Origin of the sequence: Oceanobacillus halophilus (assembly GCF_003628505.1) — a bacterium.
Classification (GTDB): Bacteria; Bacillota; Bacilli; order Bacillales; family Amphibacillaceae; genus Oceanobacillus; species Oceanobacillus halophilus.
The window spans coordinates 1-57,671 of the sequence record NZ_RBZP01000016.1 but is presented as its reverse complement, the minus strand read 5'-3'; the positions used below and the strand labels follow the sequence as shown (position 1 = coordinate 57,671).

Sequence of the window (57,671 nt, the reverse complement as noted above, 5' to 3'; positions counted from 1 at the left end):
GTGGGTGGAAGAGTACCTGTTATTGCTGGGACTGGTTCAAATAATACAAAAGCATCTGTGGAATTAACAAAAGAAGCAACAGCAATCGGTGTAGATGCGATTATGCTTGTTGCCCCATACTATAATAAACCGTCTCAAGAGGGATTATATCAACATTTTCGTACTATTGCAGAAAGTACAAATTTACCTATAATGGTTTATAATATTCCAGGTCGTAGTGTAGTGAATATTGAACCTTCAACAATCATTCGTCTTTCACAGGTGGATAATATTGTTTCCGTTAAGGAAGCAAGTGGAAATCTAGATAACGTCGCTGAAATCATTAGTAAAACGGCTGATGACTTTAGTGTTTATACAGGAGAAGATGGTTTAACATTACCGACAATTGCAGTGGGAGGAACCGGTGTTGTTTCTGTTTCATCTCATATTATTGGTAATGAAATGCAAGATATGATTCAGCATTTTAAAAATGGGGATGTAGCATACGCTGCTTCTATGCATCGTCATATTTTGCCTATGATGAAAGCATTGTTTGCTGCGCCAAGTCCAACCCCATTGAAGGAAGCACTAAATCACATTGGGGTACCAGTTGGTGGTGTACGTTTACCATTAGTTCCTTTAAACGAAACAGAACGTGCTGCACTATTCCAAGTATTGGCTAATTATGAAGATAAGGAAGAAGTAGCTGGATATTAATAGCTAGGGGATAGGTCTTTGAGGCTTATTCCCTTTATTTATATGGCAACATTTTCATACATAGGGACCCGGGCACTTTGACAAAATAGGTGTATGGAGGTGTTCATGAATGACTTTCAAAAGAAAACAACCAACTGTACTGAGTGATGAACAAGCTGCAAGAAAGCATATGTCCAAACAGTTTGATCATGAATTTGCTAATGAGCCACTGAAGGCAAATGAAAAGTTTAACAATAAAAAAACAAAGAAACGTCAATAAGTGAACATTTTCGAAATCCCCCTCCTAGGATAAAATGAGGGGGTATTTTCAAATAATAAAGGAATATCTACGATAAATGTAGAAATAGGAAATAAGTTGGAACTCGGAATTTATGGACAGAAATAAGAGAGGGGTTACAGGGAATGGAAGAGAAAGGAAAGTATCGCATTTACCCTATTATGGTAGATGATAGGAATCTGAAAACAGTTAATTTTTATTTGGTTAAAACAGATTTAAAATTAGTTTTAGTTGATGCTGGGTGGAACAATGAGGAGAGTTTTGCATTACTACATAAAACATTAGGGAAGAATGGCTTTTCTATAAGTGATTTGGATGAGATTATTTTGACGCACAACCATATTGACCATGTAGGGCTTGTGAATCGAATTACGGAAAAATACTCCATACCGGTATTTGCACACAAAGAAGCAATTCCACGTTTAAAAAGAGACCCTGACTTTTTCCAAATGAGACTAGAATTTTATGTTAGTTTATATAAAGAAATGGGCTGCGGAGCAGAAGGGGATAAACGAGTAGCTTATTTAAAGAAAGCAATGGAAAAAAACAGCAGTCAAGCACTCGAAACGGATATTTTACCTATTGGAAAGGAACATTTGGGTTTCGAAGTAATTGAAGTTCCTGGCCATGCTCCGGACCAGATAGCTTTGTTTGATAAACCAAGAGGAGAGCTTATAGGTGGGGACCTCCTACTTGAGCATATTTCTAGTAATGCCTTGGTGGAACCTGATTACGAAGGTAGACGCCTTCCCTCATTAATTCAACACAAGAACTCCTTAGAAAATGTTCAAAACTTAGATGTCTATCGAATATATCCTGGGCATGGGGTAGTTATAGAAAATCCACATGAATTACTAACTAAAAGAATAACTGGTATTGACAAAAAAGCTGAGAAACTGAAGAAATTGATTAATCAAGGATATAGGACTGGAAATGAGATTGCGAAGAATTTTTATAAAAAGAGCTATGAAACTCAATTTTCACTCGTGATGTCAGAAATTATTGGTCATCTTGATTATATGGAAGCTAATCAAGAGATTACTAAAGAGAAGGAAGATGGGGTATGGCATTATTATATCGTTGAATGATCATATTCTGGGATGACAGGCGCTATTCAATTCAGTATGTTTCAGTTGTACAAGGCCGATAAAAGCATAAAAAAGAATCGTTATCCCCTTTCTGAGGTAGACGATTCTTGTGTTTTATGCGGTATAGGTTGTCTTTTTTGGTCTTTGTCTTTCTTGTCCTTAAATCAAGCTGTGCGTACGGGCTTCGGTTAATTTCAGGATTTAATCTCCCTTCTCTAACCTGCTTTTTACGTTGTTTCTTGGCTTTTGATAAAGTCATTTTAGTCCCTCCTAAATGGTTCTCATCCTATCATACACAATATTCTTGAAAAATAAAAAAATTTAGTTTACAAGCGTCCGTTAATTTATTACTCTGTTTAACTCTATACAAATTTACATATTAACTTTCTCATTGGGAATACTAATTCTCAAATTAGGAGAAAGTAAGGTGAAAATGTGGATGTAAACCAAGAATTCAGACCAGGAGAAGTAGTATATATGATCATTCGTAATCCTCATGCACAGGATGTAGCGCACGTTCAACAAGCTGCAATTGTAGAAAATCCAGAACGACCAGGTGAACTGGCTTTATTTGCACACGAAAACTATTTTCCATTATCTGAGGAATTTGCTCTGTATAAATCGGAGGAAGAAGCCGAACAAGCATATAAAGAGGCATTCGGGACATTGGATGAGGGAGATTATTATGGTTAAACCATTTGTTCCACAACTTGTCTATGTTGAACCGCGTGCTTTGGAGTATCCATTGGGAAAGGAATTAATGGATAAATTTGAAAATATGGGTATAGAAATTAGGAAAACTACTTCGCATAATCAAATTCGTAATTTGCCGGGAGATAATCATTTTCAAAAATATCGGACAGCTAAATCAACGTTAGTAGTCGGAGTACGAAAGACGCTAAAATTTGATACGTCTAAGCCATCTGCTGAATACGCGATCCCGTTTGCAACGGGTTGTATGGGACATTGTCATTATTGCTATTTACAAACAACGATGGGGAGTAAACCTTATATTCGAACCTATGTGAATGTGGATGAGATTTTTGATGCGGCAGAAGGATACATGAAAGAACGAGCACCAGAACCAACACGGTTTGAAGCATCCTGTACTTCTGATATTGTCGGAGTCGATCATCTAACACATACATTAAAAAAGGCTATTGAATACTTTGGAGAATCTGATCATGGAAGGTTACGGTTTGTTACAAAGTTTTCTCATGTGGATCATTTGCTGGATGCTAAACATAACGGCCGTACGCGGTTTCGTTTTAGTATTAATGATGATTATATCATCAAATACTTTGAACCTGGTACGTCAAGGCTAAACGAAAGAATAGAAGCTGCAGTAAAAATAGCAGAAGCAGGATATCCACTAGGTTTTATCGTTGCACCTATCTACATACATGAAGGATGGAAAGAAGGATATCGGGAAATGTTTGAAAAGTTGGAAGCGGCATTACCTTCTTTTGCTAGAAAGGATCTAACTTTTGAAATGATTCAGCACCGATTCACTAAACCCGCTAAAAGGGTAATACAAGAGAATTATCCGATGACAAAGCTTGAATTAGACGAAACAAAACGAAAAACGAAATGGGGAAAATACGGTATTTGGAAGTATGTCTATCAAGATGAGGAACAAGAAGATATTAAAGATACAATAGGATCATATATAACCAAATTCTTTCCGGAAGCAAAAATCGAATACTTTACATAAACCGAGGAGTGCCAGGCACCCCTCGGTTTTTTTCACTCTTACCAAGCAGGCCCAAAACCATAATACATATAGGTTCGACAAATCCTGACAAAATCCGGGGAGTGCCAGGCACCACGGAAAGGGTAGAACATTAGACTATGTTGGATAAAATTCGTTATAATGCAGATAGATGGAGCGGAACAAACGCTTTACATTTTCGAAAAGGGGTAGATAATTATGTATAGAAAAGTGGAAGACTTTTTACAAGATTGGTCCAATTCATCACAGGGGACGCTTCAGGTTTTAGAATCCATTACAGATGAAAAATTAGGACAAGCTATAGTTGAGGGACATAGTACACTTGGGTGGCTAGGCTGGCATTTAGCAACAGCACCAGCATTTTTCGCAGGATTAGTAGGATTAGAAGTAAAAGCTTCTGGTAACCCGAGTGATGTACCAGCTAAAGCAAGCGAGATTGCACAAGCTTATAAAAAGATTACTGAAGATGTAAAACAAGCAGTTGAAAAAAACTTAACGGATGAAAAACTGGAAGAAACAGTGGATAGTTTTGGTAAAGAAACACCTAGGGGTGTCCTGCTGCGTACCCTTATCGATCATCAGACCCATCACAGAGGTCAAATGACAGTACTTCTTCGTCAAGCAGGATTACCTGTACCAGGTGTAATGGGTCCAACTAAAGAAGAACAAGCTAAATAATATAAAAGTATTTCCCAAGCCTACGAATCGCAAAAGTAGGCTTGGGATATTTTGATTGGAAAAAAATATAAATCTCCCACCTGCATTACTTCGACTTAAAAACTTGCCAAAAAGGTAGCATTGCCCCAGTTTCCTAGTACATAAACTATGACAGGGGCTGTAGCCGTTTAGCTTCAGCGAATTCGACACCAAATGACAAAATCCGGGGAGTGCCAGGCACCTTAGAATTTCCTGCCAAATATGTTTAAGTAGCCTAAGTAGTATGATATTGCTACAACGGCGATAAATGTTCCTACAATCATTGTAAGGAAGTACCAGTCTTTTTTGCTGACTGTTAGGTCGTGATAATGTGTACGTTCTTTATCGCCGGTGAATCCTTTAGATTCCATGGCTATTGCTACCCGTTCAGCTTTACGAATACCGTTAGCTAATAATGGGATAGAGTAACGGCGGAATTGATTAATCTGACCTTTTATCCCTCGTGTTCTAGATACGCCACGTATTCGATGTGCCTGTCTCAATACATGCAGCTCATGCTTAAATATGGGAAGAAAACGATATCCAGCAAGAATCCCATACGTAATTTTTGGTGGGAGCTTACATTGTTGCATTAAACTTAGCATCAACTTGGTCGAATCCGTGGTCAGGGCAAATAACAAAGATAACGCGACAAAACAAAGTGATCGAAGTGCAAGACTAATTCCAGTTTGGATACTGCCTGTTGTAATTTCAAAATGCCATAATTGGAAATGAACTTCTCCATAAGAATAGGTTTGATTACTATATAAGGCAGCCATCCAAGCAAATCCCAATGCAACCAGAACAAATGGACTAAAAATTTTTATCCATTTGCTAATAGAGATGTTAGTTAGTGTAAAGGTGATTGCTAGAACAAAAAGTAAATAAATAAGAGGTGTAAATACATCAAAGGTAAAGCTAAGAAAAATTCCGGGTACCAGTATGGAGATGGCCTTAATAGTTGGGTTGACCGAAGAAATCATAAGAAAACACCTGACTCAACATTTTTTCTTATCCAAGAGGGAGGACGTAATCGTGTTTTCTTTAATAGTTCTTCTTGTTGCCACAGTGTTTCTGGTACCCCTTCGTAAATGACCTCTTGATTATGGAGAACCATAGCACGATCTGTTAAATCTACAATATCCATATCATGAGTGACAAAGATAATTGTTGTTCCATTCTGCTTTAATTTCCAAATCATTTTCATTAATTCTTGTGTTGTTTTTGCATCCTGACCAAATGTAGGTTCATCAAATAGAAGAATATCTGGTGTTTCATCCAGCATAGTAGCGACGCTTAAACGGCGTTTCTGACCTCCACTTAAAGAGAATGGGTTGTCATACTGATGTTTTTCTAAATGAAATTGTGTCATTAGAGTAGAGGCAATCTCCTTCATATCTGTCTTAGAAATATTATTTAATTTCATCGCAAACGTAAGCTCATCATATACCGTATCGGTTATAAATTGGTGTTCGGGGTTTTGAAAAACATAACCCATCTGTTTACGCAGTTCATTCTCCTTCCAGCAAATAAGTGATTGTCCCTTAAATAGAACTTCCCCTTCGTCTGGTAAAAGAAGTCCCGCCATAAGCTGTAATAGTGTGGATTTACCAGCACCGTTTTCTCCTATTAAAGCAATAAACTCTCCATAGCGAATTTTTAGATTGATATTATTTAGTATCGCTTGTTCTTTTCTAGTGTATCGCAAATGTTCAATGGTAAGAATCCATCCTTTTTCAGAAGGGGAAGCAGTCCCGTAATCCTGACACCTGTATATATCCATAACATCATGGGGCTGAAAAATGCCCTCATTTGACAACAACTGCTGGTACTTCTGAAAGAAATTATCCGACGTATCATCTACTTTTATTGTTCCGTCCTGCCCAATGACAAGTACTCGATTAATTAATTCGGTCCAGTCATTTGATTGATGCTCAATGACCAGAATGGAGAAATGCCTCTTTTTTTGAAGTCTTTCAATCAATTTTATAAATTCCAAGGTTGAGTAAGGATCTAAGTTTGCAGTCGGCTCATCCAATATTAATAATTTTGGTTCTAGCAACAAAACAGCAGCTAATGCAACTTTTTGCTTCTGTCCTCCGGATAATTCATGAATTTTTCTTGTTCTAAAGTTTTCCATTCCAACTAAGTGAAGTACTTCCGTGATAAGTTCTGACATTCGGGAAGTAGGGACTTTCCTGTTTTCTAGAGTAAAGGCTAGTTCATCTTCCACAGTAATCATACAAAATTGACTTTCTGGATCTTGAAAAACAATCCCAATTTGCTGATTTACTTCTCCCTTTGGATAGTCACTTATATTTTTTCCCTCATAATAAATCTGACCTGATGTTACCCCTTCTACGGTATCAGGATATAAACCGTTTAGACAGAGAGCTAGGCTGCTTTTGCCAGAACCACTGGCCCCAAGAAGTAGGGTAACTTCGTTTTCATATAGGCAAAAATTCAGCTCTTTGAACAATGGCTTGTTGATATTTTCATAGGCAAATGAGAATTGATCTACTTTTAGTAGTGGATTTTGTTTAGGCTGCACCTTTCTCACGACGTCGCTGAAGCTCCTTTCCTAACTTATATCCTCTAAGTACTCCAGTTTTGGCAAGCTGATCACTTATCCATTTACCAAGTACACCAGCCAAAAGCGCACCGCTTACTATTCGTGTGATGAGCATTGCAATCAGCAAACTTGGTGCTAAGGCGATATTCCCGGATGAGTATAAATTCCATACAAAACTAAACAATGCGGCAAAAATACCAGATAATATTAAAATTCTAAGTCTATAATCGCGCCATTTAGTTATAGCAAAAGCAAATTCAGCACCTAGACCTTGAATTGCTGCAGCGAGAATAAGTCCAGGACCAGCTGCTGAACCTAGCAATACTTCTACAACTCCAGCAATAACTTCAGCAGTAAAAGCTACACCTGGTTTCCGTAAAATATATGCAGCGATAATAGATACAATAAACCAAATCCCGAAGATAACTTCATAACCAAGTGGACCGAGACCAAATGGGACAAGGATATTACGAATACCTTGCCCAACTAGGAAAAAGGCTAAATAAATGACACCAAATACAACACCTAAGATAGACATTAATACAATCTCTTTCAACTTCCATTGATTTACCATAGGTTACACTCCCTTAACGATTACTTGGACTATTCGCAGAAATACTAAATGTCATTGTTACATGCGACACTTGCTCCTGTACACTATCAAAGGATTGGTACAGTGCCTGGAAGATATCATGAACATCACCGTCAAGTCTTGTTGCATAATGTGTTGAGCTTACTTGAACATTTCGATGCTTAGATAAATCGATTTGTTCATAAATCGCGTTCATATAATCTTCTCTCCCTAATGGGTAAAGGGAGAATTTGCAGCCAGCTTCTTGATTGATTTCCTTTACATTTGACTCGTTTATAGGGGTATCGGTCTTATCCATGTATACATCAGCATCAGAATCACCAGGACATCCAATGGAGAATGTTCCACTCATCGCTATATGTTCACCTGTTTTAGCAGCGTGAAGGAAGATTGCTTTCGTCACGTCGAAAATATGAACCATTTTTCCGCGTATACACGTACTTACATCATCCGTCTGTTTCCAGACCTTTGATGTATCCACCTCATTTAGTGCCGATAATATGATATCTACAAATTTATCACTCATCGGATATAGGGTGAACTGACATCCAGAAATTCTACTAGTTCCACAATAATTATTCATAAAATCTCCTCCTAAATAATTTAAATAAGACAAAGAAAAACTGCACTCCGACGGGGGAATGCAGTTTGAATGTATGTATGGTAACAAAATGTACGCAATTTATACAGCACGAACTGCACTTCCCCACGCTAGTATTATCTAGATCGGGTTATAAGGGTCAGACAAGTTTAGTCTTCTCAGCCACATTTCAGTAGCTCCCCTAGTGCTATTTTTCGGATATGCAATTTTCTATATTATTAGAATAACCATAATACCTGATTCTGTAAAGGGATATTTTAAAACGAATTGAATGTAGAAATATAAGTGAATCTTAATTTATCTCATATGTTTCCTTACTAGCTTCGTTAATAAACATACAGGGTTCCCCAGCACTGATCATTGTTAAATCATGCATAGCTCTTGTACAAGCAGTGTAAAAAAGAGCTCGGTCTGATTCATCGCTATATTGCTGTTTGGAGGCTTCTGGTAGGATAACAGCATCAAATTCGATCCCTTTGGCTAAGTAAACTGGTAAAACAAGCAGTCCTTTTTCAAAGGCATATGTCTCCTCGTTAATTTGGTAAATAGTGTGTTTGTCTTGCAATAAGTGATACATTCTATTGCTTTCCGCCAGAGTCTTACAGATAATTGCAATAGTTTCATGACCATTGTTTTTCTGTTTATTAATTTCCGTTGTTAAAATTGCAGTTAGGTCTGCATCTTCCTTTGTTTTTATCAATTTTGGTTTTTCCCCTTCACGCTCGAAAGCTTCGATTGTTGCTTGTCCTGGGGCGAACTGTCTGGAAAATTCCACTATCGGTTTGGTTGAACGATAACTTTTTGTAAGTGTGAGTCGTTCATGGTTAACAGGGATGGCCTCCGGTATAAGAGGGTTTTCACTTGTTGTATATGCGTATATGCCTTGGTTAATATCACCTAGCAAAGTCATTCGCGTATATGGAAAAATATGTCTGATAAAAGCGAATTGGAATGCAGAATAATCTTGTGCTTCATCAATAAACAAATGACGGATGGAACGATCTGCGTCATCTCCGAGTAATCTACCTTTAAAGTATAGATAAGGAGTAGCATCTTCCCAAGTCAAATAGCGATGTGCTAATTGGTAAACAGTGAACTGGCATATATCTTCCCAATCTGATGGTTTATTTTTGGGTGTCCAAATCTCAAATAGACTTCGATATGTTCCAAGTATGTTCACGAATTTTAGATGCTTTATTCGTTTTTTTATGGGTGCAAACGCTCGCTTAATTACTTCTTTCCTCAAGTAGGCTTCTTCCAGCATAGGATCATCTTCATCACCATACATATCCTGACTCTTGAAAAATGCATCCTGATAATCTTCTTTTTCTAATAGTTCTGCTTCTTCCATAACCCAGTCTTTATAAATTTCTTTCTTTTGGTGTCTGCGTATCTCTGTTAACAGCCACTTCGCAACAAGTTCCATTTTGTTAGGTAAGTCTATATTTACATCAATAGAGTAAAAATAATCGTAAATTTCTTCTTTAGAAATGAGAATTTGATCTCTGAATTTAATATTCTTAAAGCGGATGCCATCATTTTTTAAATCAGAAATAAAATCGTCAAGCATCGTTTTAAAACGAAGACTGGATTTATAATCCATGTTTCTTAAGCGAATAGAATAATCATCAGCATTTTTTTCTGTGAGGGTGAATTCCATTTGTTCAAATGGAGACTCAATTTCCATGTATTTTTCAATCCGCTTTCTTAGAAATTCCAGAAAAGTTGACTGATTAATATTGGCTTCTCCTAACTCAGGAAGTACGTTGGCAATATAATTAGAGAACAGCGGATTTGGTGAAAAGAGATGAAGGTTATTCGCATTCAATTCTTCTCGAAATCGATACATTAAGTAAGCGATACGTTGCAGGGCAGCTGAAGTTTTCCCACTTCCTGCAACGCCTTGAACGATTAGTAGGTTACTTTTTTCGTTACGGATGATTTTATTTTGTTCCTTTTGTATAGTAGCTACAATACTTTGCATCGTGGTACTTGCATTGTTCCCAAGAGCTTGCTGTAGTAACTCATCTCCAATAGTTACTCCGGTGTCAAACATCCCTTTAAGTTTACCTTGTCTAATAATAAACTGTCTTTTTAGAGATATTTCTCCAGTAATTGTTTCTTCGGTTGTTTTATATTGGGCTGGACCAGGACCATAATCGTAGTACATGCTGGAGATTGGTGCTCTCCAATCATAGATGAGGAAGTTTTCCTGGTCTTTATCCATTAAAGAGGAAACTCCAATATAAATTTTATCTACTTCATCTTCACTCGTTTCCTGAAAGTCTATTCTCCCAAAATAAGGAGAGCTTTTTAAACGTTCTAACGTTTTTCTTTCCTGATCCATTTTTCCATGTGAACGTTCACGTTCTGCTAAAAACTCAGCCTGTTGTTTCAGACTTGCTTGGGTTTCAATTACATCGTCTGGTTCATCTAAATTGACGGTAACATCGTCCCAAAAATCCTTTCGTAAATCTACAATACTTTCTTTCAGACCAGATGTTTTGGTTTTTATTGTTTTTTGTTTTTCATCAATAACGCTGTGGACATACTTAACTCTATGCTCCTCTTCCAACCGGTCTTTCGTTAGACTTTCTGTTTGATTTTCTGATTTTTGATTCATTCAAATCAACCCCGTTCAAATCCATAATATATATCAATGTTTACTTTTTATAATAACGAATCGTATGTAGTTTATTCGATAATGTATCTCAATATCCATGCTTTCCCTTATAATCGGTTAAAAAAACTGGAATTTTAATTGTTAAAGAAGAGTTTTCCATCTTTATATGTCTCGTTGTTTCCTTTTTGATAACTTGGAAAAATAAAAGTCCAAGGCATACTTGTCCCTTTTTCTATTGTTAAAGAAGGCAGATAGAACGTAGATGATGCCATAACTTGATTATTTTTTGAATAAGATAAATTTGTTTGATTAAAGGTAAAGTCTTCCTGCGTCGAATTATGGATAAGGACAGTTATCAATAATTCACGTTTATGATTAATAGCTTGCTTTAAGGGAGTGAAACTAATCCTTTTCGGTTTTATTTCGGTATTTCGAAAAACTTCTATAATTTCTTTTCGATCCTTATCTGCAATAGTTCTATCCCAGGCTGATTCAAATTGTAACTTTTGCTTCACTCTATAGCACCTGCTTTCTTATAAAAGATACTAACCCCATTTTACAGCAATAAATTAGAATACCCAACAAATTCGACAAGTGCCAGGCACCAGCCACTAAATTTAATCTGGATAAACCAATATACACTAGCAGTCTAGCATTCGACAATAATCGGGGAGTGCCAGGCACCCAAGTAGGCTCATCCAAAATGTGGGGGTCTCATTGGACTTTATAGATGTTATAATAGATTTATGTTTTTTTGACAGTTAGAGAAATTAGGCTGTTTTTCCTTTGGTACATCATGATTTTTTAAATAGATTAAATGAAAAGAGAGGGGTTACCGTTATGAAAATTTTTCATACAGCAGATTGGCATTTGGGGAAATTGGTTCAAGGTGTATATATGACCGAAGACCAAGGCTATATACTCAAGCAATTTGTAAAAGCTATTGAGGAGGAAAAGCCGGATGCCGTCATAATTGCGGGAGATTTGTATGATCGAGCCGTGCCTCCGACAGAAGCCGTACATTTACTAGATGAGGTGCTGGAAACAATCGTATTAAAACTGAAAACACCAGTGATAGCAGTAGCAGGTAACCATGATAGCCCAAGCAGATTGAATTTTGGCAGTAGAATGATGAAAGCAAACGGTTTTCATATTGTTGGGAATTTCTCCAAGGAACTAGAACCCGTAGTCATAAACGATGAGCATGGAGAAGTACATTTTCATCTTGTTCCATATTGTGATCCAAGTGTGGTGCGTACTGTTTTAGAAGATGAGGAGATTCGCTCCCATGATGAAGCTGCAGAGAAGACTATCCAAAAAATCACGATGGACATGGATCCAAATAGTCGTCATGTTTATGTAGGACATGCTTTTGTAACTCCATTTGGAAAAGCTGAAGAAAATACAAGTGACTCCGAAAGACCACTATCAATTGGCGGAGCAGAATATGTTAACGCCCAACATTTTAAAGCCTTTCATTACACCGCGCTTGGCCACTTGCACCAGGCCCACTATGTTTCCGATGAAACCATCCGTTATTCCGGTTCTATCTTAAAGTATTCAGTATCAGAAGAACGCCATAAAAAAGGTTTTCTGGTTGTTGAGATGGATGAAGAAGGAAATGTATCGATTGAAAAAAGACATCTTACCCCAAGACGTGATATTCGAACGGTTGAAGCAACCATGGAAGAACTACTTACACAGCCTGTTAATGAAGATTATGTTTTCGTCCGTTTACTTGATGAAGCACCTGTATTATCCCCAATGGAGAAGGTTCGCTCGGTTTATCCAAACGCAATGCATGTGGAGAGGAAGAATCTTAACATAAACCTTTTCGATAATGGTGAAGAAAAAACGAAAGTTAATCGTAGCAGCATGAGCGATTTTGACCTTTTTAAGGCGTTCTATAAAGAAGTGTCAGGAAAAGTACCAAATGAAGATACAGAAAATCTTTTTAAAGAGGCGCTTGATGAAATGCTTAAAGAAGAAAATGAATCAGTAGATAATAGAAAACGAGAAGCCATTAAAAACTAATACTTAAAGGGGAGTATAGACTTTTGAAGCCAATCAAATTAACAATGACGGCGTTTGGGCCTTATAAATATACCGAAACAATTGACTTTCAAGAACTAGAACAAAATCATCTCTTTGTGATTTCAGGCAACACTGGTGCTGGTAAAACAACTATCTTTGATGGGATAAGTTTCGCCCTATATGGAAGTGCTAGTGGTTCAGATAGAGAGAATACTGCGATGCTCCGCAGTGATTTTGCTGAAGATGATACACATACTGCAGTTGAACTAGTGTTCGAACTTCATCAAAGAACCTATCGTATTCTTCGGCAACTTGGACATGTGAAACAAGGGAATAAAACAAAAACCGGTGAGAAGTATGAATTTTATGAAATAGTAGATGGAACAGAAATTCCTTGTGTAGACAGACAAATTGTTTCAGAGATTGATAAAAAGGTAGAAGAAATTATTGGACTGACAAAAGATCAGTTTAAGCAAATTGTCATGTTGCCACAAGGTGAATTTCGTAAATTACTTACATCAGAAACAGAAAATAAGGAAGAAATTCTAAGGAGAATTTTTAAAACCGAATCCTATAAGCAAATAGGAGAATTGTTGAAGCAGAAAAAATCCATTGTCAAGCAGGAATTTGATCAACTAAAACAAACGAGAGATAACCAAATTCAAAATATTTTTGCTGTCTTACCTGAAAGAAAAGACTCTCATTTATTTCAAGTACTATCCGAGGAACACTTTAATGTTAATCAAATTATTTCGGGTTTGGAAAAAGAAGTATTCTTTTATCGCGAGAAAATTGATTTGGATCAAAAGAAATATGATGAAGCGTATAAGCAGCATGACAAGCAGCAAAACATTTATTATCAAACAAAAGCAGTTAATGATCGTTTTATCGAACTAGATCAAAAGAAAGTAAAATTAAAAGAACTGGAAGAAAAGATACCAAGCATGGAAAAGCAGGAAAAGCAATTAGCAGATGCAGAGCGGGCCAGTGGTATTGAAATTTATGAAAAACAAGCAGCGGAATGGAAAAAGGAAGAAAAACAGAAACTTCTACTCTTACAAAATGCCCAAATTAACAAGAAACAGTCAGATGAGCAATTTAAGAATGCGGAAGCTGCCTACAACGAGGAAGAGAAAAAGAAAGACATACGCGAGAAGATCAGTAAAAAACTAGATCGCCTGCATGAGTTTTTACCAATGGTTCAAGACATAGATCAAATGAAAAAACAGTTGCAAGTGCTAAGAAACAAAGCAAATCAAGCATACAGTGATCTAGAACAAGTACAAGCTGACTGGAAAGACAAAAATCAAACAGCAGACGAAAAAAGTAAAAACATTAAATTATTGGAAGAAGCTACAAGCCACCTACCATCTAAACAACAAAAATTACATGAAATGCGTGAACAGGCACGCGTATTACGAGATTATATTAATTTAACCAAAGAAATAACTATTAAACAAGAAGAAATGAAGCAAAAGAAACAAGCTTTTCAACAATTAAAAGATACCTATCGTGAGAAAGAAGCTTTATGGATGAATAATCAAGCAAGTATGCTAGCAGCACATCTACATGATGGGGAAGCATGTCCGGTATGCGGGAGTTTGGATCATCCAAAAAAGGCCGCTGAAAATGGCCAAATAACTACAAGAGACGAATTAGACAGATTAAAGGTAAGGCTCGATGAATTAGAAAGTTCTTACCGCAATGCACTTGCGATTCTTGAAACTAAAACTACTAATCAAAAGGAAAAAGCAGAGGAACTTGCTGAATTAAATGTTCCAGTTACAGATGCTTTTGCTGTTAATGAACAGTTGATAGCAGATGGTAAAAGGCTTGGTACGGAAGTAGAGCAGCTAAATAAACAACATGAGCAATTACGTAAGTTAAGAGTTGCTTATGATAGGGAAGTTACTTTAATCAAACAGCTTGAATCTAAGAAAGAGCTATTAGATAAAGCTTTTCAAGAGCAAAAAACATCCTATGAAACAACAAAAGCACGTTATGAAGAAAGAGTGAGTAAAATCCCAGAATCTGTACAGGATCTAACGATACTTGAAAAAGAAATTCACGAAACCGTGGAACTATATAAGAGATTAGAAAAGAACTGGGAGAATGCCCAGAAGTTATTAGAAAAGGCAAAAGAAGAAAACACTAAAGCAGCTACAAACCTAGAGAATAAGGAACAACAACTAAATGAAACTCAAACTAGGCGAGAAAAGGCAGAAATAGCATTTGAAAGTCAGCTTTCAGACGCCAAGTTTACTTCTGTGGATCTATATCACCAAGCAAAGATACCTCTAACAGAGCGTGAAAAGATGAAAGCAGCTATTCAAGGGTTTAAAGAAAATCTATCTAGTTTGAAACAGCAAGTCATGGAATTGGAATTAACATTGAAAAATAAAGAAAGAGTTGACTTAACTGTTCTCGAACAAAAACTTGTCGAATTAAAGAGCGGCTATGAATCTGCTTTACAGCAATTAAATTTGTCCAAAGAATATTATCAAGAATCTGCAAAAATGATTACAAAAATTATTGAAGTGAATGAACAAGTGGCCAATTATGAAAAACAACTAGGAACGATTACAGATTTATATGATGTCATTCGTGGACAAAATGACTCGCGTATATCTTTTGAACGCTATTTACAAATTGAGTATTTGGAGAGAATTATTGAAGCCGCAAATCAGCGTTTAAAACGACTTTCAAATGGGCAATTTTATTTAATTCGAAGTGATCGTCAAGAATCACATGGAAAACAGAGTGGACTTGGACTTGATGTTTATGATACGTACACTGGACAAACTAGGGACGTAAAAACATTATCAGGAGGAGAAAAATTTAATGCTTCTTTATGTTTAGCCCTAGGCATGTCTGATGTCATTCAAAGCTTTCAAGGAAACATTTCAATTGAAACGATGTTTATTGATGAAGGTTTCGGTTCTCTAGATGAAGAGGCACTAAATAAAGCCATTGATACTTTAATTGAATTGCAGCAAACAGGAAGAATGATTGGTGTCATATCCCATGTACAAGATTTAAAAAATATGTTCCCGGCAATTTTAGAAGTCGCTAAAACAAAAGAAGGATACAGCAGTACTAAAATCGTTGTGAAATAAATAATGAAAACAGGATCCTTGGATGGATTCTGTTTTTTTATGTTGGGAATAATTAGAACTAAAAATACAAAGTACTAGTATTGCAGTACAAGTAGAGTTAGGTAAAAAAGTTAATTGAGTTTGGCGCTTTTCGTATATTTTGTTGCTTTTTAAATGTCGTAGTTGATAGAAACGGTTGATATATTTAATTCAGAATAAATAACTAATGGAGCGATTCGTTAACCCCGCTACGGAAATACACTCCGCTTTCCGCGGGGAGCTGGTGAGGAAGCCTACTTCGGAGCGATACTAGTAGACGCAGGCGCAGGTATGTTTTTCCGAGAGGAGGCTGAGGCCGTGCCCGCGAACTGTAAGTATTCTGCCGGAGCGAATGATCGCACATATCAAACATAAGTGTGAGCGAGAGCTACACTATTCTGAATTAAAGATATTAGAACTCTATACAAAATATGACCAAAGTCACATTACAAAAAGCAACAAATTTTAGAAAAGAGCCTCTGAGTTTTAACCTCTAGAAAGGAATAGAAAGCAATTAAAAACATTAACTACAGACTAAGGAATGGTACGAAATGAGAGACATCATGCTAATTTTAATGTTGGTTTTCGCAGTATTAATCCCTGATTCAGCCAAAGCAGCTTCTTCTGAAGATATGATGCACGTTCGATTAGTAAACTATATTGGCAATACATCAAAGGTTAGTTTCCAGTTGAAAGGGGATTATTTCACATTTGACCCTACCATTGAATTAAAAGAGGGTGTTACTTATCAGTTAGTTGCAAAAAAAGGCTCTCTCTTTTTGAGAGAAGGAAAGGAAACGTATAGAATCCAAGAATCACTTGTACTTATCCCCAATAATTATGATTACCAACATGTGATTCAGATAAATGATCGGCCATATTTAGGTGCAGTGGAGTTACGATTGGAGGATAAGGAATTCATTCGTCCAGTTAATCAGCTCCCTTTAGAAGATTATTTGAAGGGAGTTGTTCCATTTGAGGTATTCCCGGATTGGGGTCTTGAAACGTTGAAGGCACAGGCGCTTGCAGCGAGAACATATGCTGCATCCCATTTGGACCAGGAAATTGATGATACCATCAGTTATCAAGTTTATGGTGGTTATACTTGGAATGAAAATACTACAAAAGCCGTCGAGGAAACAAAGGGAGAAGTTATTACTTACGATAATCAACTTATCGATGCATTTTACTCAGCAAGTAATGGGGGAGTTACGGAAAACAACTCTCATGTGTGGGGAGGAAAGGCGCTGCCATTTTTCCCGATAAAAGATGATCCCTACGATCCAACACACCCGTGGGAATTTACTTTAAACAAGGTACAGGTCGATGTTGATAATATGGATTGGTATAATCCAGATTGGTGGGGAAGTACAAAAGAGAAAGATAAAGAAATTACGTCATCTATAAAAAAATGGTTAAACAACCATGGGTATCCTGGTGAGATTAAGATTCTTTCAATCCCAAAATTCGAGTTAACAGATCAACAGCTTGCGTCCGACAGAAGTGTAAGAGGATCGATTTCAGTTGAATTTTTATGGAAGTTATTTGAAGGAACCGTATTATATCAACGGATAAACCTTGATGATGTAAAATTAAACCGTATTCGTCCAATGATAGGAGGAACGATATTTAAAAGTTATCTTATTGATTCTTTAGAAAATGAAGATGAAGCATATACCATGAAAGGAAAAGGGTATGGTCATGGAGTAGGTATGAGTCAATGGGGTGCCTATGTAATGGGAGAAAAAGGAAAAAACTATAAGGAAATTATTCAATTCTACTTCCCAAAAACGGACATATCCCAAATAAAATAAACATGTTAGCCGCAACCTCTTCCAACCAGAAGAGGTTTCTTTATGAGCATTCGACAAAAATCGGGGAGTGACAGGCACCAAAATAAAGAAATCATGTTTTTTTCTTTTTGTAGAATACTAAAACATATACTCCGCTGATAAAAATACAAAAGGAGACCGTTTCGATGAATGAAATACAAAAATATGAAATAAAACTTGATAAACAAACCAATGAATATACATTATTTATTTATCTTAATGATTCTATGACGGAATTTGCTAATGAATTAGGAACTGTTCCTAAGACTAAACGCAATTTTATGGCCACTGCGAGACAAATCATCCATACGCGCTACCCTAATGTAAAAGTTAGTATGGTTAAAATTATGGCAGGTGGAATGGTTGTCACATCCTTAGCTATGGGCACAAATATATCTACTTCTGAAGCAGCTGAATTATCAAATACCTCAGAAGTTATTAATTCTAGTGGGATATATTATAAAGTGGAAGCTGGAGACACTCTCTATAGTATTGCAAAAAAATATAATTCTTCTGTAGCCAATATAAAGCGTGCAAATAATCTAACCTCAGACACAGTGAAACTCAATCAACCTTTAATTATTCCTAAGGCCATTCATACGGTTCAGCCTGGTGACACGTTATGGTCTTTAATGAATAAATTTGGAATAGGTATTAACGAAATAAAGGATGTAAACAACCTAACTGAAGATACCTTAACAATTGGACAATCTTTAATAATACCAGCTCCAATTGGAGGTGCAAACAATGGAAATGTATCTTCAACTAAAGTAACCAAAACTAGTACCTACAAGGTTGTGACTGGAGATACATTATACTCCTTGGCTAATAAATTTGGGACGAGTGTAAACGAGATTAAAAGTGCCAACCACTTAACAACAGATTCTTTGAGTATTGGTCAAACGTTACAAATTCCAGGAAATGCATCTAGTGTAGATACAACTGAACGCAGCGCAGATACAACACAATCTTATAAAGTTACTTCAGGTGATACTTTGTATTCTATAGCAAATAAATTTGGAACAAGTGTGGATAGTATGAAACAATCCAATAATTTAACATCCAATCTACTAAGCATTGGACAAACGTTAAAAATCCCAACTACTTCAAAACCTGAAACTACACCTAATTCTTCAACTGCTAATCAAAAGTATACAGTTAATGCAGGAGATACACTATGGTCAGTTGCGAAACGATTTGGAATGACAGTAAATGCATTGAAGAGTGAAAATAACTTGACATCTGACACCTTGCAAGTTGGACAAACCCTCACAATTAACCAGAAAGAAAATAGTACCCAATCTACACCGAAAGCAAGCGAACAACAAAGTGAAAGAACAACATTTCAATACACAGTTAAGTCTGGCGAAAATTTATCTGTTATAGCTAATCGCTTTGATGTTTCGGTTAATGCAATTAAATCAGTAAATAATCTCAAAGCCGATTTGCTTCAAGTTGGCCAAATTCTAGAGATACCTGATGGTTTAAATGCACCAGATCTGTCAACAGTAAATTCAATATCGTATACGACACATACCATTGAATCTGGAGATAATATTTGGGATTTAAGTATTAAGTATGGAATACCGCAAAGTGAATTATTAAAAGTAAATAATTTAACTACAAATAGCAGACTTTCTATAGGACAGAAATTGAGAATTCCTGTACATCATATAGCAGTCAAAGAAGTAGTTAGTGAAAAACATGGAGAATATATGGATTGGTGGACGGAAGCACAATATGTATTTACTATTGGAAAAAAAGCAAAAGTAACGGATATGAAAACTGGAAAAAGCTTCTTTATCCAACGGACAATTGGCGCCAATCATGCCGACTCAGAAACCGTTTCAACTAATGATACAAATATTGCTAAGTCTATTTGGGGAGGTTTTTCTTGGACACCAAGGGCAGTAGTCTTGGAAATAGACGGAAGAAAAATTGCAGCAAGTATGAGCTTTATGCCACACGAGCGGGAATTTATTGCAAACAATGGTATAACTGGACATTTCGATGTTTATTTTGGCAATAGCACAAGGCATAAAGATGGGAAGGCCGATGCTTCACATGAAGCTCGAGTAAAAGCTGCTGCAGGGATTCGGTGAAGATGTTAAAAGAGGCTGAGTCATAAAAGAAAAAGAGTATATTTCCGAAGCGAATTTACCCTTAAATCTACTTCGCATTTTTATTCTCCCGAAATTTCTTTTGTCTCAGCCTCTCTTTATTTATTTTGCAAATCGATGATTACCTATTGTAATGGTTACGTCACGTGAAAAAATCCAATCGCTTGTTGATGTTTTTGGATTGTAGAAATAAATAGATCCATTACCCTGGCCACGATATGCAACAGCTTCATCTACTGCTTTCATATCTTCTGCTGTATATCCACTGTTAATTGTTCCATTTTGTACAGGGGTAAAAGCATAGTGACCACCTGATTTTTCATAAATGACTTCTTTAACTGTGTTCGGAAATTCATTATGGTCTACACGATTTAACAACACCGTAGCAACAGCCACTTTCCCTGCGTACGGCTCGCCCTTCGCTTCTGCATGTACAAGCTTCGCCATTAATTCTTTGTCAGCAAAAGAAACTGTATCTGGAATTTGAATAGATTCTCCAGTATATATTGTACTGCCAGCACGATTATTCGCGATTTGTAAGTTTGTAAGGGTAATTCCAAATTTATTGGAAATGGACCAAAAACTATCTCCTTTTTGAACAGTATAGGAAGCTGCATCCGCACCAGCTGGAAGTGTGAATATACTTATAGTTAATGCTATTGTTAATAGTAATTTAGTAATCTTTTTCATCTTTTCTCCTCCTAGTAAATAGGTCACAATAAAAGATTACTAGATGTAATATAGTTTATCATTAGCCAAAGTTTTCCTTTTGGAGAATGGTCCAACAAAATATAGAAAACATCTATATTTATAGTATGATTGGAAATATCTCCCTCAGACGGAGATGGCGTTAATATATGGATTAAATACCAAATAAAGGATGTTATGTAACGATTGTTATAAGTTTGAAATATAGCAAAAACTTATTCTCCCCATACTTCGTTTAAAGTTTCACGAAATATATTATCTAAAGGTTCAATAAGTGGTTTAGTAGGTTTTGGTCCCAGTTTATTTAATGTATTCTTAAGGCGGGTAATCTCCTTTACAGAAAATGACTGAAGTACTTCTATTTCTGGATTACTTAAAGTACTCCTTCCGCTCTTCTTCACTTGTATCAAGGAATATATAAAATCTATAATATCCTTTTTAAGTGTTAAGTTTTCTAAAATAAATGGAAGGTTAACTGATGGAAATCTCTTGTTCTCTTCTATCCATTTCGCTAATAAAATAGGGCGTATCACATTAAGAAGTTGCTTTATATCTAAGAAGTCAGCTTGTTGATATTTTTTAAAATTATTCTTTGCCATATTTACATAATGATGAATAGATGATTTAGCTGAAAAGACGTCATTTTCAATGTCTTTTATTTTTTTAATTGTAGTAAATGCTTCAGAATAGACTAACTCTGAGTGTAACCACTCCAGAAAAGAGGGATTTGATTTTCTGAAAAGCCGTAATGCTTTCGTACATTCCCAGCCAAACATATCTAGCTTATCGCTAATAGGAACTTCCATTACATCGGTTTTCTTACCAATTCCCATAGGGTCAATACTTAAATAATCATTGGTTGGATGGATATAAATAAACCTAACATCATAATCACTACTCTTATTTTCTAACCCCCATGCACGGCTGCCAGCTTCGCATGCGTAGAGTATTTTAACTTGATGCGTTTCTTCGATAGAGTGTAAGTTTCTTTTAATAATTTCTCTCATATGAATCTCCTGTATTTTTTATAGTTGCTCTTAATAATTATTATAGAGGGAGTTGCTTTATCTTAAACAAAAAACAGAGAAAATAATAAGTATGATAACAATCATCATTAGCAAGGTGTATTTCGGGTTTGGGAAGTTATGGTATAAAAAATCCGAACCATTGTACTAAAAGTTCGGATTCACTTCAATTAAACCTTTTGAACCAGCTACCTAGATTAAAAATGAATATTAATTTCCTTTCCTTTTTGAATAGATTCATTATTTTCGTCAAAGATGTCACTGGTTGTAATCTGAATCTCAGTTAATTTGTCTGGGGTTGTCTCATCTAATATAAAGGCTAATTCTCCCGATTTTTGTTCGTTGGCTAAAAGAATCCCGTGTAAATTTTGCAAATAAAAATCATCTTCAAAGTTTTTCATTTCACCCTTATTTGTTTTAAGAATGGAAACAGGAGCAAAATTGACGTCTTCTGAAGATGTATTGTTTATAGTTACAGCAAGTTTTATATAATGGAAATTGGTTTCGTTATTTGTGAATCCATGAAAGTAATCGATTAAATGGAGGGCAGGAGTATAATCCATAACTTTAATATCCGTAATGCTGAGTTCGACTGGGCCAATCCTATGTGTATCCATATAATCTGAGATTGCTTTTAAAATAACTTTCCCATTTTCATCAGTAAATTCCTGACCGATATTCTCTAATGAGCGAGTATCTGGTGCTTGTGGATTATGCATATAAGGATCATTTTTCTCTGTTGATTCAGCGTGAACACGGTCCGTTTCTTTTTTCTGATGGAATTCATCATTAACGGGTTCAGATTGTTGATCCGGATTTATACATCCCGAAAGAACAAGAGTTGTAATAATCATTAATAGAGCATTTTTCATATATTTTCCTCCTACCAAATAGAAGACATGAATCCCGCATAGTAAAAAAGAGCGGGATCCTATTTACTAAAGTGGAATATTTAAATTCTTATTTCTTGTTTCTCTTATTGCTTAAAACATCTATTACCATTTGACCAACTTCATGGTTGTCGTGCAATCCAACAAATTTATCCGCTTGTGGGCCATATGCATATACATTCACGTCTACACCGTCATGGCCTCCAGTTGTCCAACCAGTACCGGAACGAAGGTCAAATATTTGTTCAATCGCATTATCAATGGTTGTTACGTCGTTCGATTTTGCTGCATTTTGAACGGATTTAACTTCATCATCCGTTAGATTGAGATCTATATATTGTTCTAGTACATCTTCTACATCTGCTCCGTTGGTGATTTCAGAAGCCATGAAGTCAGGTGTGCGTTTAGCTGCTTTTAATGGAGCTGGATCCCATTTATATACTCCGTCAATTCCCATGGCAAATCCACCCGTTGAGTGATCGGCAGTAGTGATAACAAGTGTTTGCCCATCTTCTTTAGCAAAATTAATCGCTGATTCAAAAGCTTGTTCAAAGTCTTCCATTTCACTTAAAGCAGAGACAATATCATTGTCATGTCCAGCCCAGTCAATTTGGCTACCTTCTACCATTAGGAAAAACCCGTCTTTATCTTGGTTTAAACGATCAAGTGCAGCATCTGTCATATCGGCAAGTGATGGTTGATGTTCTTGACGATCGATAGCTTTATCTAAACCAACTGGTGCGAATAATCCTAACACCTGTTCATTGTCATCTTTCATTAGTTCTTTTTTAGTTGTCACATAACTAAAACCTTCTTCTTGAAATTCACTCGTAAGATCACGATCAGAGCGATCGAAATATGAAGTTCCGCCACCAAGAATAACATCAATCTTAGGTTCGCCGTTTACTTTTTCGTCGATATAATCGTCTGCTATGTCATTGTAATTATGGCGTGATTCATCGTGGGCACCAAAAGATGCCGGTGTTGCATGGTTTACTTGGGAAGAAGCAACAAGTCCTGTTGCTTTACCATCTTCTTTCGCTTCTTCCAGTACAGTTTTCACTTCGTTCTTTTTTACATCTACGGCTATAGCATTGTTATAGGTCTTTATGCCAGCAGCCATGGAGGTAGCAGCTGCTGCAGAGTCTGTTATGTTTTCGTCCGGATCCCATGGATAGGTTTCTTGCATACCTACTAAATACTCATCAAAAGCTGTCTTTTCCATATACGGTGTAGATTTATTATCTTTAAATGAGCGGTATGCGGTGTTGTATGTTGGCCCCATTCCATCCCCAATCATGAAGATAACATTCTTGACTTTCCCTTGGTTTGGACTTACCTTTGCGTCAACAGTTGGTACATCACTTGCAAATGTTGAGATGGCAAGTGTGGATACTATAGCTATCGGCAATAGCTTTTTTCCTATTTTTTTTAACAAAAGAAATTCCTCCTTTAAGTGATTAAGTTTCTTTCAGTTATCAGTCTACTAATACTCTATTGAGCTAGTATAAATAGAATATTAGAATAATATAAAAAAAATAGGTACGTAATGCTTAGGTATGAAGAAGGGGATTCGGTTTGGTATTGAAAATTACTTATTAACAAATAAAATATTAATTTATTTTATTCAAAATAATGAAATTATTCTATAAAGTTGTTACTATAGTTAATATAAAAGAAAAATAGAAATGATAGGGAGGAATACGAATGGCTTTAACTACACAAGTATTAGATTTAACACACGGTAAGCCTGCCGAAAATGTTTTAGTAGAACTTTATATGCGACATGAGCAATCTTTTCAAAGAGAATTAATTAATGCAAACTATACCAATACAGAGGGACTGTTGGAGGCTCCACTATTAACAGAAAAACAGATGATGAAAGCTGATTACGAAATATTGTTTTATATTGGGGATTATTTCAGGAAAAAAAATCTGGAGTTAGAGGAGCCAGTTTTTCTTGATATTATTCCCATACGCTTCGGTATCAATGATGAAACGTCACATTATCACGTTCCATTACATGTTTCTACGTGGGGATATCAAATATATCAAGAAAAATTATCTTAATGTAATGACCCAGTCTTACATAAAAAAAGCAGGTAATCCTCTTTTTAAGGATTACCTGACTTTCTTTAAGCGATGTCTTTCTTCCTATCTATCCCTGATATTTTATATCACCGCCAATAATGGACATAACAATCTGGGTATTCAGTAATTCATCTGCATCTTTCATGTTAAATGGATTTTGTGAATAGACGGTCATATCAGCTAGTTTCCCACGGGATATTGTTCCTTTTAGTTTTTCTTCGTTTGTTGGGTATGCACCTAATTCAGTAAATAATCGAAATGCTTCATGCATGGATAATTTCTCTATAGGATTGAAACCAATGTGGTCCTCACCAGGAATCTTCCTTGTAACAGCTGCATGGATGCCAAGAAGTGGATCAACTGGTTCAACAGGAGCATCAGATCCCCCTGCACATATAACCCCAGCTTTCTGCATAGATTTCCATGCATAGGAAAGTATAATTCGTTCTTCACCTAAGCGTTCTTGCACCCATGGAAAATCACTTGCTAAGAAGCGCGGTTGTATATCAGCAATTCTACTAGGATGAGCAAGTCTCTTGATTAAATCTTCACGAAGAACTTGTGTGTGAATCAGTCGGTCGCGATAAGATACTGAAGGGAACTGGTCTAAGACTTCCAGGACATTTTCCAAAGCTTGATCACCTATAGTATGAACGGCGACAGGCATGTTTAAGTCGCGTGCTCGTTTGACAATGCTATAGAGCGCATTGTTGTCAAACATGGCTTCACCGTAATTACCCGCTTCATCACTATATTCTCCTGAAAGAAGAGCTGTTCTTCTGCCAAATGCTCCATCGGCAAATAGTTTTACAGCCCCAATCTGTAGTGTGCTGTTACCATAACCTGTATACATTCCAGCATCTCTTAGATCATCTAAGAAATCATAATCGATTAATAGATTCGTACGTAAGCCTAACTTTTCACCATTTAGTAGTTCATCATAAATACGATATGTTTGCTGTAATCCACCAAGATAATGAGGATCATTGGTATGGACGCTCGTTATTCCTTTTTTTACAGCAAATTGTATAGCTTTGCGCATCGCATCTTTTAGTACTGGATACGTATTTTCCGGAATGTGTTTTTTAATAAGGTCTCTGGCAGATTCAAGTAAGAGACCTGTTGGTTGTTTGGTTACTTCGTCTAGGACAATTGTTCCGCCTTCAGGAACTGTAATGGATGGGTGATAATTACTAATTTCCAGAGCTTTGCTATTAACTACTGCTGCATGCTGACAAATTCTACTTAAGAATAAAGGATTACTTGGTGCGACGTAATCGAGCTCTGAAATTGTTGGAATAGCCCCCTTTGTAAAGAGATTTTCATCCCAACCACTTCCTAACAACCATTCTCCCGGTTCTAGTTGTTTTGCTCTTTTTTGAATCATTTCCAACATATCTTCTTTGGAAGTTATTCCAGTCAAACCCAAGTTAAGGAAGTTATCTGCTACCATTGATAAATGTAGATGACTATCAGTTAGACCAGGTGTAACAGCTTTTCCTTGTAGATTAATAACCTCACAGTTAGGATTTTTCCAATGCAATAGCATATCATCAGTCGTACCCATGTCAATAAATCGACCATGTTGAATGACTACTGATTCGACAATTGGATGTATTTTATCAAAGGTATAAAAGATTCCATTTATATAAATTTTTCTCATGTGAAAAACTCCCTTTTGAAGTAGTATCTAGTATATTTCATTTAAGCTTTTTATTTTGGCTATTTTCTAAAAGATTATTGCTTTTTGAACATAGCTTTGTTTCATATTTTGTATAGAGTTCTAATATCTTTAATTCAGGATAGTGTAGCTCTCGCTTACACTTTTGATTTGTGCGATCATTCGCTCCGGCAGAATACTTGCGGCTCGCGGGCACGGCCTCAGCCTCCTAGCGGAAAAACCGTTACTGAGCCTGCGTCTACTAGGATCGCTTCGAAGCACTACTGGAAGACGCAGGCGCACACGCTTTTCAGCACGAAGGAGGCTCACCAGCTCCCCACGGAAAGCGTAGTGTATTTCCGCAGCGAAAGTTAAGCACATTACTCTGAATTCAGATTAACAACAGTTTCTATCAACTGTGTCATTTTTTGAAAATAAAACTTGCACAAAGAGCCATTATTTACTAGTTCGTATTTTATACAAACTCCGTTCACTTAGAAAAGTAATATTCTATTTTGTTTTTAGAAATACTGTTTAATGCCAGTTTTGATTAAGGAAACTTTCTTGGAAAATAAAATTAAGAAAGAAGAAGGAGTCTAGGAACGAATGGGGAGGTGGTGGTGTGAAATATGAACTTTATCAATTCAAAAAACAATGATAGATAATAACTATCATTGTTTCATTCTACAATATACGTTATCCTCCATTTCGATCAGTAGTTCTCCATACTTGGTTAAAACAAGCATGACAGTCTGCCCCTTATTCAGGGAACATCCCAGCAGCAATAAGATGGACGCTTATTACGCTTCGGCATCTAATCCTTTCATCAATCATCAGGCGATGTCATACTCCGATTGATTACTTATATTAAATGCACCTCTACCTCACCGATCTGATAAGGTATCTATGAAATTTACTATCATACTATCAAAAGATAAGAAAGAGTTCAATAGTATTTTGAAAATTAGAGAATTATTTTATCGATTTCCCGTGTTAAAGTGTGTTATTATAACAATTAAAAAGTTCTGAAAGGGTGGAAGAATAGTTGTCAATTGAAAGTGTGAAAAAACATTTTAAAAAATTTGATCGAGAACAAGAAGTGATGGAGTTTGACTCTTCTAGTGCTACTGTAGAGGAAGCGGCGAATACAATTGGGGTTAAACCAGCACGAATTGCTAAGACTTTATGTTTTAGAGGGGAAGTGGAAGGGACGATACTTATCGTTGCAGCAGGAGATGTGAAAATTGACAATAAAAAGTTTCGTCATACTTTCGGTTATAAAGCAAGAATGCTTTCACCAGATCAGGTGCTGGAACAAACTGAGCATAAAATTGGTGGTGTCTGTCCGTTTGGATTAAAAAAAAACTTAGATGTCTATTTGGATAAATCTATGAAACGATTTGAAACGGTCTTTCCGGCTTGTGGAAGTACCAATAGTGCTATCGAATTAACACTAGAAGAATTGGGTATCTATGCATCTGCAAAAGATTGGGTAGATGTATGTAAAGGTTGGTTTAATGAGGAAGAAAGGGTGGAAAAAATGGTCGAAAAATAAGCTCAATAAATACATAGCAGGAATATACATTCAAATTAAATGAATGCACAATCTTCTGAAGGTAAAAGGTTCGGACATAATCCGAACCTTTTTAAATGGATTTTTTTTAAAGAAATGCCATGTTCATATATTTAGAATCACTTCTCTAATTGACATTAACAGAATAGTTATTATATACTGTATTCAACAAAGTTGAATAAAAAGAAACTTCGATGAATAAAATGCATATAGGTTTATAATATTCACCAAAAAGAGAAAGCGATTTCTTAAAGGTTGAACTATTTATTATACAAACACATAAACTATAAAATCCCTACCTCAATAAGACCACACAGACACTCGTAGACGAAAATAATTTTTCATGATTGGATCTTTTCTAAAAGATTGTTGCTTTTTTTAAGATGACTTTACTATACATTTAACATAGACTGTTGAAAACTTTAATTCAGAATACTGCTAAACATGCGCTACGGAAATACACTACGCTTTCCGCGGGGAGCTGGTGAGCCTCCTCCGTGCTGAAAAGCTTGTGCGCCTGCGTCTTCCAGTAATGCTTCGAAGTGGGCTTTCTCGGCGCAAGGGAACAAGGAAGATTATTCATGTAGTTGCCTCACTACGTAGTCTCACCGATGCTCTTCTTCCCGCAGGACAAGGAACGCTTCGGCAGGGTTACATCGCACGCAGAAAAAAGTGGTCTTCTTTTTTCAAGGAGTCTTCGTGTATTTCCTCCGCTAAGTTCCTGCTCTACTTGATTTTAACTAGAGTAATTCTATTTACGAGGAACAACTGCCCCAAGCGCGACATTATAGACTATAGCTTTAAAAATATCTAGAGGGTATATCATAGCGGAGGCAGAATACGTAGACTCCTGTGGGAACAGCACGTATCCGAAGACCCCGCAGGAAGTGGTTTTCTTCCGAGGAGGCTGAGGCCGTGCCCGCGAACCGCAAGTATTCTGCCGGAGCGAATGCCAGCAAAAAACATTCATAAGTGAAAGCGAGGGCTAACTATTCTGAATTAAATAAATCAGGAATCTCTAACAACAGTAAAACTTCAAAAGCAATGAATTCTGTGAAAAGTGTCTGATGAATTAATACCAATGAACAGGAGGGTTTGATATGGAGAAATTGCCTGGATCTGTGAGAATAAAGGAAGTTGGCCCACGTGACGGATTACAAAATGAGAAGACATGGGTACCTACTGAATCGAAAATTGCCTGGATTAATATGTTATCCAATACAGGAATTAAAGAGATTGAATATTCCTCTTTTGTGAACCCTAAGATGATTCCAGCGCTCTCTGATGCAAGAGAAGTTGGTAAACAAATCAAGCGGAATCCTCAAGTAACTTACTCTGCTCTTGTACCAAACCAAAAAGGTTTAGAATATGCATTGGAAGCAGGAGTAGATGGAGCCTCTGTGTTTATGTCTGCGAGTGAAACCCACAATAGAAAAAACATAAATAAATCGATAAATGAAACATTTCCTGTATTAAAGGGAGTAATTGAAGACGCTAAAAATGAAGGGAAATATGTGACAGGGTATGTATCCACAGTATTTGATTGTCCATATGAGGGAAGAATGGATCCAGAAAAAGTAATTACGGTATGTGATAGATTATTAGAATTAGGCGTTGATGATCTGTCACTAGGTGATACGATAGGTTCAGCTGTACCTTCACAAGTAGAAAACCTACTTGATGTCATATTGAAAAGGTATCCGCAAGAGAAAATAATTATGCATTTTCATGATACAAGAGGAATGGCTATAGCCAATATACTTACTTCCATACAGTATGGTATTACTCGCTTCGATAGCTCTATCGGAGGATTGGGTGGATGCCCTTATGCGCCTGGAGCAGCGGGAAATGTTGCTACAAATGACGTATTGTACCTATTACATGGTTTAGGAATAGAAACAGGAATTGATGAAAAGAACATACAAGAAGCTTCTTTGTATATTCAAAGTAAGTTAGGAAAAGTATTACCTAGCAGGTCATTATTAGCAAATGCACAATAGCAGCTTTATGGTACCTTTAATACCTTTATATGGTTCGTAGGTGAAAGAGAATCAAATATTGTTCCGGGAATTAGTAACATGAACAGAGGCAGAATACTTCGCTTTTAGTATTCTGCCTTCACGGTATAGATTATACAAAGGCTTGTTCTTTCTATTATATATATTTGTATAAAGGACATCATTACATTAGCATTCCAAAAAGTTTTCCTGTCATTTCTTGACTGTAAACACTTAGCTATTCTATGATAAAAGGACTACATAATGGAACGTAGCAGAAGGGAATGAGTTTCGATAGATTTAAATAAGATTGGACAAAAAATTAAAGGTCTGCGCTTAAGACAAAAGAAAACCCAGCAGCAGATTGCTGAAGAATGCGGTATATCCAAAAGTATGTTATCCAAAATTGAGAATGGGCAAACTGCTTCAGCGGTAGCTACACTTTCTAAAATTAGTGAAGCTTTGAATGTAACATTATCCTGGCTACTGGACGACAAGGTTGATGATACGCTTGTATTACAGAAAAGGTCAAACCGAAAATCCAAAGTAGGGGATGCACATATGGGGTATTCCTATGAATTACTTGCAAATCGGTCTCAATTTAGTGGAATAGAACCAACTATTGTACATGTTACTCCAAAAAATATGAATATGAGAACGGAAACCTATACTCATACTCAGGATGAATTTATTTTCATACTGGAGGGCTCTATCTATTTATTGTATGATGGTGAAAATTATTATATGGAAAAAGGGGATAGCGCTTATTTTGAGGGATCTAAACCTCATCTATTTGTACCTGTTACAGATGAAGAAGCACAAGTGTTAGCATGCTTTATTGATCGAGCAGTATAAATGGAATAGAGGACTTAAAATGGTATACAGCTGATGTACACCATTTTTTTTGTGTAATAGTAATGTAATTTCACGTAATACATAATTTTGTGATAATATAGAAAAAGGTAAAAACAATATTTAAAAACAGAGAATTCCTCTTAGTTCTACCATGTTGGGGGTGGAGAATTGGACTATATTGAAGCAACTATCACTAATTCACAACTACATACAAATGAAGACTGGATTTATATTATTGTTGATAGAAATAAAAGAAAGATAATACATATTGGTTCTTCATGGCTACACCCGGTCGCACAAATGGAAAAGCACATTTCAGATGGGATTCTAGCGAGTACAGACAATCTATTAAAATTATATGGTTTTCCATTACCTGAGTTTGTTGATAGTAGATTGTTGAAAAAGATACTTGTTAGTGAATTTGAATCAACAGAAGTAGGAGATGAATTTAATGAACTAAAACTGGATTCTGATAGATGGAGTAAGATTCGTGATTTTTCTGATAAATTAATTAAACAAATTAACAGAATTTTGATCGAACAAGGATAACGCAAAAAATCTTACTAATTAAAAACGAATGAAAATTACTCGTTGACAGTTTATTGTTCCAGACGTATAATAATAAACATCATTTACAAATTGAATATTTTATCTTATCTAGAGAGACCGAGGGATAGGCCCTATGACGTCCGGCAACCCCCTTCATTAATTGGGAAGGTGCCAAGTCCTACAGAATGAGTATACATTCTGAAAGATAAGCGGAAGATACATAAATGTGTGTCCATGCTCCTTTCAGATGAATGGAGCATTTTTTTTATTAACATAGTGGTGATACAAGTGAGGGGAAATAGATGATTACTATTAACAACCTTTCAAAAGTCTATCGAACAAAGAAAGGGGAAATAAAAGGCGTCGATAATGTTTCATTAACAATAAATGAAGGGGAAATCTATGGGATTGTTGGTTACTCGGGTGCAGGAAAAAGTTCCTTGGTAAGATGCATCAATCTACTGGAAAGACCAACGACTGGGAACATCACAGTGGATGGAGTAGATTTAACCACATTAAAAAGTGAAGAACTGCGTCAAGCTCGATTGCGTATTGGGATGATTTTCCAACATTTTAATTTAGTGAGTCAGAAGACCGTATTCGAGAATATTGCTTTTTCACTTAAGGCAGCAAGAGTACCAGCGAGTAAAATCAACGATCGGGTGGAACAGCTGTTAGAAATGGTAGGGTTATCCGATAAAAGGGATGTTTACCCTGGTCAGTTAAGTGGTGGTCAGAAGCAGCGAGTTGGAATTGCAAGAGCGCTTGCGAATAATCCAAAAGTTCTTTTATGTGATGAAGCGACTTCTGCGCTCGACCCAACAACAACCAAGTCTATCTTAAAACTATTAAAGAAGATTAATAGAGAATTAAATATAACAATCGTATTAATTACACATGAGATGGATGTAGTAAAAGAAATCTGTCACAGGATGGCTATTATGCAAGGTGGTAGAGTGGTAGAAGAAGGTAAAGTGTATGATATTTTTGCTAGTCCTAAAGAGGAATTGACAAGAGAGTTTATTGAAAGTGTTATCTCCTTTGAATTACCTGAGACCATCTTAAAGAAGGTCTCAGGAACTTTAGTAAAAGTAGTGTTTAAAGGTGAAGTAGCTGGTGAAAGTGTTGTTTCAGATACGATACAAAAGTTCGCCATAAACGGGAATTTCTTACATGGGTCGATTGATTATATACAAGAACAGCCGTTAGGAATTTTTGTTATGGAATTGACAGGCGGGAAAGCTGAAATTAAAAAAGCCTTAGACTATATTGGCAAACGAACAGCACTAGTGGAGGTGATACGTCATGGAGTTTGATGTAAACCATTTGATTGAATTTTTGCCAGAAATTAACCTTGCGTTTATGCAGACTTTATATATGATTGCTATAGCCTTATTTGTAGCAGTGATGATTGGTCTACCAGTAGGTATCTTGCTGTTTGTTACGGATAAAGGATTGTTTTGGGAAAATCGTATCATTAATCAAGTGATAGGTTTTATCGTAAATATGATTCGATCAATTCCTTTTATTATCTTGCTGGTTGCATTGATCCCTTTCACAGTTTGGCTTGTAGATTCAATGATTGGGCCTACCGCTGCGAGTGTTTCCTTATCTGTTGCTGCCATTCCTTTTTTTGCTCGATTAGTAGAGACAGCTTTTCGCAAGATTGACTATGGAGTAATTGAAGCAGCAATAGCAGCAGGTGGTACACCATGGATGATTATTAAAGATGTATTATTACCAGAAGCCAAATCTGGAATTATCTCAGGTATTACGATTACGGTTGTGAGTTTAGTTGGAACTTCTGCCATTGCGGGAACAGTTGGTGGTGGCGGTATTGGAGACTTAGCCATTCGATTTGGTTATTATCGATATGATGACACGATTATGATAACTACGGTAGTTATATTGATCGTTTTTGTTCAGCTTATTCAACTGATTGGGGACAAAATAGCCAAGGTAGTCGACAAAAAATAAAGGATTTATGTTGGCAGTTTTTCTAAAGAAATAATGGTTTTCTTGGAAAGTGCCTGATAATAAAAATTATACACAAAAGGGGAAAATAACATGAAGAAGAACGTCCTTGCACTGATTGTTTTTATTACAATCTTGCTATTAGCAGCATGTGGAAATTCGGAAGGTAGTGATTCAGAGTCTGCAGAAGAACCTAAAGACATTAAGATAGGGGCAACACCAGGACCATACAGTGACATGTCTACTAAAGGTCTGAAACCCGGGTTAGAAGAATTAGGGTATACAGTAGAAGTGGTTGAATTCAGTGACTACATTCAACCCAATAACGCATTGGATAATGGAGATATTGATGTAAACCTATTCCAACATACTATTTACCTGGAAAACTTTGAAGTGGAAAATGATATGGATTTAACTGCACTTATTACTGTACCAACAGCACCAATGGGGATTTATTCAGATGTATATAATTCTATAGAAGAAATTGAAGATGGAGCAACTATTGCCATTCCAAATGATCCAACAAACGGAGCAAGAGCTTTTAATACACTTAGAGATGAAGGATTAATCGTAATTGATGAAAATGCTGAAGAATTAACGGTTTCTGAAAAAGATATTGTAGAAAATCCAAAAAACTTAGTATTCCAACCAATCGAAGCTGGTCAACTACCACGCGCAGTGGAAAGTGCTGACCTATCTGCTGTACCTGGGAACTATGCTTTAGCAGCAGAAATGGACTTGCTAGATGCATTAGCATTAGAAGATATGAATGATTCCTATCGTAATGTAGTAGCAATAACAGCGGAAAATGAAGATAGTGAACTAGCAACAGACTTAAAAGAAGTAGTAGAGTCAGAAGCATTTGAAGATACCATAGATGAAGAATTCCAAGGATTTGGAAAACCAAGCTGGATGGAATAAAAAATGAGGAGACAAACGTCTCCTCATTTTTTTGTGTTCAATAAAGCTCTTTTCGTAAGTTGTGTTGCTTTTTATCTAAGTCGGAGTTGATAGAAACTGTTGATAATCTGAATTCAGAGTAATGTGCTTAACTTTCGCTGCGGAAATACACGCTTTCCGCGGGGAGCTGGTGAGCCTCCTTCGTGCTTTCGCACTACGTAGTCTCACCGATGCTCTTCTTCCCGCAGGAGTCTCCGTGTATTTCCTCCGCTATGCGTCTGCTCTACTTGTATAAAAAAGAAATATGCTGTTTTAAGGATTATTACGGTCTTAAAACGTAATTTTTAGAGATATAAGCTCAAAGTAATCTTGAGCGCATATTTAAGCGGAGGAAGAATACGGAGACTCCTGTGGGAATAGCACGTGTCCGAAGACCCCGCAGGAAGTGGTTTTCTTCCGAGGAGGCTGAGGCCGTGCCCACGGAAAGCGGAGTATTCTGCCGGAGCGAATGACTGCACAAAATAATCATCAGTGTAAGCGAGAGCATTACTATTCTGAATTAAAGATATCAACAGTCTATATAAAATGCGAAGTAACGATAAAAAACAACATCCATTAATATGCTTTTGTTCAAAGTTTTGTCACGAAATCTGTAAAAAGTGCCTTAAATCACATCTTGGGTGTGATGTGGTTCACTTATGTAAGGTATGTAAAATCATAAAATGAAAGTAAGAAATCTAAGGGAGGGGTTATGAATGGAAACAAATAAAGAAGTTGTATCAAAAGAAAATGTTAACGAAGAACACTCATTTAAAGGCGCGCTATTTTCCTCTTTGGTATTTGTAGGGGGAACGATTGTAGCTTGTATTTTACTGCTATGGGTGCTTTATATGGTCAGACTTTAATAGGGAGGTTATAACATGAAATTACATCGTGCCGAAGAAATTTGGCTCATTATTGGAGTAGCAATTATTATTCTTTCAATGGTTTTAACTGGCTATCAAGCTTTTGCACAAGGGATGGCTCCACCAAGTGGAATGGAAACTATTGATCCGCAGAAAGTTTCAGAAACAGCCCCTTTCGATAATCCTGGTGTTTTCGAAGTAGGAGAAAATAAATATGAGGTTGTAATGACATTACAAGCTTTCAGTTTTACTCCGAATGAAATAGAGGTACCTGCTGGATCAGAAGTAGAATTTATCATGACTTCTAGAGACGTGGTACATGGATTTCAAGTAGCTGGTACAAATATTAATGCTATGGTAACTCCAGGACATGTTCAAAGAATTACACAAACATTTGATGAACCTGGTGAATATTTAGTTCTTTGTAATGAATACTGTGGTGCTGGTCACCAAATGATGGCAACAACCATTATTGTGAAATAAAGGAGGGGTAATAAATGGAATTAGCTGAAAAAAGGCCATTTAATGAAAAGCTGCAACACGCGTTAGGTGTTAATCCTAAAGACGCCAAGCTTTCATTAACTTATTTTACAGTATCATTTATCGCATTATTAATCGGAGGATTCTTAGGACTTTTTCAAGGTTTAAATCGTGCAGGACTTATGGAACTACCGACATGGTTTGATTATTATCAAACATTAACTACACACGGCATTTTACTCGTTCTTGTATTTACTACTACATTCACAGTCGGTTACTTTTACGCTTCTCTTTCTCATACTCTTGGAGGACTTCTTCCGAAAGTAAGAAAAATGGGATGGACTGCATTTGGAGCGATGGTTTTAGGTGTTGTTCTTGTTGCAACAACTGTAGTAATGGGTAATGCATCTGTTATGTATACATTTTATCCACCTATGCAGGCTTCACCAATATTTTACATTGGTTTAGTATTTCTTGTAGTTGGAATTTGGATTGCTGCATTCGGTGCTTTTATTAATGTAGCTCACTGGAGAAAAAATCACAAAGGTCAACATATTCCATTACTTGCATTCTTTGCAACTGGTGTATTCGTTATGCTTGTATTTGGAAGTCTTGGTGTGACAGTTGAAGTCTTAATGTTAATCCCTTGGTCACTTGGCTGGACAGAAACTATTAATGTTATGCTTAGTCGTACGTTATTCTGGAGTTTCGGTCATACGTTGGTTAACATTTGGTACCTAACTGCAATATCAGCATGGTATGTTGCTGTTCCGAAACTAATTGGTGGAAAACTATTTAGTGATTCCCTAACACGGTTAGTTGTAATTTTATTAGTAATTCTTAATATCCCAGGAGGATTCCACCATCAAATTGTTGACCCTGGTATCACAGAAGGTTGGAAATTCATCCACGTATTTATGAGTCTCTCAATTGGATTCCCATCCTTGATGACTGCATTTGCCATGTTTGCTATGTTTGAAAGAACAGGTAGAAGAAAAGGTGGAAAGGGTTTGTTAGGCTGGTTCAAGAAATTACCATGGGGAGACGTTCGATTTTTAGCACCATTTATTGCCATGGTAGCATTCATTCCTGCCGGTGCAGGTGGTATTGCTCAAACGAATAACCAATTAAACCAAGTCGTTCATAATTCACTATGGGTAGTTGGACACTTCCACCTAACATTAGGAGTTACAGTTGCACTAACTTTCTTTGGAGTTGCATATTGGTTAATTCCACATCTATCCAAACGTGTATTAACACCACAAATGAATAAATTAGGTATTATCCAAACAATCATCTGGACAATTGGTATGCTATTTATGTCCGGAGCTATGCATTTCGTAGGTCTACTTGGTTCACCAAGAAGAACTTCTTATACAACATACGGAGATAACGCAACAGCATTAAGTTGGGATCCATATTTAATCTTACTAGCTGTCGGTGGTACATTCCTTATTATCGGTGTTGTACTTATGGTCTATATCGTATTTAACTTAATGTTCTTTGCACCAAAAGGTAATACGGAATTTCCTATCGGAGAGCCGGAAGCAGACGCTTATCCTACACCAAAATGGACGGAAAGATGGGGACTTACCATTGTATTGTTAATTCTAATCGTAGCAATGGGATATGTTGTTCCAATAATGGACATTATCAACGTACCAGGATCCCCACCATTCATCACATGGTAGGAACAAAAGCGAAAACGATCGTAAAATAGAATACTAAAATTAAATAGAGATAGTCGATTGACTATCTCTATGGTATTTTCAACGTAAAATATGAATGGTAGGACGTGATCGTATGATCAAAAATAAAAATCTTTTATCACTGTTAATCGTTATCGTATTTGGTTTTGTCTTGTTTTTTGTTGGAACAGATGGATTCAGGGCATATACAGCTGAAACAGCTCGAACATTAAAGTTAACAGAAGAAATGCCGGAGTTTCCAAACGTAACACTAGAGGATAGCAAAGAAAGAGTTTATTCATTCTCTGAGTTTGAAGGGAAATATGTAATGCTGACTTTTATTTATACAGCCTGTACCGATGTTTGTCCGGAATTAGAAATGAACCTTGCACAAGTTTATAACCAGGTGCCAGAAAAATATATTGGTGAGGATATAATATTCTTAAGTATTAGTTTCGATCCTGAACGTGATGATGCAGCAACACTTGAAAAATATCGTTTCTTCTTTAATGCAGATGGTGATACTTGGCGTATGGCTAGAATAGGAGATCAAGAAGAATTAAATGAGTTATTGGAAGCATTTGGTGTCATTGTTATTCCAGATGATAATGGGAATTTCACACACAACTCCGCGTTTTACTTAGTAAATCCACAAGGTAAGTTACAAGAAGTCATGGATTATCAAGAAATTGACGAAGCTGCTAGAAAAGTTAATAGGATTCTTGAGAAAGAAGTGGGTGATCAATCATGAAACAAGCAATCTATGGATTAGTACTATATATCTTTTTGATGCTCCCACCCGTGATTACTGTAACAGAATCAATTATGGTTGTTCATATGCACATGCAAATGCCTTTATTAGTCTTAGTTGGTATGCTTTTTACCCCTTACCTCAAGCAAATATTCCCCGGATTTTTCAATAAGTGGAATGATAATGGAATACCAGGAATTGTTTTATTTATTATTGTTATTTGTTACTGGATGATGTTGCCGCGGACGATGGATGAAGCATTAACTGTGCCCGCCGTTGAAGTTTTTAAATTTATCAGTTTGCCATTTCTAGCTGGCATTCCATTAAGAGATAGTTGGAAAAAATTAAATTCTTTTGGTAAAAATACTGTTTTTGTTAGTTTAACGATCTTATGTGGGGTAATGGCTTGGGTTTACATTGCTGCGCCAAATCAATTATGTAATAACTATATTGTAATCGAGCAAAAAGCACTTGGATGGACATTTTTAATTACGGGATTATGTATTTTGATATATTTCATACAGTCTCTGTTCGTTGATGAGTCACTATATGAGGAAGAACCTTCAACAGAGAATAGTTAGTTATGATTCTGCTATTTGTACTCAAAAAATAGGATGGGATTTATGTCCATCCTATTTTAATAAGGCTCTTTTCGTATTGTTTGTTGCTTTTTGAAGTTGACAGTTGATAGAAATTGTTGATTTATTTAATTCAGTATAGTGCTTCACAACCGCTACGGAAATACACTTCGCTTTCCGCGGGGAGCTGGTGAGCCTCCTTCGTGCTGAAAAGCGTGTGCGCCTGCGTCTTCCAGTAGTGCTTCGAAGCGGGCTTTCTCGGCGCAAGGGAGCAGGGATGAATATTCAAGTAGTTCCCTCACTACGTAGTCTCACCGATGCTCTTCTTCCCGCAGGAGTCTCCGTGTATTTCCTCCGCTATGCGTCTGCTCTACTTGTATAAACAAGAAATATGCTGTTTTAAGAATTATAACGGTCTTAAAACGTAATTTCTAGAGCTATAAGCCCAAATTAATCTTGAGCGCCTATTTAAGCGGAGACAGAATACGGAGACTCCTGCGGGAAAAGCACGTGTCCGAAGACCCCGCAGCGGTGGTTTTCCGCGAGGAGACTGAGGCCGTGCCCGCGGAAAGCGAAGTATTCTGCCGCAGCGAATGATCGCACAAATCAACATAAGTGTGAGCGAGAGCTATACTATTCTGAATTGAAGATATCAACAGTCTATATAAAATACAAGGTTAAGCCATGTTAAAAAGCAACAATCTTTTAGAAAAGAGCCTTTAATAAAGACTCATTCAAAGTCTATATAAAATACGACTTAAGTGGTGAAAAGCAGCAAATGTTTTTCGGTGGGTTGAGTTACCGCAGTTCCAATCTTTATAATTTTTTTAGTGCAAAAGGAGACTATTAAAACAGTTCTTCTTTTAAAGCTTTTGTATCTAAAACCATTTTCCCCTCGTTGTCAGTTGTTACGAGATTGTTTTTCTTTAACTGTGTTATGGTTCTGCTTACCGTTTCTCGGCTGGAACCGATCATATTAGCCAAGTCTCTATTGGTGAAATTGGTTGTCAGGGTTACTTGATCATCTGCATCTATCTTCCCATGTTTTTTTCCAAGTCGTATTAGGAGCAAAATAATCTGTTCATATGTATTCCGTAAGATTTTTTCCTCTAAGCGGTTTTGCAAGTCAACAATCTTGTCACCTAAGACACGAAATATTTTTATGCTTACCTCCGGATTGTTGATAAGAAAGTCTTCAAATAAATGGATAGGAATATAAATAAGAACCGCATCTTCCAGAACTTCTGCATGTGCTGGATAGTTATCGTTTCGAAAAAAGCCTTGATGAGGAAACATTTCTCCTGCACTTAAAATATTGATTATTTGTTCCTTTCCTTGAATATCGGTTCGATAAATTTTTATTTTTCCCTGGTGAATAAAATATACATTGGTTAGTGGGTCTCCTTGCATGAATATATGGGAACCTGACCGATACGTACGGTTTTTAGCTATATCTAGAATAGGATCTATTTCATAGTCGGTTAAGCTCTTAAATAGCGGAAACCGCTGCAATAATTTTTTAACTGAATCTGGATACATTACAGTCATCCTTCCAATATAAATACTCTAAGTAATATACTAACATTAATAACATATTTTTGTTGTGACAATTTTCATAGACTGCGTTCCCAATACGATAAAATGAATGTTAGTATACCATAGTGAGCAAAATCACAGGAGAAGAGTGCGGTACCTCACAGTGGTACTAGAATGATAGGGGTATGCTAGAGATGTAAACAAAAAAACAGTCAAGGAGGAATAAACATGAAGAAATTAATCATAGCAAGTCTTTTTATAGCTTTAATATTACTTGCAGCTTGTGGAGGAGAAGGTAATGATACAAGTGAAACAGCGAATAGTACGGAGGAAGAAGCTACTGAACAAGCAGAGGATTCCGGTTCTTCTGAAGGGACAAAAGAGGCGAGCAATGAAGTGAATGTAGTAGCAACTAACTTCGATTTTAATCAAGATGAATATGTTGTTAATGCAGGTGAAGAAGTAACAGTTTCATTAACGAATGAAGAAGGTCACCATGGTATTTCCATCGATGAACTTGGTGTAAATATTGAAGGAGAAGGGGAAGCAGTAATTGTACCTGAAGAGCCCGGTGAATATAAAATCTATTGCAACATCTTCTGTGGAGAAGGCCATGCGGAAATGGTAGCTACTTTAGTAGTTCAATAAACGTATCATTATTTATCTATTTTGGGGGTTCAAAATATGAGTGAAAAACAATATACCGTAAAATTACATGCACCTGATATTGAACCAAGAGTTCGACATCCAAGAATTATGGAAGTATTCGACGGTCTAAAGTCTGGTGAAGTAATGCACCTTTCAAACGACCACGATCCCAAGCCACTTCATTACCAATTTTTGATTGAAAGAGAAGGAACATTTAATTGGGAATACTTAGAGAAAGGCCCTGAACTATGGCGAGTGGCAATTGAGAAAAGATAAAAGTAGTAGTATATAAGTCCTTGAATAGATATTCAGGGGCTTATTTTATACGAATAGAAGAAAGACTTAAAAGTTATCATTCTATTATGTGATTTTTGTCACTTATTTTTTACCTCATTTATATTAAGATTGTATTAGACTTTAAGAAGGGTGGGAAAATATTGTTTAACAGAGATTATAATGAAAACCCGTTCATCGTTATTTGGGAATTAACACGTGCTTGTCAATTGCATTGTTTACACTGCCGTGCAGAAGCACAGTATCATAGGCACCCATTAGAATTAACATTTGAAGAAGGAAAGAAATTAATAGATGATATTTATGAGATGGATAATCCAATGCTTGTTTTCACAGGTGGCGATCCATTGGAACGTCCAGATGTTTTTGATATAGCGGAATATGCAATCAAAAAAGGTGTTCGTGTCTCCATGACTCCATCTGCTACTCCGAATGTAACGAAAGAAGCTATGCAGAAGGCGAAGGATATTGGACTTGCCAGATGGGCTTTTAGTATTGATGGTCATTGTAAAGAGGTGCATGACCATTTCCGAGGTACAGAAGGATCTTTTGATTTAACCATGAACGCGATTAACTATTTGCATGAACTGGATATGCCTTTGCAAATCAATACGGTTATTTCCAGGTATAACTATGAGTATTTGGAAGAGATGGCAGAAATGGTTGAAAATTTGAATTGTGTATTATGGAGTGTGTTTTTCCTTGTACCAACAGGGCGTGGGAAAGAATCGGATATGATAACCCCGGCAGAACACGAAAAGGTATTTAGGTGGTTGTATAAACTGTCCAAACGTGTTCCATTTGATATTAAGACAACGGCAGGACAACATTATCGTCGTGTAGTAATCCAACAAAAAATGCGAGAAAATAGAGGAATGAGCGATAAAGAACATATTTTCTACGAAGATGCTATAAACCAAGGTAAAACTGGTCAGATAGATGGGTTGGGACGAGCTCCAAAAGGTGTTAATGACGGAAATGGTTTTGTCTTCATTTCTCATACTGGTGATGTATATCCAAGTGGACTACTGCCAGTTAAGGCTGGTAACGTTCGTCGAGCTCCGTTAGCGGAAATATACCGGGAATCAGAAGTATTTAAAAATTTACGAAATCCTGATAAATACAAAGGAAAATGTGGGATATGCGAATTTCGTCATGTATGCGGAGGATCTAGGTCTAGAGCATATAATGTGACAGGAGATTACATGGAAAGTGAACCATATTGTGTATATATCCCTAGAGCTATGCGTGAAAAAAGAAAGAAAACAAAAGTATAAAGATAAATGGAAGAAGCCAGTGATTTTGCTAGGCTTCTTTTTTAATGGAAAGAAAATAAAAATGTGGAGCAATCGCTGGTCACAATAAAGATAAACTAATCCCACAGTACATATTCGGTAAATATTTAAAGAAAAGAATTCCAAAAGAAACGGTATTATCTGTATAAAAAAGGAAATCAAATCTCATAATGAAGTATGTATATTTTTTTTAAAACCATAGTAACAAACTATTGACAAGAGGAGGGATAAAATGTCAGGTAAAGGATTAAAGCATGTTGACAGTCATTCTGCTATTCATGAAGCTGCATTAAATGAAGCGAAAGAAATTAACAATATCCTTTGGAAATTAATTGAGGACAATCAAATGGACAAAGCGCTAGAAGCGGCGTACATTGCTGTTGAACATTGGGAAACACGTACACTTAGACATGCTGATGCAGAAGAAAGTGGTTTATATAAAGAGTTGGTAAAAGAATCTCCTGAGTTGAAGGAAGAAGTAATCGCTTTAACTCGTGATCATAATACGATGCGATTTTTAGTAAGTGAAATTAAGCAGTCATTGGAAAAGGAAGGATTTAACAAACAAGTATTAGAAAAACTCCATGCCCTAGTTTATGTGGACGCTTTTCATAATCAGGAAGAAGAACGAATTTTGCCAGAACATTAGTATATGAGTGAGAGGTGATGATTCATGAGTGAAAAGACAAAGAAAGAAAAAATAAATTCTTTAATATCAATTTCTCCCAAATTGTATCGGTATATCACATCCGAGTTGCAAAAACGCTACCATGTTCACTCTTATGATTTGCAAGCAGGAGCTATAAAGAAAGAGCATGGAATACATGTTTTTCTAAGATTTGGAGAACGATTTTCTCATGAAAAAGAACAATTTTTCTCAGATGAAAAGTTAGAAGACGGTAAGGAGTTAGATGCCTTTATAGAAGAAGCTGGTGAAGCTTGTAAACAGGTACTAATCGATGATTATTTTAAGCGAATGACACCTTAAGAAAACAGGAAACTCCATTATATTTGAATAAAAGGAGGAGAAAAGTTGTTTCTATTCGAAAATGAATCTGATTTTGTTCAGGATCGGGAAGATTTACTGCACATATTACGAATGCGCTTTGGTGATATAGCTCCCGGAATAGTTGAATCTATTTACAATATAGATGATCTAAATACATTGGAACGACTTATATTGGTTGCAGCCAATGCCCCAACATTAAAAATATTCTTAGAAGAACTGGAAGCAGGTGATGGCAGTTTCCGGCTAATAGGTGAACGGTTTAATCCAATTGATTCGATGGTGGAAGGAGGGAATGCATATGGGCAAGAGAAGCAATAAATTACTTGAATCATTTAAGTATATAAAACGAGGCAAAGTCATAAATGATGGTTGGACAGAAGAAAGTCCTCGTTCGAGAGATTCAGAAGAAATTTATCGAAGAAGATGGCAGCATGATAAAATAGTGCGTTCCACACACGGAGTTAACTGTACAGGCTCTTGCAGCTGGAAAATCTATGTGAAAGATGGGATTATTACTTCTGAAACACAGCAGACCGATTATCCTTCCACAGGAGATGATTTTCCGGAATATGAACCACGTGGATGTCCAAGGGGTGCGAGTTTTTCTTGGTATACATATAGTCCAGCAAGGGTGAAATATCCATATGTTCGCGGGGATTTATATGAGTTTTGGAAAGAAGAAATAAAACAGGGACATGACCCTGTTAAAGCGTGGGAAAACATCCAAAGTGATCCCGAAAAGCGAAACAAGATTGTAAAAGCAAGAGGAAAAGGCGGATTCGTTCGTGCTGAATGGAAAGATGTGTGTCAATTAATTGCAAGTTCTATCATTTATACAATCAAAAAATACGGTCCAGATAGAATTGTTGGGTTTAGTCCAATACCGGCAATGTCCATGGTCAGCTATGCAGGTGGCGCACGTTTCTTATCATTACTTGGAGGAACTTTGCTGAGTTTTTATGATTGGTATGCTGACTTGCCACCAGCTTCTCCACAAGTGTGGGGAGATCAAACCGATGTTCCTGAAAGTGCTGATTGGTACAATACTAAGTATTTTATTATTTGGGGTACGAATTTGCCACAAACCAGGACTCCGGATGCTCATTTTATGGTTGAAGCAAGGTATAACGGTACCAAAGTCGTCGGGGTTAGTCCAGACTATGCAGAATATGAGAAATTTGCGGATATGTGGCTTCCAGCAAGAGCCGGAACAGACGGAGCTCTAGCAATGGCGATGACACATGTTATCTTAACGGAATTTTACGTTAAACAACAGACCCCATATTTTGTAGATTATGTGAAGCGATTAACGGATCTCCCATTCCTAGTAATTATAAGGGAACATGGTGAAGAGTATCGTTCCGACAGATTTCTACGAGCGTCAGATATCCATGATTCTCATAAGTTGGGTGAGTGGAAAACGGTAGTTTGGGATGAAGATACCAATCAAATGGAAGTTCCGAATGGAAGCCAAGGATTTCGTTGGGATGATGGAAATCAATGGAATCTAGACTTGGAAAAAGAGGATCATTCAATTATTAATCCAAAACTGAGTTTCATTGATGCATCTGATGAAGTTACACAAGTGACATTCCCTTATTTTGCTGAAGAAGAAGGGGGAACTGTTAAACGTGGAGTACCTGTGAAATATGTAACTGACACAGTAGGTAATAAGTTAAAAGTAACGACCGTTTACGACTTAATGATGGCTCATGTAGGTGTAGATCGTAAGCTCGATGGAGATTATCCAACTGATTATAATGATCCAAAGCCATATACGCCTGCATGGCAAGAAAGTATTACAGGTGTAAATAAAAATCATGTAATTAAAATTGCAAAAGAGTTTGCTGATAATGCTGCAAGAACGAAAGGAAAATCGATGATTGCTCTTGGTGGAGGGTCAAACCACTGGTACCATAGTGATCAAATCTATCGCTCCATATTAAACCTTATTTTGCTAACAGGATCTCAAGGGGTTAATGGTGGCGGCTGGGCTCATTATGTAGGCCAGGAAAAAGTTCGACCAGTAGAAGGCTGGAATATGGTATCTTTTGCGTCAGACTGGGGAAATGTACCAAGATTGCAAAATGGTACGTCTTTCTTCTATTTTGCTACAGAGCAATTCCGCTATGAATCAGAAAGTAACGAAGTAAAGACAACCTGGAATAGTAAGTACAATAAAATGCATCCCGCTGATGTCAATGCGCTTTCTGCAAGACTTGGATGGTTGCCGTCATTTCCACAGTTTTCACAGAATTCAATTGATATCGTGAAGGAAAGCCGTGAACAAGGGGCGAAAGATGAAAAGGAAATCATAGAGGATGTCGTTCGTAAAATAAAGTCAGGAGAAATTGAATGGTCCATTGAAAACCCGGATGATCCGAGAAATTTTCCAAGGGTATTTTTTAACTGGCGTTCTAACCTTTTAGGAGATAGTGGAAAAGGCCATGAATACTTTGCGAAGCATTTAATTGGTGGAGATAACCAAGTAATGACCGATGTGGAAAATTCTTGGCAACCAGAAAATGTAAACGTTTCAGAAGTACCTCCAGAAGGAAAAACAGATTTATTTGTAAGTATTGATTTTCGGATGACAAGTTCTGGTTTATTCTCGGATATTGTTCTTCCTGCAGCTACATGGTATGAAAAATTTGATATTAGCAGTACAGATATGCATCCGTTTATCCACCCATTTAACGCAGCAATTTCACCGCCATGGCAAGCGAAGAGTGACTGGGATACGTTTAGGGAAATTGCTAAAGTATTTTCAGAGTTGGCAAAAGAGCACCTGCCTGCAACGGAAGAATTAATGATGCGTCCACTTGGGCATGACTCTCCAGATGAGATAGCTCAAGTTTATGGGAAAATTAAGGATTGGCGAAAAGGGGACGTGGAAGCTATCCCTGGAAAAACGATGCCTAACTTACAAATAGTTCCTCGTGACTATCCGAATGTCTACGAGAAAATGACAACGATGGGACCTAATATGAAAAATGGTTATGGTGGAAAAGGTGTTAAGATTCCAGGTGAAAAAGTATTTAAAGAATTAAAGGATCGGCTTGGAACATCAAAACGAGAAGGTATTGGAAAAGGAAATCCGGACCTTATGACAGATAAGAAAGCTATTGATGCTATTTTACTTACCTCCGGTGCGACGAATGGCAAAAGAGCCGTAGAAGGTTGGAAATCGTTAGAAGTGAAGACTGGTAAGAAATTAACGGAGATTGCAGAGGAGCGAGCAGAAGAAGATTTTACATTACGTGAGTTAACCATTCAACCACGTACTTCGATTTCAACACCAATGTGGAGCGGAATGGAAAAAGACGGAAGACGGTATTCACCATTTACTGTAAATACGGAGTATAACATTCCGTGGCGTACCCTAACAGGAAGACAGAGTTTCTATTTGGATCATGAAATGATGTTGGACTTTGGTGAAGGACTTTCGTTATATCTGCCTCCTCTTAATAAGGGGCCTTTTGTTAAGAAGGACAAAGGTGTAGAAGAAAATGGGAAGTCGATTACAGTCCGTTATCTAACCCCACACCAAAAATGGGGAATCCATACGATGTTCACAGAAGCCAAGCCAATGGTGCAATTATTTAGAGGATGGCAAGTTGTCTGGATGAATGAAGAAGATGGAGCATCAATAGGAATTAAAGATAATGACTTTATAGAAGTTTACAATCGAAATGGTGTGATAGCAGCGCGAGCGGTGTTAACATATCGAATTCCTAGAGGAATGGTGTACATGTACCATGCTCAGGACAGAACGATGGGGGTTCCAGGAACAGCTGTAAACAAAAAACGTGGAGGAACGCATAACAGTGTAACTCGAATTACGTTAAAACCAACACATATGATTGGTGGATACTCTCAACTAAGCTATGGATTCAATTACTATGGCCCAACTGGTCATCAGCGCGATACGATGGCAATTATCAGACCACTCAAGGAGGTTGATTGGCTTGAGAATTAAAGCACAAGTTGCAATGGTTATGCACTTAGATAAATGCATAGGCTGTCATACATGTTCTGTAACTTGCAAAAATACGTGGACAAATAGACCTGGAACAGAATACATGTGGTTTAATAATGTAGAAACTCGTCCAGGACCAGGGTATCCAAAACGCTGGGAAGATACGGACCGTTATAAAGGCGGCTGGGAGCTCCAAAATGGAAAATTAAAGCTTCGTGCTGGTGGACCAATCACCAAACTAGCCAATATTTTCTATAATCCAAATATGGCTGAAATGGAAGACTTCTATGAACCATGGACATATGATTATGATAATCTCATTCATAGTCCCAAAAAAGAAAATTTACCAGTTGCGAGACCAGTTTCAGAAATAACTGGTAAGTATATAGATAAACCAGAGTGGGGTTCCAATTGGGATGATGACTTAGCAGGCGGAAGTGAAATTGTTCCACTAGACCCTAATGTGGAAAAAATGCAGGAACATATCAAAATGGAATATGAAAAGACATTTATGATGTATTTGCCAAGAATCTGTGAACACTGCTTAAATCCGTCATGTGTAGCATCCTGTCCTACAGGTGCTTTATATAAGCGTGATGAAGACGGAATTGTTCTTGTAGACCATGATGCTTGTCGTGGATGGCGTTTTTGTCAAAATGGTTGTCCTTATCACAAGGTGTATTACAACTGGAATACTCACAAAGCAGAGAAATGTAATTTCTGTTATCCAAGAACGGAAGCAGGTCTACCAACGATTTGTTCTGAAACTTGTGTTGGACGAATTCGTTATATTGGTGTTGTTTTATATGATGCAGATAAAGTAAAGGAGGCAGCCTCTGTGGAGGATCCACAGGATTTGTATGAAGCACAGCTTTCCTGTTTTCTAGATCCTTTTGATCCAGATATTCAAGAAAAAGCTAAAGAGGCTGGAATTACCGATGCCTGGTTAGAAGCGGCAAAGGAATCTCCAGTTTACAAAATGGCAATGAAATGGAAAATTGCACTGCCATTGCATCCAGAGTATCGTACAATGCCAATGGTTTGGTATGTACCACCATTAAGTCCAATTATGAACCATATCACCAATGAGGACGAGCTTGATACAGATGGTTACATCCCAGCTGTAGATCAGATGCGTATACCTGTTGAGTATTTAGCTTCTATTTTAGCTGCAGATGATACCGAGGTCGTGCGCAAGGTTCTATTGAAATTGTCAGCGATGCGTGTTTATATGCGTGGAAAGACAGTTGGAGGGGTGGATGAATTCAAACAAAGTGAATTAGTGAAAGAAGCAAACACTACCCCTGAAGAAATTGAAGAAATGGCAAGATTATTAGGGATAGCAAAATATGATGAACGATACGTAATACCTACTGGGCGAAGAGAAATGGACGACGACTTACATTATAAACAAGGAACATGCAGTTTGGAAGATTTAGCTCCAGCTGAGGGAGTTAATCCTACGTTTGGAATGATGAAAGTGAGAGACAACCTATGAACCAGGAAAAACGTGTGATTCTCATGATGGCTTCAAGGCTATTGGGTTATCCAAAAGAAAATTTTAAAAGTTTGAAAGCTGATTTCGATGAGTTAATCGAGGAAATGATTAAAGATAAAAAACTTAAAAGCGAATTAAAGAATTCCTACGTACCTCTTTACCCACTTAGTACAACGGAACTGCAAGAGTTATATGTGGAAACATTTGATTTAAAGTCAAAAGTAGGCCTGTATTTAACCGCTCATGAGCTTGGTGATAGTAATAGAAGAGGCGCGGCGTTAATTAGATTGCAAAGAGTCATCAATCAACTGGGATTTGAGCGAATTGGGGAAGAATTGGTGGATTATATCCCGATGTTATTGGAATTTTTGGTGGTTACACCAAGAACTCCAGATGTAGAAAGGCTCGAGAGACGAATTGCAGCAGCCATATCTTATATGGTAGAACATATAGATCAGGGCAATCCATATAGGGGAATCTTATCCATTTTAGTGCAACATGTATTTCCGACTCCTACAACAGAAGAACGTAAACAATTGGAAGCAGGAAGAGAAGAAGCAGACTTAGAAGAACTGCCTTATCCTATTTTGTACCAATAGGATAGGGCATCCAATTAAAACCTAAAGGAGGGATTTATATGGCCGATATTTTTTGGTGGGTCATATTCCCATATATAACTTTGACAATCATGATATTAGGTCTCCTTTATCGATATGCTTTTAGACAGCTTACATGGGCAGCACCATCGACTAACTTTTTCGAAAAAAAATGGCTGCGAATTGGATCTCCGCTATTTCATTATGGAATTGTGTTCGCTTTTATTGGGCATGTGATGGGTATGGTTATCCCAATGGAATTTTATCAGGCCCTTGGTATATCCGACCATTTATATCATATGGGAGCTATCTGGGGTGGCGGATTAGCTGGCTTAATGGTTGTAGCTGGGCTTATCATTCTACTTATTAGAAAAATGACAATAGATCCTGTTCGTATAAAAGCTGGATTTGCTGATTTCTTTTCCGTATTGGCTCTGCTTTTTGTAGCGGGAACAGGAACATATATGACCATTATTTTCAATACAATGGTGATTGAATATGAATACCGGGAAACAATAGGACCCTGGTTTCGCAGTCTTTTTGTGTTCATGCCAAAATATGAATTGATGAGTGGTGTTCCTTTTATTTTCAAGCTTCATGTCGTTTCGGCTTTTGCTTTATTTGCATCCATACCATTTACGCGTTTGGTTCATATCTTTAGTTTCCCTATCAAATATCCAGCAAGACCACCACAACAATATCGATCAAGGTCAAATTACCGAAAACAAGGTTTATAATCTAAAAACAGGTATCCAGATTGCTTTGAGGTGCGGAATCACAGAAGATTTCGTACCTCTTTTATATGAATAGAGATAGGTAGCATATGTTAAAGAGGTATATTGAAATTACTGGATCTAAAGAAACAAAAACAACAAAAAATCCTGAGTAAAAACTCAGGACATTCCTTCATCTGTAATATCGTTAAATACCCCTACATAATATTTAATTTCACCAACATTATTCGTAACTGGACTGATGCTCAGTAATTCCTGGTAGAGATCTCCATTTTTACGTTTGTTCCAAATTTCTCCTTCCCAGAAGCCTTTCTCATTAATGGAGTCCCACATATTTTCGTAAAAGGTTTTATCATGTTTTCCAGAACTAAGAAGTTTAGGTGTGTTTCCTATAGCTTCTTCTTTCGTATATCCTGTTATCCGTTCAAAGGCAGGGTTAACGTTTTGGATAGTGCCTTTTTTATTCGTAACCATAATACCTTCTGCTGCACCCTCAATAATTTTTCCTTCGGTGCTTACTCGTTCTTGATAATACATAAAGATAACAATAACGAAACTTACTAATGCAAACTCCGACATTAACATGAAAGCAATCGCGTGATGTCCAGTTATATTGTTTACAGCAGTTAATAATAATGGTGGGAAAAATCCGCCTAATCCCCCCATTGCTGAAACGACACCATTAACGATTCCGGCTTGTTTAGAAAAGTAGAGTGGAACTAATTTAAATACTGTCCCATTCCCAATCCCTACTGTTACTGCAACTGCTAAGGACCCTACTGTATACCAGATGATGTCAGGTGAAAAGGAGAGTAAAATTCCAGAGAAGGCAACGCCGATAAATACAAACATTAGAATGATAAAGGCGTTGAATTTATCTGCAAGGAATCCCCCTATAGGTCGTAGTAAAGTTGCAATAATGATAAATATGGCAGTTCGTACTCCAGCATCTACAGCATCCAATCCAAAATTATCTACTAAGAAACTTGGGAGGAACATGGTAAATGCTACAAATGCTCCAAAAGTTATGAAATAGAATAAGCAAAGGAACCATAATGTTGCATTTTTGTAGACACCTTGAATTTGTTCTACCATTGATTTCTTTACTTTTTCTTCCTTTCGATCACCAAAAATAAATACTAATGCTGAGAAAGCTAATAAAAGAATAAGAAATAATCGCATGGTATCTTGCCAGCCTATCGACTCAGCAATAATTGGTGCACCAAATGTAGTAACAGCCGTACCAATATTACCAACCCCATACACACCATTAATAAATCCGTGCTTCTCTTTTGGGTAGTATTTTGGCAGGGAAGTTACCCCAATAGAGAATATAGCTCCACCAACACCTAAGATAAGCCCTCCGATAACTAAGTCTGCAAAGGAATCTGCAACACTTAAGTAAAAGACAGGGAATAGCAAGATGAGAAAACTTATTAAGAAAATTAATCGAGCTCCAAAGCGGTCTGCATAAAAACCGATTGGAATTCTTAATAAGGACCCTAATATAACAGGTATAGCAGTTACAATAGATGCTTGCCCAGATGTTAATGGAATATCTACTGTGATATAGGACATGAGGGAAGAAATCAGAACCCACACCATAAACCCAACTACTAAACTGGATGTTTGTAATGATAATTGTAAACCTGGTTTCTTCATGAAATCGTACCTTCCTTTAAAATTCTTGAACTTATTGTTTGTTAATTACCCACAGTTTAAACATTTTTATTGGGGGAAGTAGTGAAAAACATCACATAAAATGTGTCAGCTTTTTGAATTAATGTTAGTAATATATTTGCAATGATAATTATGACCAAAATTTGACATTGTTACCAGGTGTGACGTAATTCACAACATATGAAATTTTTGGGTGGTTAAATGGATATAGGTTAACAAAGCAACTTATTTGGAGGGAAAAAGATGAAGAAGACACCATCTCCACTTTGGCAACGAATGAATTATTTAAAACCAAAAGAGACATATTCCAATAACCATAGCCAATTACAAGAAGGTAACCGTGATTGGGAAAATGTATACCGAAGAAGATGGCAGCATGACAAAGTCATTCGATCCACACATGGTGTGAATTGTACTGGTTCATGCAGTTGGAATATTTATGTGAAAGATGGAATTGTAACATGGGAAGGACAGGCATTAGATTATCCATCGACTGGTCCAGATATGCCAGATTTTGAACCGCGTGGATGTCCAAGGGGAGCAAGCTTCTCTTGGTATATATATAGTCCGTTACGTGTGAAATATCCATATATTCGTAAAAAATTATTACTTTTATGGCGTGAAGCGTTAGATTCACACGCGACCCCGTTAGAAGCTTGGAAAAGTATTGTTGAAGACAAAGAAAAAGCAAAACTTTACAAACAAGCGAGAGGAAAAGGTGGGTTAGTACGTGCTGAATGGGAAGAAGTAACAAAACTAATAGCAGCATCAACACTTTACACAATCGTGAAATATGGTCCTGATCGTAATGTTGGATTTTCACCAATCCCTGCCATGTCCATGATTAGTTATGCGGCCGGTAGTCGGTTTATGCATTTAATGGGTGGACAAATGCTCAGTTTCTATGATTGGTATGCAGATTTACCACCAGCATCACCGCAAATTTGGGGAGATCAAACCGATGTACCTGAAAGTTCAGACTGGTTTAATTCCAGTTATATAATGATGTGGGGTTCCAACGTACCAATGACACGTACACCGGATGCGCATTTCTTAGTAGAAGCAAGGTACAAAGGAACAAAAGTAGTTAATGTAAGCCCAGATTATGCAGAATCAACAAAATTTGCCGATGATTGGTTATCTGTCAAACAAGGAACAGATGGTGCTGCTGCAATGGCGATGGGGCATGTTATATTAAACGAATTTTATGATAAAAATAGAACCCCTTATTTTGAAGATTATGCCAAACAGTACACCGATTTTCCCTTTTCCGTACGTTTGAAAGAAGTAAATGGCAAGTTTGTAGCAGACCGTTTCCTGAATGCCAAAGATCTTGGCGTTGAATCTGAGAATGATGAATGGAAACCTGCAATGTATAACCAAGTTACAGATGGCTTTTCTATTCCACATGGAACAATGGGTTCCCGCTGGGATGAAAAAGGGAAGTGGAATTTAAAACTAATTGACGAAAATACCAATGAAAAGATTGAGCCTGTCTTAAGTTTCCTTGGTTTGGAAGATGAAGTTGTTCATGTAGATATGCCTTATTTTGATGCACAGGAGAAAAAAGTACTACCACGTGCTGTACCAGTGAAAAAGATAGAAATAAATGGAAAAGTTGAATATATCGCTACTGTTTATGACTTAATGCTTGGAAACTACGGTATTGACCGTGGACTTGGTGGGGAAGCTGCAAGTTCTTATGATGATATTGCTGCATTTTCACCAGCTTGGCAAGAACAAATCACAGGTGTAGACCGTAACTTAATCATAAAAATAGCCCGCGAATTTGCACAAAATGCTATTGATACAAAAGGTCGTTCCATGATTATTATGGGGGCTGGAATTAATCACTGGTACCATTCTGACACCATATACCGTGCCATTATCAACCTTGTACTAATGGTCGGTGCGCAAGGTGTAAATGGTGGAGGCTGGGCACACTATGTTGGTCAGGAAAAACTTCGCCCTGTGGAAGGCTGGACTACTATTCAATCTGCCAAAGACTGGGGAGGTCCAGCAAAATTACAAAATGGTACATCCTTTTTCTACTTCGCAACTGGCCAATGGCGTTATGAAGAAACACCTGTATCAGAACTTACTGCCGCAACCGTTGATAAAGCGAGATATGATCATCCTGCAGATTACAATGTATTAGCAGCACGGTTAGGATGGTTACCATCATATCCAACGTTTAATCAAAATGGTATTGATTTATATAATGAAGCGGTGGCAAATGGAAATGAAACAACAGATGAAATCGGAAATTATGTTGCTAACCAATTAAAAGAGAAAAAATTACAATTTGCGATTGAGGACCCAGATAATCCTGTTAACTTTCCAAGGAATTTATTTGTTTGGCGTGCTAACTTAATTTCTAGTTCTGGAAAAGGACATGAGTATTTCTTAAAACATTTATTAGGTGCATCAAATGGACTATTAAACTCTGATGAAGATAGTATCCGTCCAGAAGAAATTAAATGGCGTGAAGAATCACCTGAAGGAAAAGTTGATTTATTAATTAACCTAGATTTCCGTATGGCAGGAACAGCACTATACTCTGATGTTATTCTTCCTGCATCAACATGGTATGAAAAGCATGATTTATCAAGTACAGATATGCATCCGTTTGTACATCCATTTAATGCTGCTATTGCATCACCATGGGAGGCAAAATCAGATTGGGATATATTCAAATCTTTAGCAAAAGGTGTTTCTGATTTAGCAGAAGAAATCGATATGGACACCATTAAAGAAATAGTTGCAACACCTATAAATCATGATACACCAGGGGAAATGGCACAACCACTGGGTGAGATTAAAGATTGGTCAAAAGGTGAATGTGAACCTATTCCAGGAAAAACGATGCCACAAATTCATGTTGTTGAACGTGATTTTAAACAGATTTATCACAAGATGACAGCTCTTGGACCAAATATAGCGACTAAGCCCTATGGTGGAAAAGGAATCAACTGGTCCATGGAAAAGGAATACGAACAGGCAAAACGTACATTTGGTACGGTGGACAATGGAAGTATTGCTGATGGATATCCAGATATTACTAGTGCAAGGGATGCGTGTGATGCGATTTTAATGCTCTCTTCCACAACAAATGGAAAAGTTGCCGTTAAAGCTTGGGAGGCATTGGAAAAGAAAACAAATGTAGAGCTAAAAGATTTAGCTACTGAAAGAGAAGAAGAGTTATTTACATTTGAAAATATAGTCACCCAACCAAAGACAGTTCTTACTTCACCAGCTTTTAGTGGCTCAGAAAAAGGTGGTAGAAGATATTCACCATTTACAACCAACATTGAACGTTTGATTCCGTTCCGAACGATTACAGGACGTCAGTCTTATTTTGTGGATCATGAAATGATGAAGGAATTTGGCGAATCATTAGCTGTATTTAAACCAATCTTGAATCAGAAACCCTTCCGTTCCAAACGACCTGAGGTGGAAGGAAAAGAGATCACTTTAAATTACTTAACACCACATAATAAATGGTCGATTCACAGTATGTATTTTGATGCACAGCCAATGTTAACCTTATTCCGTGGGGGACCAACAGTTTGGCTTAATAAAGACGATGCAGCTGAAATTGATGTGGAAGATAATGAGTGGATTGAATGCTTCAACCGAAATGGTGTGGTGGTAGCCAGAGCAGTTGTTTCGCACCGTATTCCTAGAACGATGGCATTTATGCACCATGCTCAAGATCGTCATATTCATACACCTGGTACGAAACTAACGAAAAACCGGGGTGGTACTCATAACAGTCCTACAAAAATTCATGTGAAGCCAACTCATATGATTGGCGGATACGCCCAACTAAGTTATGGATTTAACTATTATGGTCCAACCGGAAACCAGCGTGACTTAAACGTAGTTATTAGAAAAATGAAGGAGGTAGATTGGCTTGAAGATTAAAGCACAAGTAGGTATGGTAATGAATCTGGATAAATGTATTGGGTGTCATACTTGCAGTGTAACCTGTAAAAATACATGGACCAATCGTCCAGGTGCAGAGTATATGTATTTTAACAATGTAGAGACCAAGCCAGGTATAGGGTATCCAAAACAATGGGAAGACCAAGAGAAATATAAAGGTGGCTGGGAACTTCATAACGGTGAATTACGATTAAAATCAGGTTCAAAAACTAATAGACTATTAAACTTGTTCTACAACCCAAATCAACCAGAAATGGATGATTATTACGAACCATGGACTTATGACTATGAAACGTTAACAAACAGTAAAGAAAAAAATCATCAACCAGTAGCCCGTGCAAAATCCGCTGTTACAGGTGAATTTATGGACCTTGAATGGGGTCCAAACTGGGAAGATGACTTAGCTGGTGGTCATATTACAGGCCTTCGTGACCCAAATGTTGTGCAAATGGAAGAGTCTATCAAGACCGAATTTGAAGATGTATTTATGATGTATCTTCCGCGTATTTGCGAACACTGTATCAATGCACCTTGCGTTTCTTCCTGCCCATCAGGTGCAATGTACAAACGTGATGAGGATGGTATTGTTCTGGTTGATCAAAACGCATGCCGTGCTTGGAGACATTGTACAACTTCCTGCCCGTATAAAAAAGTGTACTTTAACTGGCAAACCAATAAAGCTGAAAAATGTACGATGTGTTTCCCAAGAATTGAAAATGGTCAACCAACCATTTGCGCAGAAACTTGTGTAGGACGTATCCGTTATATCGGAATTATGTTGTATGATGCTGATCGCGTATTAGAAGCAGCGTCCGTAGAAGATGAGAAAGATCTTTACGAAGCACAACTTGGAATCTTCTTAGATCCAAAAGATCCAGAAATTATTAAGCAGGCCAAAAAAGATGGTATACCAATGGACTGGATTGAAGCAGCACAGCAATCACCGCTATACAAAATGGTTATCGATTGGAAGATTGCATTACCACTTCATCCAGAGTACAGAACGATGCCAATGGTTTGGTATATTCCACCACTTAGCCCAATCATGAATATGATTGAAGGAAAAGGGAGTAATGCAGATACAGCTGATATTTTCCCAGCTATTGATAATATGCGAATTCCAATTGAATATCTTGCAAATCTACTAACTGCCGGTGATACGGGACATATACGAACAGTACTTAAGAAAATGGCAACCATGCGTAGCTTTATGCGCGCTGAACAAACTGGAAAAGAATTTGACCAAGATATTATTCACGAACTTGGTTTATCAGAAAAAGCAATAAAAGAAATGTATCGGTTATTAGCGATTGCTAAATATGAAGATAGATTTGTTATTCCGCATAGCCATAAAGAAGAAGTTGCAGATTTATATGACGAACAAGGAGCATGTGGCCTAGACTTCGCAGGTGGCCCAGGAAGCTGTGGTGTGCTTTCTTAATAATTATTTTAATACAGAAAATGTATAGATTCCTAATTTATTTAATTAAATATAAATCTCTAATGTAGTGCTCTGTTGATTTCCGCTCCGGGCAGTCGCTTTCCGCGGGCGGCTGATGAGCCTCCTCGTGCTACGCACTGCGGGGTCTCATCTAGGCCTCTTTTCCCGCAGGAGTCGACTGCCCTCCGCTCCAATCAACACTGCTTTAAGGAGCTAACAATCAATTAATAAAAGGTTTAACAGCACAAATCAGCGGAGGAAATACACGGAGACTCCTTGAAAAAAGAAAACCATTTTTTCTGCGTGCGGCGTGCCCAGCAAGCCGTTAATTGCTGGTTGATGAAAGTTCAACCCAAGTAAGTGTCAAGGCGCTTGGTAGCTGACAGGCAGCT

Annotated in this window: 49 protein-coding genes and 3 riboswitches (1 of these 52 running past the window's edge); of the genes, 35 read left to right on the top strand and 14 right to left on the bottom strand. The window is 37.1% G+C overall.

From position 1 onward, the window contains the following. From dapA to D8M06_RS15330, 3 genes are all read left to right on the top strand, one after another. On the top strand, positions 1–696 hold the 3' portion of the coding sequence (gene dapA / locus D8M06_RS15340) for a 4-hydroxy-tetrahydrodipicolinate synthase (protein ID WP_121205476.1). 201 nt of this gene lie to the left of the window's left edge; only the last 696 of its 897 coding nucleotides appear in the window; its start codon lies beyond the left edge, outside the window; it ends in the stop codon at positions 694–696. A 109-nt stretch (positions 697–805) separates the two neighbouring features. Beyond that, positions 806–955, top strand: coding sequence for a small acid-soluble spore protein O (gene sspO, locus D8M06_RS15335; RefSeq protein WP_121205475.1), 150 nt, complete (start codon positions 806–808; stop codon positions 953–955). Between the two features lie 143 nt (positions 956–1,098). Continuing rightward, on the top strand, positions 1,099–2,061 hold the full coding sequence (locus D8M06_RS15330; RefSeq protein ID WP_121205473.1) for an MBL fold metallo-hydrolase: 963 nt from the start codon (positions 1,099–1,101) through the stop codon (positions 2,059–2,061). Positions 2,062–2,092: 31 nt separating this feature from the next. Here D8M06_RS15330 and D8M06_RS15325 read toward each other — a convergent pair whose 3' ends face one another. Then, the gene (locus D8M06_RS15325) at positions 2,093–2,320 is read right to left on the bottom strand and encodes a hypothetical protein (protein WP_121205472.1); all 228 of its coding nucleotides are present in this window, start codon (positions 2,318–2,320) and stop codon (positions 2,093–2,095) included. 176 nt (positions 2,321–2,496) lie between these two features. Here D8M06_RS15325 and D8M06_RS15320 point away from each other — a divergent pair, with 176 nt between their 5' ends. From D8M06_RS15320 to D8M06_RS15310, 3 genes are all read left to right on the top strand, one after another. Further along, on the top strand, positions 2,497–2,754 hold the full coding sequence (locus tag D8M06_RS15320) for a transcriptional regulator SplA domain-containing protein (protein WP_121205470.1): 258 nt from the start codon (positions 2,497–2,499) through the stop codon (positions 2,752–2,754). Continuing rightward, positions 2,747–3,775, top strand: a complete 1,029-nt coding sequence (splB, locus tag D8M06_RS15315; RefSeq protein WP_121205468.1) for a spore photoproduct lyase — start codon at positions 2,747–2,749, stop codon at positions 3,773–3,775. Before D8M06_RS15320 ends, splB begins: the two co-directional genes overlap by 8 nt. A 216-nt stretch (positions 3,776–3,991) precedes the next feature. Then, positions 3,992–4,471: a DinB family protein gene (locus tag D8M06_RS15310; RefSeq protein WP_121205467.1), complete on the top strand. Its 480-nt coding sequence runs from the start codon at positions 3,992–3,994 to the stop codon at positions 4,469–4,471. Between the two features lie 221 nt (positions 4,472–4,692). Here D8M06_RS15310 and D8M06_RS15305 read toward each other — a convergent pair whose 3' ends face one another. The 6 genes from D8M06_RS15305 to D8M06_RS15280 all read right to left on the bottom strand — a co-directional run bounded on the left by D8M06_RS15305 (position 4,693) and on the right by D8M06_RS15280 (position 11,392). Then, complete coding sequence (locus D8M06_RS15305; protein ID WP_121205466.1) at positions 4,693–5,472, bottom strand: energy-coupling factor transporter transmembrane component T family protein; 780 nt, start codon at positions 5,470–5,472, stop codon at positions 4,693–4,695. Beyond that, positions 5,469–7,049 (bottom strand): ABC transporter ATP-binding protein, encoded by a 1,581-nt coding sequence (locus D8M06_RS15300; RefSeq protein WP_121205465.1) that lies wholly within the window; start codon positions 7,047–7,049, stop codon positions 5,469–5,471. The genes D8M06_RS15305 and D8M06_RS15300 overlap by 4 nt, the downstream gene beginning before the upstream one ends. Continuing rightward, positions 7,030–7,635 (bottom strand): ECF transporter S component, encoded by a 606-nt coding sequence (locus tag D8M06_RS15295; RefSeq protein WP_121205464.1) that lies wholly within the window; start codon positions 7,633–7,635, stop codon positions 7,030–7,032. Before D8M06_RS15295 ends, D8M06_RS15300 begins: the two co-directional genes overlap by 20 nt. Before the next feature lie 13 nt (positions 7,636–7,648). Next, positions 7,649–8,236, bottom strand: coding sequence for a YkoF family thiamine/hydroxymethylpyrimidine-binding protein (locus D8M06_RS15290; RefSeq protein ID WP_121205463.1), 588 nt, complete (start codon positions 8,234–8,236; stop codon positions 7,649–7,651). 103 nt (positions 8,237–8,339) lie between these two features. Next, positions 8,340–8,447: riboswitch (TPP riboswitch) on the bottom strand. Between the two features lie 99 nt (positions 8,448–8,546). Further along, the gene (gene helD / locus D8M06_RS15285; protein WP_121205462.1) at positions 8,547–10,877 is read right to left on the bottom strand and encodes an RNA polymerase recycling motor HelD; all 2,331 of its coding nucleotides are present in this window, start codon (positions 10,875–10,877) and stop codon (positions 8,547–8,549) included. Positions 10,878–11,011: 134 nt separating this feature from the next. Further along, a complete protein-coding gene (locus tag D8M06_RS15280; protein WP_121205461.1) occupies positions 11,012–11,392 on the bottom strand; it encodes an SLAP domain-containing protein in 381 nt (126 codons plus the stop codon). 325 nt (positions 11,393–11,717) lie between these two features. Here D8M06_RS15280 and D8M06_RS15275 point away from each other — a divergent pair, with 325 nt between their 5' ends. From D8M06_RS15275 to D8M06_RS15260, 4 genes are all read left to right on the top strand, one after another. After that, positions 11,718–12,911 (top strand): exonuclease SbcCD subunit D, encoded by a 1,194-nt coding sequence (locus D8M06_RS15275; RefSeq protein WP_121205459.1) that lies wholly within the window; start codon positions 11,718–11,720, stop codon positions 12,909–12,911. 44 nt (positions 12,912–12,955) lie between these two features. Further along, positions 12,956–16,027 carry an AAA family ATPase gene (locus D8M06_RS15270; RefSeq protein ID WP_479680827.1) on the top strand — a complete coding sequence of 1,024 codons (3,072 nt, stop codon included), beginning with the start codon at positions 12,956–12,958 and terminating at the stop codon, positions 16,025–16,027. 569 nt (positions 16,028–16,596) lie between these two features. After that, positions 16,597–17,859, top strand: a complete 1,263-nt coding sequence (locus D8M06_RS15265) for a SpoIID/LytB domain-containing protein (protein WP_121205457.1) — start codon at positions 16,597–16,599, stop codon at positions 17,857–17,859. A 164-nt stretch (positions 17,860–18,023) separates the two neighbouring features. After that, positions 18,024–19,979: a LysM peptidoglycan-binding domain-containing protein gene (locus D8M06_RS15260; protein ID WP_121205456.1), complete on the top strand. Its 1,956-nt coding sequence runs from the start codon at positions 18,024–18,026 to the stop codon at positions 19,977–19,979. Positions 19,980–20,099: 120 nt separating this feature from the next. Here D8M06_RS15260 and D8M06_RS15255 read toward each other — a convergent pair whose 3' ends face one another. The 4 genes from D8M06_RS15255 to D8M06_RS15240 form a co-directional block, all read right to left on the bottom strand. Then, the gene (locus D8M06_RS15255) at positions 20,100–20,687 is read right to left on the bottom strand and encodes a cell wall hydrolase (RefSeq protein WP_121205455.1); all 588 of its coding nucleotides are present in this window, start codon (positions 20,685–20,687) and stop codon (positions 20,100–20,102) included. 233 nt (positions 20,688–20,920) lie between these two features. Beyond that, complete coding sequence (locus tag D8M06_RS15250; RefSeq protein ID WP_121205453.1) at positions 20,921–21,712, bottom strand: nucleotidyltransferase domain-containing protein; 792 nt, start codon at positions 21,710–21,712, stop codon at positions 20,921–20,923. A gap of 215 nt (positions 21,713–21,927) precedes the next feature. Further along, positions 21,928–22,602 carry a hypothetical protein gene (locus D8M06_RS15245; RefSeq protein ID WP_121205452.1) on the bottom strand — a complete coding sequence of 225 codons (675 nt, stop codon included), beginning with the start codon at positions 22,600–22,602 and terminating at the stop codon, positions 21,928–21,930. Positions 22,603–22,690: 88 nt separating this feature from the next. Next, on the bottom strand, positions 22,691–24,058 hold the full coding sequence (locus D8M06_RS15240) for an alkaline phosphatase (protein WP_121205451.1): 1,368 nt from the start codon (positions 24,056–24,058) through the stop codon (positions 22,691–22,693). Positions 24,059–24,327: 269 nt separating this feature from the next. On the opposite strand from D8M06_RS15240, the gene uraH reads away from it, so the two are divergent. Further along, the gene (uraH, locus tag D8M06_RS15235; RefSeq protein ID WP_121205450.1) at positions 24,328–24,690 is read left to right on the top strand and encodes a hydroxyisourate hydrolase; all 363 of its coding nucleotides are present in this window, start codon (positions 24,328–24,330) and stop codon (positions 24,688–24,690) included. A gap of 88 nt (positions 24,691–24,778) precedes the next feature. Here the strand turns inward: uraH and D8M06_RS15230 are convergent, their stop codons facing one another. Then, complete coding sequence (locus D8M06_RS15230; RefSeq protein ID WP_121205448.1) at positions 24,779–26,374, bottom strand: amidohydrolase; 1,596 nt, start codon at positions 26,372–26,374, stop codon at positions 24,779–24,781. Between the two features lie 705 nt (positions 26,375–27,079). Beyond that, positions 27,080–27,261, bottom strand: a riboswitch (Lysine riboswitch). A gap of 155 nt (positions 27,262–27,416) precedes the next feature. Here D8M06_RS15230 and D8M06_RS15225 point away from each other — a divergent pair. The 12 genes from D8M06_RS15225 to D8M06_RS15175 all read left to right on the top strand — a co-directional run bounded on the left by D8M06_RS15225 (position 27,417) and on the right by D8M06_RS15175 (position 38,624). Then, positions 27,417–27,926, top strand: a complete 510-nt coding sequence (locus D8M06_RS15225; RefSeq protein ID WP_121205446.1) for a YbaK/EbsC family protein — start codon at positions 27,417–27,419, stop codon at positions 27,924–27,926. A 1,118-nt stretch (positions 27,927–29,044) separates the two neighbouring features. Continuing rightward, a complete protein-coding gene (locus tag D8M06_RS15220; RefSeq protein ID WP_121205445.1) occupies positions 29,045–29,944 on the top strand; it encodes a hydroxymethylglutaryl-CoA lyase in 900 nt (299 codons plus the stop codon). A 291-nt stretch (positions 29,945–30,235) separates the two neighbouring features. Further along, entirely contained in the window at positions 30,236–30,796 is a 561-nt protein-coding gene (locus D8M06_RS15215; RefSeq protein WP_121205444.1) for a helix-turn-helix domain-containing protein, read from the top strand. A 168-nt stretch (positions 30,797–30,964) separates the two neighbouring features. Continuing rightward, the gene (locus D8M06_RS15210) at positions 30,965–31,345 is read left to right on the top strand and encodes a hypothetical protein (RefSeq protein WP_121205443.1); all 381 of its coding nucleotides are present in this window, start codon (positions 30,965–30,967) and stop codon (positions 31,343–31,345) included. 101 nt (positions 31,346–31,446) lie between these two features. Further along, a riboswitch (SAM riboswitch) is annotated at positions 31,447–31,557 on the top strand. 90 nt (positions 31,558–31,647) lie between these two features. Beyond that, positions 31,648–32,661: a methionine ABC transporter ATP-binding protein gene (locus tag D8M06_RS15205; RefSeq protein WP_121205441.1), complete on the top strand. Its 1,014-nt coding sequence runs from the start codon at positions 31,648–31,650 to the stop codon at positions 32,659–32,661. Continuing rightward, positions 32,651–33,322 (top strand): methionine ABC transporter permease, encoded by a 672-nt coding sequence (locus tag D8M06_RS15200; protein WP_121205440.1) that lies wholly within the window; start codon positions 32,651–32,653, stop codon positions 33,320–33,322. The genes D8M06_RS15205 and D8M06_RS15200 overlap by 11 nt, the downstream gene beginning before the upstream one ends. A 90-nt stretch (positions 33,323–33,412) precedes the next feature. Then, on the top strand, positions 33,413–34,240 hold the full coding sequence (locus tag D8M06_RS15195) for a MetQ/NlpA family ABC transporter substrate-binding protein (RefSeq protein WP_121205439.1): 828 nt from the start codon (positions 33,413–33,415) through the stop codon (positions 34,238–34,240). Positions 34,241–34,974: 734 nt separating this feature from the next. Then, on the top strand, positions 34,975–35,124 hold the full coding sequence (locus tag D8M06_RS19880) for a hypothetical protein (protein ID WP_158591800.1): 150 nt from the start codon (positions 34,975–34,977) through the stop codon (positions 35,122–35,124). 15 nt (positions 35,125–35,139) lie between these two features. Then, the gene (locus D8M06_RS15190; RefSeq protein ID WP_121205438.1) at positions 35,140–35,607 is read left to right on the top strand and encodes a cytochrome c oxidase subunit II; all 468 of its coding nucleotides are present in this window, start codon (positions 35,140–35,142) and stop codon (positions 35,605–35,607) included. Positions 35,608–35,621: 14 nt separating this feature from the next. Further along, positions 35,622–37,295 (top strand): cbb3-type cytochrome c oxidase subunit I, encoded by a 1,674-nt coding sequence (locus D8M06_RS15185; protein WP_121205437.1) that lies wholly within the window; start codon positions 35,622–35,624, stop codon positions 37,293–37,295. 112 nt (positions 37,296–37,407) lie between these two features. Then, positions 37,408–38,043, top strand: coding sequence for an SCO family protein (locus D8M06_RS15180; RefSeq protein WP_121205435.1), 636 nt, complete (start codon positions 37,408–37,410; stop codon positions 38,041–38,043). Beyond that, positions 38,040–38,624 (top strand): hypothetical protein, encoded by a 585-nt coding sequence (locus D8M06_RS15175; protein WP_194074640.1) that lies wholly within the window; start codon positions 38,040–38,042, stop codon positions 38,622–38,624. The genes D8M06_RS15180 and D8M06_RS15175 overlap by 4 nt, the downstream gene beginning before the upstream one ends. A gap of 843 nt (positions 38,625–39,467) precedes the next feature. On the opposite strand, the gene D8M06_RS15170 is transcribed toward D8M06_RS15175, so the two are convergent. Further along, a complete protein-coding gene (locus D8M06_RS15170) occupies positions 39,468–40,160 on the bottom strand; it encodes a Crp/Fnr family transcriptional regulator (RefSeq protein ID WP_121205433.1) in 693 nt (230 codons plus the stop codon). A 225-nt stretch (positions 40,161–40,385) separates the two neighbouring features. Between D8M06_RS15170 and D8M06_RS15165 the strand changes: the two genes are divergently transcribed. From D8M06_RS15165 to narI, 10 genes are all read left to right on the top strand, one after another. Continuing rightward, positions 40,386–40,805: a cupredoxin domain-containing protein gene (locus D8M06_RS15165; protein ID WP_121205431.1), complete on the top strand. Its 420-nt coding sequence runs from the start codon at positions 40,386–40,388 to the stop codon at positions 40,803–40,805. 36 nt (positions 40,806–40,841) lie between these two features. Continuing rightward, positions 40,842–41,081, top strand: coding sequence for a DUF2249 domain-containing protein (locus D8M06_RS15160; protein WP_121205430.1), 240 nt, complete (start codon positions 40,842–40,844; stop codon positions 41,079–41,081). A gap of 161 nt (positions 41,082–41,242) precedes the next feature. After that, complete coding sequence (locus D8M06_RS15155; protein ID WP_121205427.1) at positions 41,243–42,376, top strand: TIGR04053 family radical SAM/SPASM domain-containing protein; 1,134 nt, start codon at positions 41,243–41,245, stop codon at positions 42,374–42,376. A gap of 250 nt (positions 42,377–42,626) precedes the next feature. After that, positions 42,627–43,043 carry a hypothetical protein gene (locus tag D8M06_RS15150; RefSeq protein ID WP_121205425.1) on the top strand — a complete coding sequence of 139 codons (417 nt, stop codon included), beginning with the start codon at positions 42,627–42,629 and terminating at the stop codon, positions 43,041–43,043. A gap of 24 nt (positions 43,044–43,067) precedes the next feature. Further along, entirely contained in the window at positions 43,068–43,382 is a 315-nt protein-coding gene (locus D8M06_RS15145; protein ID WP_121205423.1) for a hypothetical protein, read from the top strand. Between the two features lie 45 nt (positions 43,383–43,427). Beyond that, positions 43,428–43,721 carry a hypothetical protein gene (locus D8M06_RS15140; protein ID WP_121205420.1) on the top strand — a complete coding sequence of 98 codons (294 nt, stop codon included), beginning with the start codon at positions 43,428–43,430 and terminating at the stop codon, positions 43,719–43,721. Further along, positions 43,702–47,382: a nitrate reductase subunit alpha gene (locus D8M06_RS15135; RefSeq protein WP_121205418.1), complete on the top strand. Its 3,681-nt coding sequence runs from the start codon at positions 43,702–43,704 to the stop codon at positions 47,380–47,382. The genes D8M06_RS15140 and D8M06_RS15135 overlap by 20 nt, the downstream gene beginning before the upstream one ends. Next, positions 47,372–48,880 (top strand): nitrate reductase subunit beta, encoded by a 1,509-nt coding sequence (narH, locus tag D8M06_RS15130; RefSeq protein ID WP_121205416.1) that lies wholly within the window; start codon positions 47,372–47,374, stop codon positions 48,878–48,880. The genes D8M06_RS15135 and narH (D8M06_RS15130) overlap by 11 nt, the downstream gene beginning before the upstream one ends. Next, on the top strand, positions 48,877–49,479 hold the full coding sequence (narJ, locus tag D8M06_RS15125) for a nitrate reductase molybdenum cofactor assembly chaperone (protein ID WP_121205413.1): 603 nt from the start codon (positions 48,877–48,879) through the stop codon (positions 49,477–49,479). Before narH (D8M06_RS15130) ends, narJ begins: the two co-directional genes overlap by 4 nt. A 38-nt stretch (positions 49,480–49,517) precedes the next feature. Further along, positions 49,518–50,213, top strand: a complete 696-nt coding sequence (gene narI / locus D8M06_RS15120) for a respiratory nitrate reductase subunit gamma (protein ID WP_121205410.1) — start codon at positions 49,518–49,520, stop codon at positions 50,211–50,213. Between the two features lie 156 nt (positions 50,214–50,369). Here the strand turns inward: narI and D8M06_RS15115 are convergent, their stop codons facing one another. Next, the gene (locus D8M06_RS15115) at positions 50,370–51,872 is read right to left on the bottom strand and encodes a nitrate/nitrite transporter (RefSeq protein WP_121205408.1); all 1,503 of its coding nucleotides are present in this window, start codon (positions 51,870–51,872) and stop codon (positions 50,370–50,372) included. Between the two features lie 261 nt (positions 51,873–52,133). On the opposite strand from D8M06_RS15115, the gene D8M06_RS15110 reads away from it, so the two are divergent. Together D8M06_RS15110 and narH (D8M06_RS15105) are read left to right on the top strand one after the other, a co-directional pair. Further along, positions 52,134–55,817 carry a nitrate reductase subunit alpha gene (locus D8M06_RS15110; RefSeq protein WP_121205404.1) on the top strand — a complete coding sequence of 1,228 codons (3,684 nt, stop codon included), beginning with the start codon at positions 52,134–52,136 and terminating at the stop codon, positions 55,815–55,817. Beyond that, positions 55,807–57,279: a nitrate reductase subunit beta gene (gene narH, locus D8M06_RS15105; protein ID WP_121205402.1), complete on the top strand. Its 1,473-nt coding sequence runs from the start codon at positions 55,807–55,809 to the stop codon at positions 57,277–57,279. Before D8M06_RS15110 ends, narH (D8M06_RS15105) begins: the two co-directional genes overlap by 11 nt. The last annotated feature ends 392 nt before the right edge of the window (positions 57,280–57,671 follow it).

Coding starts and splice junctions, on each gene's coding strand:
- sspO (WP_121205475.1), top strand. CDS start 806: ATGACTTTCAAAAGAAAACAACCAACTGTACTGAGTGATGAACAAGCT.
- D8M06_RS15330 (WP_121205473.1), top strand. CDS start 1,099: ATGGAAGAGAAAGGAAAGTATCGCATTTACCCTATTATGGTAGATGAT.
- D8M06_RS15325 (WP_121205472.1), bottom strand. CDS start 2,320: ATGACTTTATCAAAAGCCAAGAAACAACGTAAAAAGCAGGTTAGAGAA.
- splB (WP_121205468.1), top strand. CDS start 2,747: ATGGTTAAACCATTTGTTCCACAACTTGTCTATGTTGAACCGCGTGCT.
- D8M06_RS15310 (WP_121205467.1), top strand. CDS start 3,992: ATGTATAGAAAAGTGGAAGACTTTTTACAAGATTGGTCCAATTCATCA.
- D8M06_RS15305 (WP_121205466.1), bottom strand. CDS start 5,472: ATGATTTCTTCGGTCAACCCAACTATTAAGGCCATCTCCATACTGGTA.
- D8M06_RS15295 (WP_121205464.1), bottom strand. CDS start 7,635: ATGGTAAATCAATGGAAGTTGAAAGAGATTGTATTAATGTCTATCTTA.
- D8M06_RS15290 (WP_121205463.1), bottom strand. CDS start 8,236: ATGAATAATTATTGTGGAACTAGTAGAATTTCTGGATGTCAGTTCACC.
- helD (WP_121205462.1), bottom strand. CDS start 10,877: ATGAATCAAAAATCAGAAAATCAAACAGAAAGTCTAACGAAAGACCGG.
- D8M06_RS15275 (WP_121205459.1), top strand. CDS start 11,718: ATGAAAATTTTTCATACAGCAGATTGGCATTTGGGGAAATTGGTTCAA.
- D8M06_RS15270 (WP_479680827.1), top strand. CDS start 12,956: ATGACGGCGTTTGGGCCTTATAAATATACCGAAACAATTGACTTTCAA.
- D8M06_RS15265 (WP_121205457.1), top strand. CDS start 16,597: ATGAGAGACATCATGCTAATTTTAATGTTGGTTTTCGCAGTATTAATC.
- D8M06_RS15260 (WP_121205456.1), top strand. CDS start 18,024: ATGAATGAAATACAAAAATATGAAATAAAACTTGATAAACAAACCAAT.
- D8M06_RS15255 (WP_121205455.1), bottom strand. CDS start 20,687: ATGAAAAAGATTACTAAATTACTATTAACAATAGCATTAACTATAAGT.
- D8M06_RS15250 (WP_121205453.1), bottom strand. CDS start 21,712: ATGAGAGAAATTATTAAAAGAAACTTACACTCTATCGAAGAAACGCAT.
- D8M06_RS15245 (WP_121205452.1), bottom strand. CDS start 22,602: ATGAAAAATGCTCTATTAATGATTATTACAACTCTTGTTCTTTCGGGA.
- uraH (WP_121205450.1), top strand. CDS start 24,328: ATGGCTTTAACTACACAAGTATTAGATTTAACACACGGTAAGCCTGCC.
- D8M06_RS15230 (WP_121205448.1), bottom strand. CDS start 26,374: ATGAGAAAAATTTATATAAATGGAATCTTTTATACCTTTGATAAAATA.
- D8M06_RS15220 (WP_121205445.1), top strand. CDS start 29,045: ATGGAGAAATTGCCTGGATCTGTGAGAATAAAGGAAGTTGGCCCACGT.
- D8M06_RS15205 (WP_121205441.1), top strand. CDS start 31,648: ATGATTACTATTAACAACCTTTCAAAAGTCTATCGAACAAAGAAAGGG.
- D8M06_RS15200 (WP_121205440.1), top strand. CDS start 32,651: ATGGAGTTTGATGTAAACCATTTGATTGAATTTTTGCCAGAAATTAAC.
- D8M06_RS15195 (WP_121205439.1), top strand. CDS start 33,413: ATGAAGAAGAACGTCCTTGCACTGATTGTTTTTATTACAATCTTGCTA.
- D8M06_RS19880 (WP_158591800.1), top strand. CDS start 34,975: ATGGAAACAAATAAAGAAGTTGTATCAAAAGAAAATGTTAACGAAGAA.
- D8M06_RS15190 (WP_121205438.1), top strand. CDS start 35,140: ATGAAATTACATCGTGCCGAAGAAATTTGGCTCATTATTGGAGTAGCA.
- D8M06_RS15185 (WP_121205437.1), top strand. CDS start 35,622: ATGGAATTAGCTGAAAAAAGGCCATTTAATGAAAAGCTGCAACACGCG.
- D8M06_RS15180 (WP_121205435.1), top strand. CDS start 37,408: ATGATCAAAAATAAAAATCTTTTATCACTGTTAATCGTTATCGTATTT.
- D8M06_RS15175 (WP_194074640.1), top strand. CDS start 38,040: ATGAAACAAGCAATCTATGGATTAGTACTATATATCTTTTTGATGCTC.
- D8M06_RS15170 (WP_121205433.1), bottom strand. CDS start 40,160: ATGTATCCAGATTCAGTTAAAAAATTATTGCAGCGGTTTCCGCTATTT.
- D8M06_RS15165 (WP_121205431.1), top strand. CDS start 40,386: ATGAAGAAATTAATCATAGCAAGTCTTTTTATAGCTTTAATATTACTT.
- D8M06_RS15160 (WP_121205430.1), top strand. CDS start 40,842: ATGAGTGAAAAACAATATACCGTAAAATTACATGCACCTGATATTGAA.
- D8M06_RS15150 (WP_121205425.1), top strand. CDS start 42,627: ATGTCAGGTAAAGGATTAAAGCATGTTGACAGTCATTCTGCTATTCAT.
- D8M06_RS15145 (WP_121205423.1), top strand. CDS start 43,068: ATGAGTGAAAAGACAAAGAAAGAAAAAATAAATTCTTTAATATCAATT.
- D8M06_RS15135 (WP_121205418.1), top strand. CDS start 43,702: ATGGGCAAGAGAAGCAATAAATTACTTGAATCATTTAAGTATATAAAA.
- narJ (WP_121205413.1), top strand. CDS start 48,877: ATGAACCAGGAAAAACGTGTGATTCTCATGATGGCTTCAAGGCTATTG.
- narI (WP_121205410.1), top strand. CDS start 49,518: ATGGCCGATATTTTTTGGTGGGTCATATTCCCATATATAACTTTGACA.
- D8M06_RS15115 (WP_121205408.1), bottom strand. CDS start 51,872: ATGAAGAAACCAGGTTTACAATTATCATTACAAACATCCAGTTTAGTA.
- D8M06_RS15110 (WP_121205404.1), top strand. CDS start 52,134: ATGAAGAAGACACCATCTCCACTTTGGCAACGAATGAATTATTTAAAA.